This window comes from Natranaerobius trueperi (assembly GCF_002216005.1).
Lineage (GTDB): Bacteria > Bacillota > Natranaerobiia > Natranaerobiales > Natranaerobiaceae > Natranaerobius_A > Natranaerobius_A trueperi.
In genome coordinates, this window is the sequence record NZ_NIQC01000005.1 from 57,672 (window position 1) to 111,348 (window position 53,677).

Below are 53,677 nucleotides of genomic sequence, written 5' to 3' on the forward strand. Positions count from 1 at the left end.
GCTCCTTTTTTTATAAATCTTACAGCAGCTCCGGGCATCAAATAAGCACATGAACCCATCATAATAGGGAAAGCAACCACCGGATTCATACCTAGTGAGTAAACTAAAGCCATACAAGGTGCATACAAACCAATTCCTAAAGTCATTAATGCACCTAAAATGAAGTTAACTACCACAGCTACTATAAGCCTCCAACCACGTAAACCAATTGCATCTCCACCAACAGGCATTAATTCAACTTGACCTAAAAATACAAAAAGGGCTGTTACTAACAATGCTATTCCCATACCTAATTGTACCTTTTTCTCTGGCAACCCAGACACTATACCCGCTCCAATAACAGCACCAAATAAAGCTGCACCTATCATCAATACTAGTGTAAGTGGATCTACTTCGACTCTATCAATGAAAATAAAGAACATAAGGATTACAGTAGTTGTAAAACCAACATTAAGAGTTCCTGGGATTTTTTTGTCTCTTACTAGTTTAGCTCCCTTAAACCATGCTGTAGTAGGGGCAAAACAACCTATTCCGAGCGTATCAAAGAAATTAGTTACAAATCCTACGACACTTAAATGGGCAAAGTTATCAAAGCTTGGTTTTTGATCTTTAATTGCTTTAATCCAGTGTACTAAAAACCAAATTGCCATTACACTTAAAACACCTAACAGAACAATTTGCATAATAGCTCACAACTCCTTTTGATAGGTTACTATATTTCGAACCCATAAGCTAGTGGATCTTCTTTTTGAATAACAAACTTTTGTAGACCAGTTATAAAAGCATTACCAGTAACTTTAGGAATAACTGCATTGTAATCTCCTACTGTTACTCCTTTAATTAATTCACCTATAAAACGAGTTCCCGTAATACTTTCACTGACATATTTTTTACCTATATCTAATTGCCCTTTTCCAAATAGACTAGCCATTTTTGCCGAAAGTCCCGTTCCACAAGGAGACCTATCAATCTGTCCTTGACCAAAAACAACAACATTCTTAACATCTGCATCTGTATTAGGTTTCTTATCATATATTTCCACCAAGTCAACTGTTTTGATATTCGAAAGTTCAGGATGTTTAATTTCTACTTGCTCATTAACTGCTTTTCTAATTTCTAGTCCTGTTTCAAGAATTTGTAAAGATTGGTCAACATCTATTTCAACCCCTAATTCATTTTTATCAACAAGAGCAAAATAACTGCCACCAAAACTTATATCTAAATTTATAGTCCCAATCCCTTTTACATCCACACTAACATTTTCCTTATATAGAAATGATGGCACGTTTTCAATTGTTACTTCACCCACATAACCATTTTCTACTTTAACAAAGGCATTAATAAGCCCAGCAGGAGATTCTAAAGTAACTTTTGTATACGGCTCTGTAACAGGAACCATTCCCGTTTCAACTATCACTTTACTAGCCCCTATTGAACCGTGGCCACACATGTTTAAATATCCTCCACCATCCATAAATATAATTCCAATATCTGCCTTACTATTTGTAGGCTCTAATAATATAGAGCCAAACATATCTCGGTGTCCTCTTGGTTCATACATTAAAGCTGTCCGTATATTATCATAATTTTTCTCTAAATAATCTCTTTTTTCCACCATTGAGTTTCCTTTAATAGAAGGTAGACCACCAGTAACAACCCTAGTTGGTTCTCCCATAGTATGAGAATCCACTGCTGTTATCATTTGATCAAATTTCATCTACATCCTCCTTTTATTAGGTACCTTTCAGACTAACTGAAAGGTACCCATATATTTATACATCAGCTTTGTATTCATAAGGTAATTGTACTATCTGACTTGGTGTATCTAGCTCTTTCAAGTTTTTAAGTGCATCAAGTAAAATATTACGTTGCATTTCTTTGTCATTAGGTGCACCAGCGTTCGCCCCCATTGGAACCGCTGGAGCTACCGCTCTTGGGGTACCTTGTTGTCTAGCAACAGGAGGTAAAGCTGCTATAAGTATTGTAGGAATCTCAACTTCTTCAATTGCTCTCTGCACAATCACGGCAGAGCGGTGACATGTACCTCATCCAGCAGTAAGTACAGCAATATCTGCTCCATCATCTTTTAGTGTTTGAGCAATTTCTGGACCAGTATATTCCTTAAACTTAGTCTGGTCACCTCCACCACCCATAAAACCAATATGGTGTTTTGAAAGTCCTCCAAGAGTACCTTCATCAACAAGCTCATTAACTCGTTCTATTGGAAACATACAGTTAATATCTTTATTTACATCGGCTTGATCATATCCACCATGAGTAACCATTAAATCATCAGGACTACTTTTTGAAGAGATTTTCCTAAATGTTGAATCACCAGCTAGATTGAATCTATCTTGAGTTTTTTCATGTACCCCCGCAGCAGTTACTAATGCTATTTTTGCGTCATTTAGATCAAAATCTACTTCAGTCCAGATAGGAGACGGCATTAAGGGAACATATATTTCAGACTTTAATCCCTTGTAAGTCGTTAGGCTCATATCTCTTTTCCTCCTTTTACAATGATTGGTGAAATTTTAAGCTCCACCATATCACCTATTTGTATACTTTTATCGGATACAAGTAGTCTGATAGGAACATAAATTCTTCCCATCCTACCATCTAATTCAACTTCACATGAACCAGAATCTACTTTCGTGACTGTTCCTTTAAAATAATATAATCCGTAGTTATCAAGTATCACAATCACTTCCTAGTCTCGAACAATTTCTTGATTACTATCTATAATCTCTTGACTCCATGATTTACTTGGCTTTTCAATCTCTTCACCAGCTATCTTGTTTTTAAGCATAGCTATAGCTCTTTTAGCATCTTCTTTAATTACACAATTTTCTTGTAAGATTTCTGTCTCAACTCCATCCTTTGATTTATTTAAGTCAACCATAGCATCCATATATTTGTTACCCACGATTAAAGCCCCTTGTTCAGCTGCAAATGTCATACCTACAACCGATGTTTTGGTTTTACCAACCTCTTCTATATGGCTTGCAAAGTCTATATGATTATTTCCAAACCCTTCTGTGATAACTATTGCTCCATCTAGATCTAATGACTCTGCTAGTCTTCCGAGTCGTTTAGATACATAAAACTTTTGATCATTTTCTTGTGGTGACCCTATAAAACATACACCACATAGATCTAATTCCGACTCTTTAGCTAACAGGTCTACTAAAGGTTCATTGAAATAATGTAAAGTGGTTTCTTTTGAAGCAGGTCCTATACAAGTCATAGCTCTAATGGCTCCATCTCTTACTTCATTTGGGGTTATAAGAGTAGGAATATTACCAAGGTCTACATTATTGAATCCTCCAATAACACCACACGGTTCTTTAGGTAGAATAAGATTATCGTGCATTGCTCCCTGTCCCATGATCTCTTTTACTAAAAGAATCTTCGGTCTACCTTTTCTGCGAGTATCTTTATAAATTGTTTTAGTATTGGCTTTAGATTCTTCTAATTTTTTAAGTTCTTCTCTAATGCTTTGAATTATTACATCACAAGCATCATGAGCCGCAAAAGGTCCAGGTCGCTCCATAGAGCTTCCGTCTTTAATGGTTACATCTACTTTAATTATGTAATCATCTTTATTTGGCGCACCAGGCCTATCAAACTTTACATTTTTTTCTAATGTGCCTTCTGAACTACCAAATTCGCCAATTTGACTACCATTTTTCTCGGTTCCAGTCAAGATAACCGACACACCGTCTAAATGATAAGTTATTCCTTCACCTAAGTCTCCTTCTTTTTTAGTAGCTACAGGTAGCACATCCATAATAGTGTTAACCTCAACATCAAAGTTACCTGGTTCTATAATATCTAACTCTACATCAACTACTAAATCATTTTTCTTGATAGCTTTATCTTTCAAACCTTTTTCTAATAAAAGTTTATCATTTTCGATTTTTGTTTCATCTGATAAGTTAACCTTATTAATTTTAAAACTTTTAATAGCTAATTCTCTTTTAATTTCTTCTTCTGTTTTTTTATCAGTTGATTCATCTTTACTAATTATTTCATTTGTCTCATTTTGTATGTTTTTATCTGTAGTAACAGTAGGTGCACTTTTACCACATGAAATTGGAATTTGTAGGTCTATCCCTTTACCTTCGTCAATCTTTATTTTCACAATTCCATCATTCGCACCTTGTGAGTGTTTAACTGTGTTTGTTTCGGGAATTTTTTCCTGTGTGTCTTCTTTACTTTCTTTTTTACTGACCACATCTACATCTACCATTTCTGAATTAAGTGGAGTTAGTGCATCTGCCGAAACCTTTAACTCATTATCTAATACATCTCCTATAGTTAAAACATCATCTCCTAATTCTAATAGCCCAGAGTCTTCTAAGTCACCAAAAATATTCGGATCTTCTAGATCCTCAGGAGCAATTTTCTTACCTTCTTCTGTTTTACAGCAAACAACCGCTGGTTCATCTTTTAACTGTTCAGCTTGTTCTCTAGAAATTGCCATATTGAACCCCCCATTTACGTTATTCTTTTAATTTTCTAACAAGTCTGTCACCCATAGTTCTATTTACATGATCAGTTGAGTGAAAAACACCTAATTTCAGTTTAGGTGCAACACCCATAACTGTATTTGTACAATCTGCACAAGTACCTGTTATTACTGCATCTGCTTTATTCTTCTTTAGATTTAGTATTTTTTCAGCCTGCCCTGGGCATTCACCTGGATTAGTACACTTTAAATTGCCATTTTTCATCTCAACCGCCTGTTTACACTTTTCAGTACCAACAACTTCTGCACCCATTTTTTCGGCTAACTCAGTTAGTCTCTCTCCTTGGCCTCCACAGCCACATTCTAAAAGACCAACTTTCATTTTTTCTCTATTTGGAAGGGGTAATGTAACTATTACACCTCCTGTTGTTTTATTCACTGGAGTTTCTAAAGTGACATTTTGACCAGTAAAAGGACCACCCATTATTATTTCACCAACAGAATTCGAAAGACCACCACTTTCCTCGATTAACTCTTCTATTGTAGTTCCTAATGGTACATCGAACAAAGGTTTTTGAGTACGTCCTTCACCAATTCTTCCTACTAAAGTTATATCTTTCGCAACTACTGGAGTTCTATCAACTATTGCTCTCTTAACATTTAAAAGTGTTTCGATATTAAGAACTACAGTATTTGCCTCTAAAGGTAACTCATCTGGTTCTAATAATTTACCTAACACTTCTCTTATGATCGCTCGTTCTTCCCCCATGGGGTATATGTCTTTAACTGTTTTTACTTCAATCTTTTCTTCATCTTTTAATTTATTAGTTAATACATCAACAACTTTTTTTTCCTTTTCTTTCACAACTATATAAGCTTTATTTGCATTAACTAATGACATAGCTGTTTTAATCCCGGTAATAATATCTTCTGGGTTTTTCTTCATTCTTTCTTTGTTATGAAGTAGATATGGTTCACATTCCACTCCGTTTGCAATCACAATACCTTCCCCACCTAAATCTAAGTCAAGCTTTTTGTATGTCGGAAAACCAGCTCCCCCAGAACCTACCACTCCTGCAGCTTTTATCAACGAAAGAGAGTCATCCTCGTCAAGCTTTAATATGTCTTTTTCACTTTCTGGAGACATTTCTTGTATCGGTAAGCCATCTTTATCTAATGGTTTTATAAATATAGCTTCATTTGTAACATCTTTAACTTTTCCTTCTATTGATGAATGGTAGATTGACCCTAAAGCATCTTCTTCGCTCTTTGCTATTACCTGCCCTGTTTCTACCGTTTCTCCAATTTCAACTAAAGGTTCTGCAGGTTCTCCTATGTGATTCATTAAGGTTATTTTTTTCAATAATTCACCCCCTTGTTTTTAATTATAGTTTGATAGTATTTAAAGATCTTTATACTTTTGGTAATAAGTTTCAAAATAAGGGTAATTAAGGTTTTTGATGTATCAAAAGTATAATTCTGTTTAACTCTTTGATAATAAAAAATAGTTTATATTTGATTAGTAAAATAGCATCATCCTAGTTTATTTATGTGTTATTTCATTTTTTATATACAAAAAAAAGACTCAAAGAGTCTTCTCAAGTTCTTGTTATTTATCCCATAATAACTATCGGTTCAAGTTATATGTAGATCTCATTTAACATCAGTTCTTTAAAGTATTATTTGTTTCAAAACAAAAAAGCCCTTTAAAGGGCTTTAAAAATTTAAACTTAAATCTAAACTTGTAGCTGAATGTGTGATACTTCCGATCGAAATAAAATCTACACCAGTAGAAGCTACATCTATAATATTATCTTTTGTTATATTACCCGATGCCTCTAGTAGAACTTTATTTGAAAGAAGTCTCACACATTTTGTAAGGTCTTCTATTGTCATATTATCTAATAAAATAATATCTGCACCATTTTGATAAGCTTCTTTTGCTTCTTGTAAGTTAGTAGTTTCTACAGAAACCTTAACCATTGGACCAACATTTGTTTTGACTCTTTTCAAGGCTTCAGTTATAGAGCCTGCTACTTTCTTATGATTATCTTTTATAATTACAGCATCGTTAAGGCCCATCCTATGGTTAAGTCCTCCACCCATTCTAACTGCATACTTTTCAAGAGGTCGTATACCTGGTGTAGTCTTTCTAGTATCTAAAATATCACAAGAGTAATTAGAAATTAGTTCAACAAGTTCGTTTGTTTTAGTAGCTATTCCTGAAAGACGTTGATAAAAATTAAGAGCTAAACGTTCTCCCATTAAAATTTGTGCAAGTGGCCCCGAAATTTCCATTACAGGCTCTCCATAAGCTACGTTTTGTCCATCTTTTATTAATTCTTTACACTCAATTTCACAAGAAATATTTTTAAAGACCCGCTCCACTACAAAACTACCAGCTAAAACTCCTGATTCTTTAGTAATCATTATTGCTTTCCCAAAAATATCTTGGGAACCTAGTATTGAACTAGTAGTTAAGTCTAAACCACTCCCTAGGTCTTCATTTAAAGCATTTTTAATTATCTGATCTAGCCAGTCTTTGTAAATCATTGTCATGATATAGCCATCCTTTCTTGTGGTTATAGGTTTGTCTATATAAATATTTTTTCCTTTTATTAGGATAATCTTTTCTTCGATGCACTCCCCGAGTTTCTTTTCTATTTAAGGAAAATTTAGTAATCACTTTAGCTAAAGTGATTATTTTAGTTAATGGTGATAACTCTTTTAGATAATCAGACTGAAAAGTTAACTTTGTTTCAATTTCATTTATAGCCCTATTACCTTGTTTAAGTTTTTCTTCATCTCGTATAACCCCAACAAAATCCCACATTATTTTCTGAATTTCATTTATGTCATTACAACTGTCTAATCTTAACTCGTTAATATTAACTTTCGAGTATATATTACTGTATTTATCCCACATATAAGATCGAACATTAGTTTTTATTTTTTTAAAATAATTTGTCTTATTTATTCTCACAGCTGTCTTTCCTGTAACTAACCCCAAACAAGCACCTTCTAAAAGCGAATTGCTAGCTAACCTATTAGCACCATGAAATCCACTAGCTGAGACTTCACCTACAGCTAACAGACCATGTATATTAGTAACACCTTCTTTATTAATCGATACACCACCAATACTGTAGTGAGCAGAAGGTGTAATTGGAATTTTATCTGTAGCCAAATCCAGATTATATTTTTCTAACATTTCAGTAATCCCAGGAAACCTATCTTTTACAAACCCTGAACTCATATGACTTGCATCTAAATAGACTCGTCTACCAAGTTTAATATTTTTATATATAGTTGCTGCTACTATATCACGAGGTGCTAATTCTTTCATCGGATGTACATGTTCCATTATTCTATTATTATATTGATCTTTTAATAATCCACCTTCACCCCGTACAGCTTCTGATATTAAATAACATTTATTATCAGATTTAAAAGCTGTTGGGTGAAATTGAATAAATTCTAGGTCTGAAACTTGAACACCTGAAAGTATAGCTTCACCAATCGGAACTCCTAATGCTTGTTCATTATTAGAGCTATTTTCAAAAAGAGCACTATATCCCCCAGTAGCAAGAATAGTTACTTCTGAAAAAAATATATGAATCAAACCATTATCATCTATAGTTAATGCACCAACACATATATTTGATTTAATTAAAAGCTTTAGTAACGAATGTGAATAAAAAGTGGTGAGATTATCTGTTTCATTAATCTTATTTTGAATACTTTTTGATATAAACTTACCTGTTCTATCGCCACCACACTTTAAAATACGTCTTTTTGAATGAGCCCCTTCACGTCCTAATTGATATTCATTATTTTTTGAATCAAAACTTACCCCTAATTCTTGTAATGAAGTGATAGTTTCTGGTGCCTTTTCAGTTATACTTTTAACTATATCGATATCAGATAATCCACTTGAAGCATTTAGTGTATCTTGTTGATGTAAAGAAGGGCTATCAAAACTTGTTACTGCTGCAGCGATTCCTCCCTGAGCTAAATAAGTATTGCTCCCAGTAATATCCTGTTTTGTAACAAGCGCAGTTTCTATCTTTTTAGAAGCCTCACTTGCTGCACACATCCCTGCTATCCCTGACCCTAGAACTAACACAGGAAAATGACGAATAATAGGCTTCAAGGTACTAATTCCTCCTTTTATTTCAGTTATTAAGCATTTTCTCTAAAGTTTGATAAGCTTTAGATCTTGTCTTTTCTGGTACGTTTACTTCAGGTGATAAGTTTTTAAGAGATGATAACAGCCCTTGCAATGTGATTTTTTTCATATTCGAACAAAAGAAACTAGGGCTCAATAGATAAAACTCCTTACCTGGATTTTCTCGCCTTAATCTGTGTAATAACCCCTCTTCTGTTCCGATAATTACTTTAGAATAGTCTGTTTCTTTTGCAAACTTAACCATACCCCCAGTTCCCATAATGTAATCAGCTTTATCTTTCACTTCTTTTGGACATTCAGGATGGACTATTATTGGTGTATTTGGATGAAATTCTCTAGTTTTATTAACCTCTTCTATAGTTACCCGTGAATGTGAAATACAGTATCCATTCCAAGGAATTATGTCTTTATCGGTGAATTGTGAGACATAGTTCGCTAAGTTTTGATCTGGTAAAAATATAACTTCATCTGTATCTAATGAATTTACCACTTCAACAGCATTTGAAGAAGTACAACATATATCACTTTCTGCTTTTACATCTGCACTAGTATTTACATATGCTACAACTTTTGCATTTGGATATCTCTCTTTCATCTTCCTTACTTGATCTGGAGTTGCCATATCTGCTAACGGACAACCAGCTCTCTCATCAGGTAAAATCACTTTTTTCTGTGGAGAAAGTATTTTAGCACTTTCAGCCATAAAATGTACTCCACAAAATACAACTACTGAGTTATAAACTTCTGTGGCAATTTTACTTAATTCAAATGAATCTCCTACAAAATCAGATATCTCTTGTATCTGTGGTATTTGATAGTTATGAGCTAATATTGTGGCATCTTTCTTCTCTTTTAATTTAATTATTTCTTTTTGCGTATTGGTAAAGTTATTCACCTTAAATCTCTCCCTTCGTGTGTTGTCATGTGTCTTTACACATAAAAGTAAAAAAACCTAGTCTTTAACTAAAAAGTTTTTATTTTTTAAAGCTTGTTTGATTTCTATTGCTACACTTTCATTCGGTGTTTCTATTTTGTGTATATGAACACCATCTGTTAAAGTAGCTAATGGACTTGCATTAAAATTTTCTAATTTATCAATGAAATTTTGAACATCTCTTCTAGATCGTATCATCAGATGCCCTGTAATCTCTCCATAAATTGGATGTTCAACAACAACCTCTAAAACGTTACCACCTAAATCTACAATTGTTTCTAATTCTTCTTTAATATCTTTTCTATCATGCTTACTTGCAACTGTTAAAATATATCCATTTTGATTTTTTGATTTATTAATATAGCCTTGTGGTGTAGCTATAATATCATGACCTTGTGCACGTAAAAGAGCAATATCTTGTACTATTACTTGTCTACTTACATCAAATTTTTTTCCTAAAGAAGTACCTGTAACAGGATTTTCAGATGATAACTTCTCTAAAATTTGTTTTCGTCTTGTCTCAGCTTTCATATTTTACCTCCACTCTACTTTTCTTTACACCTGTCTTTACACCTAAAAGTAAATTATCAGAATTTAACTATCCTGTCAACTAGGTTTAACTTATTATTTCCTTTGCACTTTTTATACTTTGTAATAATATTGACGCTGGAATTTTAGATGAAGATGATGTAATTGTAGGTCGTTTCTAATAATTGTAAATAGAAAAACGCCTGATCCCACTTAAGGGCAGGCGTTTTTTCTATTTAAGGCTTAATTGGCATTTTGATATAAAGCCCATTATCAGAAGAGTGATTGTTATATTTGCAATCAGTACAGCTATAACATAGACAACAGCTATTGAAGGAACTACTAGAAAAACAAAACCTACTAATGAAGCTATTTTAACTCCTAAGAAGTAATACCACTTCTGTTGTGCTTCTTCACTTATTTCATATTGTTCTTTACTATCCCCTACTTCTTTAATTCCCATAAAGATATGGTAAACAACAAATAAACTTAATATTATAGCTAGTAGTTCTATTAGATTAAATTGTACATTCAATCCACCACCATGATTCTGTGGTTCATAAATTGTAAAAAGAGATACAAAGATCATAGGTAAGTTAAAGTTTTTTGCTTTATCCCAGTACTTACTATGTGAAGCTAGTGATGATAGAGCTACTGCAAATAAGATATATCCTATAATGTCAGGTAGTAATGTAACTCCATTAATCCGAAAATCTAATGAAACAAATAAAAAGCCCCAATATAAATTTGTAAAAGCCTTATCAAACAATAAATTACCCCTCCCCCACATTTGTTCCATTAACTTAAGACGTATACTTAATTAAAGTTTTGTTAACTTTCATCTTTTGATATAAAAAAACCATACGAAATAATTGCTGCTAAAAGAGCACCAGCTCCTAGTAATTCAATAGATTCTTCAAATAAATTATCCATCAATAAAAAGCCTACTCTTTCCCCTGAAGTAAAATTACCAGGTATATCTATATCAGAAATGTTTTTTGCCATAACGCCATCTGCTATTAGATTATTAATACGTTCTCCTACAACTATATACCATTGTCCTATATTTCTTGTAGCAGAAGCCACAGAAGCAACACTATAGCTACAAAAACCTATAATCAAGTATGAACGTGCCTGTTTATAATGCCAAGCATGTTTATAGAAATAATAAAAGGAAGCTAGCATAATAGCACCTAATATAGCATAGAAAATAAGTTCTATTACAGTTCTATCTGTAAGAAAATTATCTATACCTAAGAATTGAAGAGTAGTAGGGATATAAGTTGTTAAAGTGTGACGGATATTTCCAGAGTCTTCTAGTAACATTACTGTTAACCCTATTAAGAATAATAATGTAAATCTTTTTGAAAAGTTTTTTTGTCCTTCAATTCGTCCATTTAAATAAGCAGAGTAGCCTATAGAGGATGCTAATAAAACCCATTGAAAAATTTCAGTAGGACCAGCCTCTTTAAATATATGTGCAAAAAATAAAGGTTCAGTAGCCTCACTTGACCGTACAGAAGTAACTTCATAAAATCTTCTCGCTAGGTTTTGAAGTCCAAATATATTCTGCACATCTATTAAATAAGTTAATAAAAAAGTAATGATTAAATATCCTAAAACAAAAAAGAATATGTATCCTGGTGCTTTTTTAAGATATTTTGACACTTTGTCCTCTCCTTTCAAAAACTTGTATTTTTCATTATTCTAACACTCCTATATTAAAGGGACAAGCAACACGAAAAGTAGTTAATGTGACACTATCCAAAAAGTTGAAAATTAGTCTACTTGCTGTATATTGATACGTAAAATTTAACAAAATAAGACTGATTAATATAAATAAGAAGGTGATTTATATTAAAAAAATTAATGACAGGGTACTTGCAGGAATTATTGCAGGTTTGGGTGCGAATATATTAAAAAATGCTATTGAACAGTTTGCATTTAAAAGTAGATATAGTAAAAATACAGGAATAATGAAAGCTGTTGGTTTTTTTATGCCCAAGCGTAAAATTAAAACTCAATTAGGTAAACTAAATGGTTTTTTAGCAGATAATGCTGTAGCAGCTTTTCTAGGTGTATGCACTAGTTATTTATTTACTTTTACTGGAAAAGATTATTCTTTAGTAAAAGGAATAGCTATGGGAGATTTGACTTGGTCCTTTGCTTATGGTGTACTCGCTAGGTTAGGAGCGAGTTCTATAAAAGAACAAGACCCGAAAACTTCATTTACTTTAATGATATCTCATGCTGCTTTTGGATTAACATCAGCTATTCTTTTAACAAAGTTAGTAAATCCAAATCTTTATAAACCTCATTTTAAGTCATTAGGTTCACCTAAAAGATCTGATTCTAACTAAAAAAGCCCACGCTGTGAGCTTTAGTTAATTATTCCCTGGATTGTCTGGTAGTCCTTTCCCAGGTGCTTGCTCAGATGGATTATTGTTTTTTTCCCGATTTTTCTGTCCTGGAGGTGTATCTGGTTTATCTGGTGAGTTAGGTAGATCATCATGACCTTTATTATAATTTTTATCACTAGGTGGTCCGGGAACTTCTCTACCTTTATCCTCCCCTTGGTTTCCTGGTGGATGATCATCTTTTCTAGGATGCTCATCATGTTGTGGATGCTCATCAAAACCTGGAGTAGACGAAGGTGGTCCTTTTATTTTTTCAGAGTCATCAAATATTTTATCTAAAGTAACTTCTGAATCGTCTAATTTTTGTAACCATCCTTTTCCCTTTGTTTTTTCAAAATCTTTTATAGAACCGGTCTCTTCAGATACTTTCTTTTTTAAAAGGTGCTCATTAAGGGATTTTTGTTTTTCTTTTGCATGTGACCTTTCCTCTAGTGTAGCAGTTTGAATTCCTACTCTTCCTGGTATATTTTCATCTTTTATAGCTTTTGTTATTTCATCACGCATATCTTTATAATTTTTTGTAACACTCTCTTCTTGGGTATTAACTACTGTTACAAAAATTGCATTTTCATTTTCTAAAGTTATATAACCAGCTTCTCTTGATAACATTAGTAAGGACTGTAGTGAGTGTTGTAATTTTTTCCCTTCTAATTCCATGTTTTCATCTAATCTTTTTGCTTCATCGTTTAAAGGTGTTACTTCTAGCACTTCTTTATTCTCATCTAAGGCGAATTCAAAACTCGGGTTAATATCAATACTTACATATGCTACTGGTTGTTCACCTGTAAAAATAGTTGTATAAATACCTCCTAATAAGACAAATAAAAACATTGCAGCTGCAACTGTACGATAGCTAAAGATACGTCCATTTTGACTATTATCTATCCATATTTCCTTACCAGGTGAAGGTTCTTTTGTTATTGGAATTTTTAAAAACTGTCGATCTTCTGTTGCAACTCTCATATATTTTCCTTCAACCTTAAGTACAACTACTTTTGTTTTACTCACTATCTTCATCCCCTTTCGGAGAGTTAATATCACTTTTGATTATTGGTAAAGAAAACAAGGATTTAAGATAAACAAATCTATTATCTGAGATAATTAATGTAACAGCTAATATGTACTTCCTACCACGTTTCAGTGTTTTCTTACTGACTCCTGTTCTTAACACTAATTCTATCAAAGGAAGCCGTTTCTTTCTTTTTACATAATCTAAAAATTTATTATCTGTTGCAATAATTTTAGCTACTTCAACTAATGTGTCACGAGTTTTCTGATGTTTTGGGCATTCTTTTTCTAATTTATCAAAAGAAAGGTAATAATTGTTAAGTAATTCTTCAAATTGTTTCATTCTTGTGCAGTCTTTTATTCTTATATTCACAATAAGCAGCTTTTATTTCAACTTGTTCTGTTTCATCATCATTTGAACCTTCTGATGGAAGATGATGACGAGATTCTTTACGAAAAAAATCTATCAGCCGACTTTTTATCAACATTCGAGAATAGTTTTTAAATTTCTTTTCTGAAGTTAAATCATAGTGATTTATAGCCTCATTGAAGGCAAGTAAAGCAATACTTAACTCATCATCATTTTCCCATTCAAAGTTTTCGATTACAACTATAAGAAGCAACTTCTAGTATAAAATTTATAAATGTATCAGCTCTTCAACTGTAGTTTCGTCACCATTTTGTGCAGCTTCTATTAATGCAAGTTCTCTTTTTTTCATCACATCACACCCTTAAATATCATTACGTAAAGTTATACTGTTTTTGGGTACTCTTTTAGATAAAATACGGAACAAATTTCGACATCTTTTTATTATAGAAAATTTTTAAGAATGGTACAATAAAAAAAGTCACCGTATTATACGGCGACTAGAATTTACATTCTTGGTCTTTTAGTTACTGTATATAATGCTTTAGCTAAATATCCTATTAAAAACCCACCAATTAAACAGAGCAGAAGTAACAAAATTAAAGGTGCACTAACCTGCCAAAAAAGGATTTCTAATTCGACTGTATGAGTATTTTGAAATAGTAAAATCAAAGACAACATTATTAAGACAATGATAGCAATCGCTTTAGGTTTCAATCTCATCCTCCCCCATTTCTAATTAGTTTCAAACTCTTTTTGAATAATCGAGTTATCTATTTGTGGGATTTCAAATTCTTTACCATAATCTTTTAATTAATTTAATAATCAGAATTTAAATTAAACTCCATTTCTAAGTTATTATCATCAGTACTATGATTAGATAATACAAAACTATAATTAGTATCGATATCCATTTTTTCTATTTTAAAGTTTTCTTGATTTAAATATATGTTCTTATCCATAGAAATGTCTATAGAGTTTTTCATCTTTTTAAGTAACTCCTAATATTCACTCTGTAATTTTTCTTGTTCATCTAATTGAAAGTTTTCAATTATAAATTCTTCTAGATATTCTGTCATTATTTTTTTAAAAGTTTTCTCGTCTATATTATAATTAATTACTAAAAAATCGTTCTTCTTTCGTAAGGAATAAGATTTTGCTTATCATTAGCTAATTCTAAAAATAGAGCTAGTTCTATATTATGAAAGTATTGAAAATTTTTATCCATACACACCCATTAAAGTCATTAATGTGCCAATCATCATTATACTCTTGATAAACTGTATCTTCCTTTAAAAGCATCCGTCCTCTAAAATCAAAGTTTGTTGATTTTTTGTTACCCACAGTTGTGTTTAATGATAAGGGTGGGTTGATATCTTGACTAAAATAAATAGTCATCGGATCATACTTAATAAACGCATCAATATCAAAAGAATTAGACGTGGCTTCATTTTCTTGATTATATTCACAATTAGAAGATGTAAACGTCAAAGTTGTTTTCCCATCACCAACCAATATTAGAAAATGAACTTGAAGAGTTAGGAACTATATTGGAACAAAAAAATGGTAACGAAATATGGGAGATTAGTTATAAATGGTCAGAGGTAATTGGTTATTATTTTATTGTTGAGGGGGTTACTCTCTCTGACCATGCTTGCGAGAAGTTATCTAAAATCAACTTTTTCGTTAGAGAAAATGGTGTTAATTTGAAAGAGTTTATGCGGATACTTGGATAATATGAAGGTTAGAGAGGTGATATATGAATATGAATTACAAGGAGATTTTGTTAGCCAGCACATTAGCTATGATAACAGCTCTTTTTTTATATATTTTAGTAGAGTATTTCGTTCCAATTTCGAGATTTATATATGATTATACTTTAGTGATAGTTTTAGTAACGTGGTTGATAATTGCATCTAGTGTATTTTGGTTGTATAAGAATTTAACTAAAAATGCTGGGTATGATCCTTCGCTTGATGATAGCAAGAAAAATTATATAGTTCATTTAATAGTTGGAAGTACAATTTTTACAATTAGTATTGTTGGATATAAGTTCATGTGGGAATTTATAGAAGCTAATCTTATTTAAGTATAGAAGAGAAGAATACTATATAATAATATTGGAAAAAATAGTGTGTATATATTTTGAGGAGGGTTTTTTTGGGATACCAAGAAACGTATGTAAAAATGAAAAAGAGCGAAGACTTTAATAAGTTATTAAAAGTAATTAAGAAAAACGGTAAGAATTCCTTTAAAACTGCTGAGCCAGTTAGAATTATTACTATAAAAGAAGGTTTTGCAGGAAGACAGTTTATTCAAAGATATGGGGAATTAAGTGAAAAGTATTTTTGTTTTGATAAAGGAGAAAAATTTCTCTATGTAGTAGGGGAACGAGGGTCACAAATTTGCAGTGATAGGTTTTTCGAATATTGCGAAGATGTACCAGAAGATATACTTAAAAATATAGAATTTTATTTTACTGAAAACTTTCCTTCTACAAAGATATTTTATGAAGGATGGGGAGAACATGAAAACTTCACATGGGCAGAAGAAATATAAAATTAGCTTACTAGAAAAGCGTGAGCAAGCCTCATTTCTTTCTAATTAACCTAAAAAAGTATAATACCATTTTCTTTTAAAAATAAAATGTGAGGCCAAATAAGGGGGGCTATTTTGTTTATTAATGAAGAACACAAAGAAAGGTTTTACAAGTATATAGAGAGAGATGGTACTCCAAAAGAGGAATTGGATAGAATGGCTTTGTTCTATATTTTATCAAAACTAGTGAACGAAAAAGGAATAGAATTGTTTTATGATTTTAATTCTAGGTTGATTAATCCAGAATATCTCGAAAAAGTACACCTGTCATCAGGTGAAAAGAGAATGATAAAACTAGCATTTAACCTTTACAATGGATATAAGTCAAAAGATGATTGCCAAACAGTATATGACACTTTTTATAATCTTGATCCGTATAACTTACAAGTAGCTATCAATGGTATTCAAATTCGATTTAGAATGTTAGATGTAAAGGGGGAGTTTCAATGACAAGAAAGAAAAGGCCAGTTGGACAAGGGATTGAAAAACTAAATTGTAAAATCCAATTTAGCAACGGAACAGAAGTGAATATTAAAGGATAGCATTCTCTTGACTGCATTTATATCTTTTACATCTCTTAATGGCTGAACATATTCCATGTTTACATCAACTCCGAAATTACTAATTATAGTTTAATTTTACATTATGTCAGATAAACAGTAAAGAAAAAAACGGAAATATTTTCTCAATTATCAATAAATAGCTTAACAGTGGTTTATAACTTAATCTTTCTAATATGACACAAATACATTGTGTCATATTACTGATATAAATAAAAATGATAATAAACACCCCTTGGGAGTCATAAAGACAACTTCCAAGGGGTTAATGATAAAATATTAGTACTAATGGATTTAAATTAGAAATAATATAGTTAGCAAAAAAATATCTACTAACTCAAATATTATTTAAGCTTAATTTCATTGAACAATAACCATCATTATAAAGGTTGGCACTATAATAGTTACTATGATTTATTTGATGTTTGAGCATGCCTAATTTTATTGTTTTAATAAAATTAGTTTTTTTTCATTCTTAGGCCATTCAATAAACATTTCAATATAGTCTCTTATAAAAGGTTCTTCCAAATGCCTATTGTAAGTATAAGTACCATTTTCATCTAGTACAGTTTCTTTATTTTTTTCTCGACTGGTGGTGCCACTTCCTCTTTGTTCAGTTTCACTTATGGAGTATCTAAAACCTAATTCAGAAACATCTTCCAATTCTTCACCTTTATATTTTAACTCTATAGAGATATATCCGTAAAATTCTTGGTTATCCTTACCGGAGGCATCCTCCCATTTGTAGTCGTAATACTCTAAATCTGCTTCAACTTCCCAGTATTGGCCATCTCCTTGAAAAGTTAATTCATTTAAATCATGTATTTCGTAAAATATTGCATCTCTTAATTTTCTAGTTAATCCTCGGACATCAAATCCTTCAGTTTCATCATGAGACAAGAGAATTAATGCATTGTACGCACTTCCTACTTTTAGTCCTTTTTCAAATAAATGATCAAAATCATCTATTTGATGAGGAAGCACTTTATAAGCCATGGGAAAATATTCTTTACGTTCCGCTGTGGAATCAAAAAGATATACAAATAAATAGTCTTCTTTACCACCTACTTTATATATCTCAGGAGAAATAGGAAGGTCTTCATCAACAGGATCTTCAATTTCATATTTATCTATTTCATCCAGCTTCAATCTTCTATCCTCAATAGCGTTGACAACTTGTTGTTTTGTTAGTTTTTTCTCTCTATCCGGCTCTAGCGAAGACTTATGATCTCCAAGAGAAATTTCTTGAATCTTAGTTCCATTTTCATATAAATGTAATTCCGAATTATAAGCTAACTCTTTCAGTTGATCTAAGTTTTCTTCTTTTAACCATTCTTCTTCAATATAAGGCCCGTAATCATCAGGGTCTTGATGTTCTAGGATTTGACCATCTAATTCCTGGTCAATCGCAATACCAACATTAATTTCCTCTATATCTCCCGGCTCCAGCGATGCAATATCCGGGATAGGGTCTTCAAATTTTTCGCTGAATTTATCTTCTACAAAAATATCCTTTAATTTGGAATTAGGAACTAACTTATAACTTATATACTCATCTGAACTTTCAGCGATTGCTTTATCACTAATATTTTTAATTTTAAAGCTATAGTTTAGGTTTAGCGGGATTATAGAACTCAAAACTTCTCCCTCTTCATTTTTTTCAAATATTCCTAAGTCTTCGTCAGGAAAGATATTCACATTAACTTCTAGTAGTTTAATATTTTCCTCCAGCTCTTGATTAGAGCAACCTGCAGTAATCAATATTAAGATAATTAAGCCAAGTATAAATGTTTTTTTCAATATAATCCCTCCAAAGAGTTGCTTCTATAAAAACTGCCAAATTAATTTATCAGCCCTTATTTAATTTTATTAATATGCCTGATTGTATAGCTAGCTATCTATCTAATCTACAAATTGTATTCCAAGAAGACTTCTCTCGTTCACCTTGATAATATAGATCCGAATCTACACCTGAATAAGTAGATATCGATCCTCCACTAGGAGTCATAGGATTAACTGGATCAACATCACTTAAACTATCCATGGACCAATAATTTGTAGAGTCTCCATAAAACTGTGGAGCAAAAGTTTCTGAACTTACAGTTTCAACAATATCTTCTCCCTCACAATTTTCGCCAACTGCTGATGCATGTAAATAAGCATCTTTTATATCAATGTCATTGTTGTCCCTTTCCCATTTTGCTAATGATTGAGTAATTACATAATAATTATCACCTTCTAGTGCATAAAGTTCAAATTCAACCATTGCATATTGTCTAACATAATACTCCGGCTCAGATATACGGTCAAAGTCCTCATCACTGTCGTCTCCTATATACACACAACCAGAGGTTTGTATAGTAACTGTTTTTTCTTTAGTAAAATCTTTATTATTTTTATTCGGCCTATGCTCTTCTATCCAAATTTTTAGATCAGAACCTTCTACATCATCTACATCGTTACAATTCTTTGCATTTTTAAAATTTGTTTCTTTTAATCTATCAACAAATTTTAAAATTTCTGGATTATTTTCTTTAACTTGCTCATATGCTACTTCATTACCTTTCGGTTGATATCTATTAATAGGTATTTCTTGTATTTTTACTATCTCATCTACAGCTTGAGCTGAAGTAGTCTGGAAACCAAGACTTAAAAATACCAAAGCCATTATACAAGACAATACAATTAATTTTTTCACTTTATTAACCTCCCTCTATAAGTAAAGTTTTCTTTAATAAACTCTTTCATTCTAAAAATCTCGTAGTTAAGCAGAAACTTGAATATATTATAATATCTGTAAGAGATAGAATCCTTTAGCTGATCACAAGCCTAATATTAAATATGGCGGAACTCCACTTATGCTTGATGGTTTTACCTGCCATATCTCGTTGGGTCCCCTATGGCCCTCATAAATTCTTTCGTTCTACCTAACCTGGCTTCTCTGTACTCCTTTTGTGAAGGTTATTTGAAAATCTTGTGTGTCCTAACTACCTTTTATTCCTGTAACAAGTATAACTACATAGACTCTTAAAATACGCTTGTTATTCCTACGTCCTTACTGATAGCGTACAGACACTTCAACATTTAGCAGCTTCAAGCAAAAGCTAAGTGTAGAAGGTTTAAAGAAATTCTACACCAAAACTTGTTAAACTTACATAGTAATATTTACACGTCCTAGATTTTTACGAATTCGCCTTTTCTGCTACTAAACAAAGATTTACTGCTTAGTTTAGACTTTAATAACTTGCATTGTAAGGTGCTCAATTCTAGTTTTATTTTTTTAGTTATTTGAGTTTTGTAAGAACTAAAAATTTATTTGTTTAATTAAAATCATAACGGGTTGGCCAATCTGATCGGACCTCTGTTGGCCCTTCTAATACAGTGCTTTCTACTTGTGCAAACATCGGATGATCCATATAAGCTGGTATATAAGGATCTAAATTTGACAATCCATCTTCTTCATATACAAGAGTAAAATTAGGATCCTCATTTGACCACGCAGGGGTACCAATGTGATTTTCGGCAGTTACTCCAGGTTCTGATCTACTAGTTTCGCAATGAAAACCAGCTACACTTTTTGTAAGTACTGCATCATTAACCGACCAGTTCAAACTATCTCTTTGCCACCAAGTATAAGCTCTTTGTAAAACATAAGCAGGTTCATTGTTGTCGTGTGGTTCCCAATATTCAAAATCCACTCTTAAATGTTGTGATAAAACAACATTGCCACCATCGGTGTAGTAGTTATCACTACCTCCTGTATCCTCTTCTACAAAAGCACAGCCATTACTTTCCAATTCAATGTCACCATCGTCAATACAAACCAAATCATATCCAAACTCTATAACATAATTAGCTTTATGTACTGCATTACCTTTAGTCTCTGTTTGCAATTTAGGTGCTTCTACTTTTTCTTTCCAAACTTGAATGTCATTAACTAATTTATCAGCATCAACATTTCTATTTCGTGCTTTTTCTCTAACCAACTCTCCTATTATTTCATCCTCTAAAGGATCGCTTATTTTTTTTCCTTTTGGTTCCGGAAGTTCTCTAAAATCTAGAACATTTTCCCTAAATTCTTCAGGAGGTCCATGACCCTGTCCCTGTCCTGGAGTGTTTGGAACCTCATTAGCTTCTACCGTCCCAACAAAAGATACCAGGCATAAAACAAAAATGAATAAAGTAGTCTTCTGAAACGTACTCACAATTTTCAGCATTTTAATCCCCCTGTTTAAAAATTTTAAGTTCTGCTAAGTTTTAGATTGAGTTTTACATATTAAATCCCTCCTTAAAAAACTTTATTCTTTTCACCTTACTAACTCTCAATAAGAGAAAATGTTGCAAAATAAATGCAACTTTTTTTAGTTTTTTTTGTTATTAGTATAGAAAACAAAACAAAGGAGGAATAATCTATGTTTAGAAAGGTAGTAGTATTAACAATGGTACTGATGTTAGCAGGTTTTGGGACAGTATTAGCTCAAGGAGATGTTAGTCCGCCGCCGGGGGAAATTGCCAAAGATGGTTACGCTGAGGATGAAGTGGTGGTTGAAAAAGGTAGGATCAGTCCAGACTTAGCCAATTTGTTATATAGATATGTATCTTCAATTGAAGATGTAGGAAATGGAAAAGTTGAAATAGAAGGGACTACACAAACACATTCTTCAGTAGAAAGTTTAACAGTTGAAGTGACATTACAAAGGTGGACTGGAAGTGAATGGACTGATGTTACAAGTGTAAGAACCTCTGATAACAATGAAAGAATAGCAACTACTTCTAAAACAGAAAGTGTGGAACCAGGCTATTATAGAGCAATTGGTACACATAATGCTTTTGACGGTCATTTGAGACAAACAGAAACAACCCAAACCTCTTCAATTATAGTTGAATAAACAAAATAACTAGGAACCTTTTTTGGGTTCCTAGTTTAATGATTCAGCTATTTTAATTAATTCATCCTTTGAAAGTTGTCCATTAATACTATGCTCAATCCCCCTGTTATCAATAAAAGAGATCCCATTATAGTCATTCTTGTTCTGGGCTACTATTCCTTTATTACCATTGATTTCGATGATTTCAATTGACGCTTTGCCAAAACCAGCACTCACATGTGCACCTTCATTGATTTTTTTTTGAGTAAAGAATATTTCACTATTCCCTTTTTTATTAACAAATAACAAAGAAACTTGATAATCCTCTGGAGTTTTGTTAATTATATTCCATTCCTCTAATTCATATCCTTGAGGAAGGTATTCAGGCAGTATAAGTTCTTCTACGTCTAATTCCTCGTCAAATTCATCAGAAAGCCAAGCATATTGCACTTGAGAGTCCTCTTGACTAATTATTTCAAAGAAAGTTGATCTTAAAGCAGTGATTTGGTTATCGAAAAATCCGAATGAATTAATTATTACAAAAAATACTATGATAGACACTAGAGTTTTGCCTACTTTTTTCAACTTTTTCTTACCCCTATGTCTCTCTATATCGGCAAGTAATTTTTCAAAATTATCTTGTTCAGTCATTTAAATCACCTGCCTTAAAGAGCTTATCTCTAATCTTCTTAACAGCTCTTGAATAATTAGACCTAAGGGTAGTCTCTTTTTTTTGGGATTGTTTAGCAATTTCTTTAAATGATTTATTTTCTGATATCCTAAAATATATTATTGATTTATATTTTGGTGTTAACTGCTGTATATGGGAGTTAACTAATCCCATGGTTTCTGATTCTATGGTACGTTTTTCCGGGTTAAAATTGTCGTCGGCTTTATTAAGTTCGTCTGTTTTATCAGATTTATAGAATCTTTTATTATGATTGTAATAATCATAAGCCTCATTTTTAGCTATAACTGTCATATATCTTTTGAGTTCAGTTATATTATCAATCTCATTTAGTTTGTCTGATATCTTAATAAAAGTGTTATGTACTATATCCTCCGAAATTTTCTCGTCTTTGGTTATTTGGTGGACAGTTTTATATAGTATTGGTTTAAAATCTCGATATAGTTCTTTAAGAACAGCTTTTTCTGACGGATATAGTTTACCTACCTTACGTAATAAGCTCATGAAATCCCCCTTGTATTCAATCTGTCGAAAAACCTAATATCTTTTGGCCTTTTGCGGTTACCCAGGAAATTATTTAATCTTTATCTTGAATAAAATCCATGAACATGCTTTGTTCTCTGAAAATAAGCCATTCTTTAGAAACTTGAGTTAAGTTTGTCTGACCTTTGAAAAAGTCCCATTCATCAGTCTGCCAGTTACCTTCCCAGGTGTTTTGTAGCCAGTCTTGAAAGAGTTCATAGCTTTTTGTTAATCTTAAACTATTTTTGTCTATTAAGTACTCTCGAGCTTTATCAGTTATTTCATCTATCGATTTTTGAGTTAATTCATCTTCATTATCAGACATAGTTACATTTATAGTATTATCTTCTGAATTCCAATCTACCTTTGCCTCTTCTTTCTCTAAAGTGTTTCTCAAAGATACATACTCACTCTCAAATTCAGCTTCTAACATATCTTCCATTACACCTGCTTCCACCTTAGTGTTTCCGTTTTTAACATATAAATCAGCAGAGAGTGGCTCATCATTCAATGATAAAGTAATATCTTGAGCTTGTACAATGCCTAAGTTTGAAAATAAAAGTATCCCTAATAAAATAGAACAAATCTGTCTCATAATTCAATCTCCTTAATTTTAGTTATACTAATATATTCTTTTCAAACACTATTTTTCCTGTTAACCAATTAAAAACAAACTTAAAAAAAGACAATTTTTTATTCTACAAACTAACACTTATATTTCTTAAATAAAACTCAAAAGATATTACCACAACAATTTTAAAATTTTGGAGGGATACTAAATGAAAGTTAAAGATGTAATGACTTCTGAAGTATACTCTATAAACAAAGGTGAAGATATTTCTAAAGCTGCTCAAATAATGAGAAATGCATATATTGGAATTCTTCCTGTTGAAGATGGCGAAAAAGTTGTAGGTATGATTACTGACAGGGATATTACTACTAGAAACGTTGCTCAAGGGCATACAGGTGAGATACCTTGTGAAGAGGCAATGACAGCTGAAGTGATTAGCTGTTCACCAGAGACCCCAGTTGAAGAAGCAGTAGACCTAATGAAAAAATTTCAAGTTAGAAGGTTACCAGTAATAGAAAATGGAGATTTAATAGGCATGGTTGCTCTAGGTGACCTAGCAACAGAAGATGCAACTGATGAAGAGGCTGGAAGTGCTCTATCAAATATTTCAACTCCAAGTAAACCTAAAGATATTGAGTAATTTTTAACCCCAAAAGGGGTTTAATTTACGATGCTCCCTTGAGGTGACAAAATAATAAGTCACCAACAGGGAGCATATTTTTTGGTAAATATCTTTTATATATTTAAATGCTATAATAAAATATATAGTATAGAAAACTGAACCTAGATAGGTTTTAGTTGAAAGTTCAAAATAGGGAGTGTCATAAAATGACAGCTTTTACAATAATAATACCAGTTTTTCTTTTCATATTAGGGCTAATTGGTACTTTCTTACCGGTTATGCCTGGTGTATTACTGATATGGATTGGAATGTTTATTTACGGTATTTTAACAGAATTTCAAGAACTGACTGCTACATTTTTTCTTATACAAGGATTAGCTGCATTACTAGTACTTCTAATAGATTATATTGCAAGTGCATGGGGTGTACAAAAATTCGGTGGTTCAAGAATAGCAATGCTTAGTGCCGTAGTTGGACTTTTTATAGGAGTACTATTTTTCAATATTCCTGGATTTATTTTTGGCCCATTTTTAGGTGCTTTGATTGCTGAATTAGTTAGAGGGCTCCCCATTGATAAAGCCATTTTGTCAGGTTTAGGGACATTAATTGGTCTTTTAGGTGGTATATTACTTAAATTAATCATTGAAATAATTATGATTATTTGGTTCTTCATCGCAATTTAGTCATCATTTGTATCTATACCAACCATGTTCATTAAAAATTGAGCATTCGTTGTTGGTGAAAGTCCAGGTCTTAGCTTATAATCAAAAATTATCTCATTGTCACGATAAAATTCTCTAAAATGATAATTCTTAATACCAGCTTGTTCTTTTTCAAGGGCCCCTAATTCTAAATCATGTGTAGATACTAACCCTACTGCACCATCTTGTCTTAGATTATTAATAACAGCTTTTGCACCAATATGTCGATCTTGTGAGTTAGTCCCTTTAAAAATTTCATCTAATAAGAAAAAAACTTGTATATCCTGTTTTGCTTCTTTTACTATGTCTCTAATTCTTAATAATTCAGCATAAAATGAAGATAGATTCTTATCTAAATCATCATTTACTCGCATACAAGTTTGAACTTTCATAATTGAGCAATTTAGATAATCTGCACACACCGCGCTTCCAATATATGCTAATATCAAATTGATCCCAACAGTTCTAAGTAATGTACTTTTACCTGACATATTCGACCCTGTTATTAATAAAATACTTGTTGGTGGCTTAATAATAAGATCATTACAAACTCTATCTTCTGTTAATAAAGGATGCCCGAGGTTTTTTGCTTCTAACACACTTTTTTCATTAGTAAACGAAGGTAAATTCCAATCTGGATTATTAAATGAAAGAACTGAAAGACTCGATAAAGCCTCTACATAACCAATACAATCAAACCAGTTAGGAAGTTTATTACCAGATTCTTTTTTCCAAGATTCTAACGCTATTTTTAAATGATAATCTGCTAAAAATAAAATATTAAATAATAAATACATTTGACTTGTTCGATGAAATATTGCATCAACAATCTTATCTAGTCTATTTAATTGTTCTAAAGCTGTATCTTCTTCTTTTACTAACTTCTCTTGTAATTCTAATAATTGTTCACTTGAAAAATTTGCTGTTTCAATTAATTGCACCATATTTTTATATGCTTTTAAAGTAGGCGCATGATTTTGTGTTAAAGAAAAATCTTCAGTTCGATCCTTGTACCCTATTGCTATTAATAAAATCTGAAGCGATATCCCAATAAATGGATAGTAAAATGGAAGACCACCAAAAAAATATAAGAGTATTACAATAATAGTTATTAAAGGCAAAATTCGTATTAAATAAACTAACCATGGCTTAGTATAAATAGAATTTATTTCTTTTGTAGCCCATTTAAATAGCTCTTTTGAAGGTAAATAATTTCTATTATTTACCAAGCTAACTGTTCCTTCTACTTGTAATTGTTGTCTCCAATCAATTTGACTACTCAGTTCGATAATAGTTTTTTGCCGTTTTTTTATTTCTTCAATATTCTGGCATGGATAAAGTAAAAACTCTTTTAATTTTTGCCTTCCCATGTATGTAGTAGTTGTATTGATCCATTGAAACAATGATGCTTTACCAAATATATCTAAATCTTGTGCAAACATATGATTTTCATCTAATAAATCTTCTCCTGTATCTTTAAAATCTTTCCAATCACCATTAATCCTATCAACTGATTTTTGATTTATTTTGACTAATGAAGATAAATAGTTACATTCTTCTGTGATTTTTTGATGTTTTCTCACTAAGAATAAAAATAATATAAAAAAAGCTGATAGCAAAAATACAGCTGATGAGCCATTTAAATAGATAATTGATAAAGTAAAACTAAAGATACCTAGTAAAGCAGTTAATAATCTAAAGTTTCCAATACGATTTACTAATTGACTTTTCTCTTGTAACTTTTTTTGGTAAGTTTGCTTTCGGTTTTGATATTCTGCGTAAACGTCTCTCATCAAACCTTCCTTTCTTACTGCTATTATATTAAAATTTTAACATAAAAACAAAAAAAATCCGAACAAAATTAGTTCGGATCCTAAAAAGATTAAACTTTAATATCAAAAGATAACCAAAATAAACTAATAGATTCTTGTCTCTACTAGAACTTATCCACCACCAATCGGTGGGAATAGCCCTATTCTATCACCATCTTTTATCGGTTCGTTTAATTCTACCCTAACACCATTTTTAAGGATCAAATGTAGCTTGTCTTTAGGAAGGGAAAGTTCTTCTACAATACCTTCAATTGTGGTTTTTCTTGTTTCATATTTATATACTCCATTCTTTGCTTCAAAAGGTAAAAGATCACGCAAGGTTGCAAAGCATCTAATCTCAACTTTAGCCACTTTCACCACTCTCCTCAGTTATTTATTAGTGGTATTTAAAGGAGATGGGCCGGTTTTAGCCGACCCATTAAAATCAAAATTTATAAGTTTCATCTAGTTTATCATCCTCTAAATCAAAATTTACATTGTGAGGAGGTAATTTTTCTGATTTGAAAAACTTCGGTAACCTATCATGTGCTTTTGTAAATCCAGCTTTTTCATTAAATTCACGCTCTATTTTTAATATTTGTTTGCCTAATTTAGAAACATCGTCTACATTCAATTCAGTACCGTATTGTGCATTAATCATATCTACAATTGATGGTAGCGCATCTTCATTGTCTAACACTGCAAAAGCAACAAATAAGCACAGTCCTGTGGTATCTATAGCAGCTGTAGCGACTTGTAAATCTCTAGATAGATCAACTTGACCTTCTTTTTTTAGTGGGTCTATTTCTCCACCTACTTTAAGAATATTAGCAGTCACAGAATACCCTGCAGTATGATCAGCTCCTTGAGTACTAGTCGCATAAGTAACACCTACACCTTTTACAGCTCTAGGATCATATGCAGGGATACTCTGTCCTTTAACAGTAGGTACACGATCTATTCCAAATACTCTCCCTATATTATCTGCTCCAGAACCAATGATTTGACCTAGTGGAGTACCACTTCTAATTTCTTCATCAAAGATTCTTTTTACTTCTTCTTTATCACCAAATTCCATAAAGTCTGTCTCCATATAAACAGAAAAAGAAACACCTGTTTCTATTGTATCAAGACCAATATCATCACAATAACGATCAAAATATGCTATATAATCTAAGTCGTCAATTTCACACTGAGCCCCAAAAGCCCAGATAGTTTCATATTCTAACCCTGCTGTCAGATATTCTCCATTTTCATCATGATAAACATTTGAACACCCCATAATACAACCGGGATGACAAGCGTGGCTAGGTTTTCCTCCTCTTTCTTTAATAGTTTCAGTCATTGTTTCACCACTTGTCTTATCAGCTGTATCAAATCTTCCAGTACGGAAGTTTTTAGTAGGTAGTCCACCTGCTTCATTTAGTATATTTATTAGTACAGCAGTTCCATAAGTTCTTAAAGCCTCACCAGAAACTGGATGACCAAGGATAATCTTTGAAAATTTACGACTAGCTTCTTTAAAAGCATCTTCATTTTGTAAATTTACTCCAGAAGAACCTTCATCGTTGATTACTATTGCTTTCAGACCTTTAGCTCCCATTACAGCGCCTAATCCACCTCTTCCAAATGCTCTAACAGGTCTATCATCAGTATCTGTTACTGCTATACTAGCTGCTGTCATCTTATATTCACCAGCAGGCCCGATTGAGACAACAGTAACACTATCTCCGTATTTATTTCTTAATTTATCTCCTACGTCGTAATTACCTAACCCTTTTAAACTTTCATCTTTTTCTAGTCTTAATCCATCTTTATCAATTACTAAAACTAAATTATCTATTTCTGAAGAACCTTCAACTATTAAAGCTTTAACTCCCAGTTTAGCCAAATCTTGGGATGCTGTTCCACCAGAATTACTTTCCTTTATCCCCTTAGTTAATGGACTTACACTCCCTACTGAAATTCGTCCTGAACTAGGTGCTCTAGTTCCGGATAACAAACCTGGTGCAAAGACCAGCTTATTTTCATCACTTAATGGATGAATTGTAGGATCGACTTCATCGTATATAACTTGTGATGTTAAAGCACGACCACCTAAAGGTTGATACTTTTCAGGCACTTCTTCTTGGGCTACTTTGTGATTGGACAGATCTACTCTCCAGATCTTCAACTAAATCCCTCCCTTTTGGATTAAGTTCTCTTTTACATTTTATCATGTAATAGTAATTTTGAAAATTCGAAATTATCCTACTTTTTTAAATGTATTAAAAAGCTTCCAAATATATAACATAATAATTACAAAAAGCTGCCTTTTTAGCAGCTTTTCATTCACCAATTATCTTAACTAATACTCTTTTTTTTCTGTTTCCATCAAACTCACCGTAAAAAATTTGTTCCCAAGGACCAAAGTCTAGTTCTCCATTCGTAATTGCAACAACAACTTCCCTTCCCATAACTTGTCTTTTCATATGTGCATCAGCATTATCTTCAAATGTATTGTGGTCATATTGTGAAACAGGTTCATGAGGGGCTAATTCTTCTAACCATTTTTCATAGTCTTTATGTAATCCATATTCATCATCGTTGATAAAAACACTAGCCGTTAAATGCATAGCATTTACCAAACATAACCCTTCTTGTACACCACTTTGTTTTACAACATCTTCTACTTGTCTTGTAATATTAATAAACTCTCTTCTTTTATTAGTATTAAACCAAAGGTGCTTTGTTAGAGATTTCATTGAAAACCCTCCAAATCGCCTATTTTAATACTTTCTTTTTATCCATTGTTAATTCTCTATTATCTACTAACTCTTGATACATGTTATCTGACATCTTTTGTAGTAAGTTTCTTAGTAAAAGTTCATCTTCTATAGATAAATTTTTAGATACCATCTCAGCAGTTTCTTGTAAAATTTCTTTTAAATCTCCTATAATAGACTTTCCTTTATCTGTTACATATAATGTTTTTGCTCTTTTATCTTTATAACTACATTCTTTTTTCACATACCCTTGATCTACAAGTCCTTTTAATCTTTTTGTAATAGTGATCTTATCTAGCATTAGAATACTTCCTAATTCATTTTGATTGACACCTTCGTTATGATAGATCTCAGTTAAAATTTCCACCTGTAACTTATCTATATTAAATTTTTTCACTTTATGATTTATATAATAATTCAAGTATTTATAAAGAACAGATATATATTTACTGAGGGATTCAGACTCTTTTCCCATTTTTTTCACTCCTTTGTTAAATCATTACTTTTTAACTTAATCATATCAAAAAGCTAACAAATAATAAAGAGATTTCATATGAAGTTTTCAGAATTTATAATACTAATTTAATTAAATTAAAAAACTACTAATGAAATGGCTTCTTGTTATATTTATAAGGCTAGAAACTTTTTTTAAAGTTGATAATCTGCTATACTATATAAGTTATCTTAAAGGCAAGTTGTAAATTTTAGGAGGAATTATTTTGGAAACTACAAACATCAAAAACATTGCATTGATTGCTCACGTTGATCATGGAAAAACTACTTTAGTTGATGCACTTCTAAAACAAAGTGGAGTTTTTCATGAAAAAGAAGCTGTCAATGAACGAATTATGGACTCTAATGACTTAGAACGTGAAAGAGGTATAACAATCCTCTCTAAAAATACTTCTATTAACTACAAAGGAACTAAAGTTAATATTGTAGATACACCTGGTCATGCTGACTTTGGTGGAGAAGTTGAAAGAATATTGAATATGGTGGAAGGAGTATTACTTTTAGTTGATGCGGCTGAAGGACCTATGCCACAAACCAAATTTGTATTAGAAAAAGCTCTGTCTCTTGGACTTTCTCCCATTGTTGTAATTAATAAAATTGACAGACCTCAAGGTAGACCACAAGAAGTTTCAGATGAAGTACTTGATCTATTTTTTGACTTAGAGGCAAATGAACAACAATTAGAATTTCCAATTGTTTTTACAAATGCTCTAAAAGGGGCTGCTTATACAAGTCTTCCGATAACTGATGAAAACAGTGATTCCCTAGAACCTTTATTTGAGACTATTTTAAACGAAGTTCCTTCTCCAAACGTTGATCCAAATGGGTCATTTCAAATGCTAGTGTCTAGTACCGATTATGATAATTTTTTAGGTAAATACGCAGTTGGAAAAATAAACCGCGGATCTATCTCTAAAAATGATCAACTTGTAGTTATAGGGGAAGAAACCAGTAAAAAAGTAAGAGCAGGTCAAATATTCACCTATGAAAACTTACAAAAGTCACCTATCGAAACAGCTATAGCAGGAGATATAATTGCTATTTCAGGTATAGAAGAGATAAATATTGGTGAAACTTTAGCAGATCCACAAAACCCAGATAAACTACCTACCCCTCATATAGATGAACCTACTATATCTATGACCTTTGGGGTTAATAAAAGTCCTTTTGCAGGACAAGAAGGAAAGTTTATTACTTCAAGAAAAATTAAAGAACGATTATTTATCGAGCAAAAATCTGATGTTAGTTTAAAGGTACACGAAACTGACAATCCAGAAAACTTTGATGTTTTTGGACGTGGTGAGCTTCATCTGTCAACCATTATTGAAAAAATGCGTAGAGAAGGCTATGAATTACAAGTATCAAAGCCTGAAGTTATCTTTAAGACTATTGATGGTAAAAAAAATGAACCCATTGAATCAGTTGTTATGACTCTACCAGACCAATATTCTGGCTCTATTATCGAAGCATTGAACCTTCGAAAAGGAGAGCTACTAGAGTTTAAAAACCTCTCAAATGATGATGTTAAGCTAAGATTCAATGTACCATCACGAGGGTTGATTGGGTTTAGATCACAATTTCTTACCCTTACAAGAGGTGAAGGTGTACTACATCATAATTTCCTTCGTTATGAACCTTATAAAGGTGATTTTTCAATTCGAAATAATGGTGCATTAGTTGCCTTCAAACCTGGAGAAGCCACATTTTATAGTCTTCATGCCCTAGAAGATCGTGGTGAATTCTTCATTGGACCAGGAACACAGGTTTATGAAGGTATGATTATTGGAAAGAGAAGTCAAGATGGTGATTTAGATGTTAATGTATGTAAAGAAAAACATTTAACTAATGTCCGTGCCGCTGGTTCTGATAATACAGTTAAAATTGCACCTCCTAAACTAATGACTCTAGAAGAATCTTTAGAATTTATAAATGATGATGAATTAGTAGAAGTTACACCCAACAACATTAGATTAAGAAAGAAAACTTTAAATAAACAATTTAGAAAGAAGTAGTAAAAAACTGGCTTCCCATTAGGAGGCCAGTTTTTATATTGAATCTATTAAATAAGGAGCATTCCTGTAATAAATTAAAATGAACAGATAAAAAAGTACCTCCTGCTTTGATCTTCAGAGTAGATATTGCAAAAGAAACTCATGTAGCAAGAACTCCGGATTTTCGAGGTGTAGAGTTTTCAATGCTAGTTACCCTCAAAAATACCAGAAAAGGTTTTAAAAAGTCTTTAAGTTGGTTAGAAATCATTAAAAAGACCCAATAAAACAACCAATACTGTAAGTCGTCACGCATTCTCGTGACTTTAGTCTCCTATTACAAAAGTTCCTTCTCCTAAGAATCAGCATATAAATTCAACACTATTACTTGACAGTTACTACAGAAGATGGTATGATAAATGTGTCGTATGAGGGAAGTGAAGTCCGCATATTATAAAATGCATCGCTTCTTAAGTACGAGGGTGCAGTTTATAATATGCGGACTTTCTCTTTATCGTACGTCAATAAAATATTTTAATTTTTTGGAGGTTTGTTTAAATGAAAACAGGTACAGTTAAGTGGTTTAACTCAGACAAAGGTTATGGATTTATCGAAGTAGAAGGTGAAGATGACGTATTCGTTCACTTCTCAGCTATTCAAGAAGACGGTTTCAAAACTCTTGATGAAGGTCAAAAGGTTGAATTCAATGTTGTTGAAGGTAACCGTGGACCTCAAGCTGCTGAAGTAGTTAAGTTATAAAACATAACTCTGACTTCACAAAACTGTCCCAATTCGGGACAGTTTTTTTATTGTTCAATCAATTAATGTGGTAACAAAAAATAGATGGTACTTTTGTTTTTCCCTACTCAAAGCCTCATTATTTTCTTTCACTTGCTTTTTTTTCATAAAAGCAATTACATACTCTCTAAACTCTTGCATTTCATCAGGAGTCAACTGTACTGTTACTGATGAAATACTACCATTCTCTTCATCATTATACTTTTCTCTATTTCTAATATTTGTTAATAAAATACTTTTTGAATATTCAAAAGTAGAATGAACTGCCTTTTCTACCTGTGTTTGGTATTCATTTTCAGTGGAGTCATTTATATCTTTTCTTTCAATTTTGAACTTTTTAGCTGACGGCTCATAATATGTAGTTGTTGTTCCATTAACTGATTTAGTTTTTATTAATTGAAGTATACCTGAAGACTCTAACTTTTTAATATGATAATGAACTATTTTGGGATCATCTCCTATGTAATCAGCAATTTCCTTTTCAGTTGCCGGCCTTTCAAGCCGGTAAAATTCAGACAATATTTTAATGCGATAGGGATCTGAATAAGCACTGATTTGTTCACTTGTATTCAATACTTTGGTTTCAAGCATCTAATCACCTCACATTATTTATACTCCTATTATAATTATGCAAAACAAAATAAATTAGAAATAAAAGATTCCGAGGATTTTAAAATGTACCCTGTTGAGTAGACACGAAAAAAAGTCTACCTATTAGGGTACTTTTTTGTATAATTAATAAAAAATGAGAGGGAGAATTCGAAATGAGTAAAAAACTATTTTACTGAGAAAGAGATTAAAGTACTCTCTGAAAATCATTATGTTAAATCAGTTAGTTCAAAAGGGATCACCTATACAGAAGAATCTTAAACATATTTTTATTACTGAAAATGAAAAAAGAAAGCTTCCAAGAGAAATATTTGAAGAATGTGGCTTTAATGTAGATATTATAGGGATTAAAAGGATTAAATCTGCAAGTGAAAGATGGCGTGCAGCTTATCGAAAAAGCTGGACTAAGAGATACAAGATTCAGGAAAGCCTCGCGAAAGAGAACTAACGTTAGAGGAGAAAAATGCAAAATTAGAAGCCCAAAAAAACAACTTACTAAAGGCAGAAAATGAACTCCTAAAAAAGATGCGATGGTCAGAAAGGGGGCAAAAGAAGGACCGGTAATCCTATCTCCTGATCAAAAATTTGTACTCATTCGTTCGATTATAGAAAAATATAAACTACAGAACATGCTAAGCTATTTATGTAATTTATCTGGTGTTTCTCGATCTGGTTATTATAATTACTTCTCTGAAAAATCACAACAACGAAAGAGAGAAAAAGAGAAGAAATGCCAAAGTCAAATAGATTATCCTAAAAGCTTTTCATTTTAAACGCCGTAAAAAAGTGCACGTCAAATTAAGATGTCTCGCGGGACAATTTAATGTTGTCTATAATTTAAAACGAATTAGGCGCATTATGAAAAAACACGGTATTACTTGTCCTATTAGTAAAGCAAATCCATATAAACGAATAATGAAAGCTACAAAGGAACATAGAGTGGTACCTAATCTTTTAAAACGTGAATTCAAACAAGGAGTTCCAGGGAAGGTTCTTCTAACGGATATTACTTATTTGTATTACAACAAAGGAAAAAAAGCTTATTTATCAACTATAAAGAATGGTTCTACAGGTGAGGTATTAGCCGATCGGCTAACTATTGATTCAGCCACAGACACCCTTAAAAAACTAAAAAAGAATACTTACTTTAAGAAAGCAGAGGATGCCTTGATTCATTCGGATCAAGGAGTTCATTATACTCATCCAGAGTTTCAAAAAGCGGTAAAGAAACTTAAACTACACCAATCTATGTCTAGGAAAGGAAATTGTTGGGACAATGCTCCGCAAGAATCATTCTTCGGACATCTTAAAGATGAAGCCAGTATTAAGACATGTACAACTTTAAAAGACTTAAAACAAGAAATAAAGCAATATATGAGCTATTACAATAACTATCGATACAATGGAATCTAAAAAAGATGACCCCTGTTCAATACAGAGATCATCTTCTGATATCAGCCTAGGCCTTTTTAAAATTGTCCTTTACAACGGGTACACTTCATTTGTCCTCGGAATCTTTTATTTCTTCTTTCCTCTTCCACCACTTTGTTTAGAATAGTTACCTTTATTAGAAAACTTTTTACCAGGTCTATTATTTTTGTTTGTCTTTTTACGTTTTGGTTTACCTTTAACTACAGGAGCTTCTTCAGTTAATTTCACATCTGTATCTTCTGCTTCTTCAGTAAGTAACCTTAATGCACCTGCAACAAGACTGATTGAGTCATTTTCTGTAAGCAGCTCTTCTGCTAATTTTTGATGTTGTAGTGTTTCTTTATGGTTAACTGAACTTAAAAGTTTTTGTATTGCTTTTTGTTGTTTCCCTTCTAGAACTTCTCCCATGGTTGGTGTAGGTTTTTTAGGTATTTTTCTTTTAATTACTCTCTCAATTAAATTCAATTGGCCCTGCTCTCTAGGAGTTATCATTGTAACTGCTTCTCCTGATTCACCTGCTCTTCCAGTTCGACCAATTCGGTGTACATAGCTATCTGTATCTTGAGGTATATCAAAATTATAGATATGAGTTACACCAGTAACATCTAAACCTCTAGAAGCTACATCAGTTGCAACTAACATTTCAGTATTTCCTTTACGGAAATTTCTAATAACGCTATCTCGTTTTGCTTGAGACATATCTCCATGAATACCATCAGCTGAGTAACCTCGAGTGTTTAATGCTTTACTTAATTCATCAACTCTTCTTTTGGTTCTACCAAAGACGATTGATTTTTCAGGAGACTGTATATCTACCAAACGACAAAAAACATTGAATTTGTCCCTTTCCTGAACTTCTATATAGCTTTGATCTATACTTGGAACTGTAAGATCCTTTGTTTTTGTTCTAACAACTTCTGGACTTTTCATAAATTTTTCTGCTAATCTCTTAATACGATCTGGCATAGTAGCAGAAAACATTAAAGTTTGTCTAGTTTCTGGAGTAGATGCTAATATAGTTTCGATATCTTCAATAAAACCCATATTTAACATTTCGTCAGCTTCGTCTAATGTTACCATTTCTAGTTCTTCTAATCTAATGGTTTTTCTTCTCATATGATCCATTAGACGCCCTGGAGTCCCCACGATTATTTGGGGTCTTTTTTTAAGGGCCTTAATTTGTCGATCAATACTCTGGCCTCCATATACAGGTAAAGAGCGAATCCCCTTAAATTGTCCTAAATTATTGATTTCCTCGGCGACCTGAATTGCAAGTTCACGAGTAGGTGTTACAACTAACCCTTTAGTTTGTTTACTTTTCTCTTCTGTAATCTTTTCAACAAGCGGTATGCCAAATGCAGCAGTTTTTCCAGTACCAGTTTGTGCTTGACCTATTATATCTTGTCCCTTCATCACAAGAGGTATAGTATGCTCCTGAATCGGTGTTGTTTCTTCAAATCCCATATTTGAAGTTGCCTTAATAACAGATTGACTAAGGCCTAAATCATTAAACTTCGTCATTGCTTTGTTGCCCCTTTCATACATTTCTTTATAATTAGTATACACATAGTATACACAAAAAGGCAGAGTTTTACTTACAAAGCCCACTGTAAGTAAAGCTCTGCATCTCAATAATATTAACACACAATCCAAGATTTCACAAGTTTTTTACAATTGATGACCGTGTCAACCCACTGTAGCTTAAAAGAGAAAACTCAACCCCCCCTCAAATAACCTAATGTTGTTCAAGCCTTTGGTATCCGTTCTAGTCAAGTTGTTCTTTCCGTACATTATCATGATTCAATTCTTTTTTTAACCAGTTAACTTCTTCTGTGGCTTTAATACAACACTATAGTAGCTACATACTAGCTCTGATTTACTAGGAGCAACACGCAATTGTGTTGTTATTACCCTTCTTTCCTGCTAACCAAAAAATCCTACAGTATTTTTACACTAATACAAATGATATACTTTTTTTATTGTTTTATCATCATTAGAAATAATTTGGACTTTATTTTCTTCAGTATCTATCAAACCTATTGTCGGTACTTTATCTTCGGTTTTTGGGATTGAAGGGGATCCTGGGTTTATTAATAATATTCCTTCAACCTCTTTTATCACTGGTATATGTGTATGACCAGTAATAACACATTTTACGTTATAGTCTTTCGCGAGCTGAACTAAGTCGATCTCATTATAATCTTCTCCATGTAATAACAAAATATTAAGATTATCTAAATTAGTATGAAAAAAAGGTGATAAAATTGGTTTATTTAAAACCATTTGATCAACTTTTGAATCACAATTACCCTGAACCATATATATTGGTTGTTCTAAGTTATTAAGTATATGAGACAATTTTTGTGGATCATAACCATCAGGAAGTGGATTTCTCGGACCGTGGTATAAAATATCACCTCCATGCAATATCACATCACAATTTTTAAGTATAGCTTCAGCTTTTTCAAAAGCTATTGAACTACCATGCGTATCACTAATCAATCCTATTTTCATTTTTTTACACCTCCTACTATGATATTCAATATATTTTAATCTTCTATCACCAAAGGGACTTTACCTTCTAAATTTTTGCAGTCTTACGATATTTTATTGTATAATATCATCAGAACTTTTAGAAAACTGCAGTTTGAGTGAAATATATATATATATAAGGAGGGTAAGCTATGAATAAAACTGCACTAGTAACCGATAGTACAGCAGATATTCCAATAGAATTACAAGAAAAGTATAACATCCATATTATTCCTTTATCTGTTATTCATGGAGATGTTGAGTATCAAGAAGGAATAGATATTACTTCTGAGAACTTTTATGATTTACTAAATAGTTCAGATATATTCCCTAAATCTTCGCAGCCTTCACCTAAGGACTTTGATGATTTATATAGTAAGCTTTTAAAAGACCATGATGAAGTTCTTTCTATTCATCTTTCATCTGGCTTAAGTGGCACTATTAATGCTGCTTTTCAATCAAGCAAAAATTTCGAAGACAAGGTGACAGTTTTTGATTCAGAATCTATTAGTTTAGGGATAGGGCTTCAAGTAATTGAAGCGAGTAAAAAGATACAAGAAGGTTGGAACACAAATGAAATAGTAGATTTTTTAAGTAATATCAAAGACAATATTGAATTACTTTTCACCTTAGATACTCTAGAATATTTATATAAAGGTGGTAGAATAAATAAAGTATCAAATTTAATGGGTTCATTATTAGATATCAAACCAATAGTTACAGTAAAAGAAGGAAAGTTCTTTCCTTTTGGAAAAGCGAGAAGACAACAATCAGCTCTTTCAAAAATCGTTACTAGTTTCGAAAATTTTGCTAAAGAAAAGACACCTATTAAACTTGCAGTAGCACACGGAAAGGGTTCTAAAGCTGCTAAACAGTTAAAAGAAATGTTAGAAGAGAGAATAGGAATTAAAGCAGAGATTTATTCCACTATAGGTCCAGTAGTCGGTGTACATACAGGTCCCGGAACCGTGGGAGCTGCAATCTTATATGAAGAATAAATAAAATCCCCATTTGGGGATTTTATTTATATGTTTCAGGTATAGGTTTTCTATTAATTCCTGATTCAACTGCCGCTTTCGCTACTTCTTTTGCTACTTGTTTTGCCACTACTTTGTTAAATGGATCTGGTATAACATAATCTGAATTTAGGTCTTTTTCATTGATAATTTCAGCAATAGCATAAGCAGCTGCTATTTTCATTTTTTCATTAATATCTGTTGCTTGTACATCTAACGCTCCTCTAAAGATACCAGGAAAAGCCAGTACATTATTTATTTGGTTCGGAAAATCACTTCTACCGGTACCGACAACTTTAGCCCCTCCTAGCTTAGCTTCATCTGGATATATTTCAGGAATAGGATTTGCCATAGCAAAAACTATCGGATCTTCGTTCATTAAAGAAACCATCTCTTTATTAATTGTCTCTGGTTTAGAAACCCCTAAAAAAACATCACTTCCTTGAAGGGCATCAGATAAATCACCAGTTATATTTTGTTTATTTGTTATTTCAACCAACTCTTCTTTTACCCAATTCATCCCATCTTGTCTATCTTTATAAATTACTCCTCTAGAATCACATATAATTACATCGTTTACTTGTAAATCTAAGAATAATTTTGCTATTGCTACTCCACTAGCACCTGCGCCATTAACAACTACTTTTATATCTTCTAACTTTTTATTAACAGTCTTTAATGCATTTAAAACACCAGCAGCAGCCACAACTGCAGTTCCATGTTGATCATCATGGAATATAGGTAAATCAGTCTCTTCTTTTAATCGTCTTTCTATTTCAAAACATCGTGGAGCACTAATATCTTCTAAATTAATGCCTCCCCATGTAGGTGCCATTAATTTAACAGTCTTTACAATATCATCTACATCATTTGTTTCTAAACAAATAGGAAATCCATCCACTCCTGCAAATTCTTTAAATAAAACTGCTTTTCCTTCCATTACAGGCATAGATGCTTCAGGACCTATGTCACCTAATCCCAAAACAGCAGACCCATCTGTCACTACAGCTACTAAATTATTTCTTGATGTATACTCCCATGAATTTTCTTTATCTTTATTTATTTCTTTACAGGCTTCTGCAACTCCAGGGGTATACGCAAGTGCAAGGTCTTCATTGTTTTTTACAGAAACTTTACTGTTTACCTCAATCTTACCAGAATTTTCTTTGTGAGCTTTTAGTGCTTGTTCTTTAAAGTTCAATGGTTACACTCCTTCTTAATTTTTTCCATGTACTATAAAGATTAACATTAATCTTGACAATAGACAAATTTTCTTTATTGAAAGTCATGACAATTTTTAGTCTATGAAATAAAACTCAGCAATCGTGAATTTTTCAATACGCTAAAATTCAGGCAGTAATTCGAAGTGTTTGTTGACAAAAATTCGGCTTTAGTTTATTATAAGAATTGTTCAATATGAGTTAGCTTTAATAACCTAACAAGAAATTAATTTTATATAATAACAAAGGAGTGTAAAAAATGAAAAGAGTACCACATGTATATGCTTTACTATTTTTAGTTATTATTTTTGCTGCATTATTAACTTATGTAGTACCTGCCGGAACATATGAGCGTTTTGAAGATGAAGAAACAGGACGTACCTTAGTAGACGCAGATTCTTTTGAATTTGTAGATTCTAATCCCTCCGGGATTATGGATGTATTTGAAGCAGTACAATTAGGCTTGGTTGAATCTGCAGATATTGTTTTCTTTATTTTCGTAGTTGGTGGAGCTTTTGGAATTATTAGAGGAACTGGGGCAATTGATGCTGGATTAGGTCTTGCTGTTAATAAGTTTCAAGGTAGAGAAAAACTTTTGTTCCCAGCATTAATTTTAATTTTCTCTATTGGTGGAGGTACTTTTGGATTAGCAGAAGAAACTATCCCATTTATTCCAATAGCAGTTTTACTATGTAGACAATTAGGTTATGATGCAATGGTTGGATTAGCTATCGTCTCAGTTGGTGCCCGTGTGGGCTTTGCAGCCGGGTTAATGAATCCATTTACTATTGGGGTTGCACAAGGAATTGCAGAACTTCCAATGTTTTCAGGATTGTTATTCAGAATAGTTGTGTACCTATTACTTTTAATAGCATCTATTTGGTATGTTAATAGATATGCTAAAAAGGTTAAAGAAGATCCAACACAAAGTTATGTTCATGATCTTGAACAACAAAGTTTAGAAACTATGGATAGTTCTAATATACCTGATTTTAATAAAACACATGGTGCTGTTCTTATTACTGTTATTATTGGTTTTTCCACGATGATCTTTGGTGTCTTTCAGCATGGATGGTATATTAATGAAATATCTTCAATCTTCTTAGCAACAGGAATAATAGCTGGTTTAGTAGGTTCACTTGGGATGAATGGTGTAGCCAACAAATTCGTAGATGGTGCTCGTGAATTAACTTTAGGAGCTTTAGTTGTTGGTGTAGCAAGAGGAATTTTAGTTGTAATGGAAGATGGCCAAATTATTGACACTATAATTTATTCTGCAGGAGTTACCCTAGAAACAATGCCCCGAGTATTAGCTGCTAATGGTATGTTTGCTTTTCAATGGATTTTGAATATCTTTATTCCTTCAGGAAGTGGCCAAGCAGCAACAACTATGCCTATAATGACACCTATTGCTGATCTAGCGGATGTATCTAGACAAACGGCTGTTTTAGCATACCATTATGGAGACGGATTCACCAATCTCATTACTCCAACTGGTGGAACCTTAATGGCCAGTTTAGCTATGGCTAACATTCCATTCGAACGTTATTTCAAGTGGGTATTACCTTTATTAGGTATTTGGACAGTGATTGGTATATCTGCAGTAACTATAGCTACATTAATTGACTTCGGCCCATTTTAATAGTTCTATATTAACCGACCTTACATTAGGTCGGTTTTTTTATGAATTATCTACTACTACTTCAAAATATTTGTTATGATATAATTAACAAATATTTTGCGGGGGGTGTTTACTTGAATGTAATAACAATAATTTTATCAGCTATACCTATCTTAAACATAATTTTTGTAATCACATTAATTTTTTCAGAAAGACGAAACCCTACTGCTACTTGGGCATGGTTACTTATCTTAATTACTCTTCCTTTTCTTGGCTTTATCTTATATTTATTTTTTGGATTGACACCAAAAAAAAGACGTATCTTTAACAGAAAAACAGCCAAAGATAAAAAACATAAACAAAATATAATTAAAGAAGATCTAAATTGTCAAAGAGAGAAAATTAGCCAAACAGAACAAAAAAATATAATTCAATTAAACTCAAATAATGAACGGATACTCTATTCAAAAAATAATGATATTGAACTTTACCACTGTGGAGAGGAAAAGTTTCGTAACTTATTTAAACAAATTCGTCTTGCTAACCACCATATTCATATATGCTATTACATAATTCGAGATGATAGTTTAGGTAAAGCTTTGGTCAAATCGTTAGCAAAAAAAGCTCGTGAAGGCGTAGAAGTGCGAGTATTATATGATAGTGTTGGATGTAGAAAGCTCCCTGATGATTTCTTTGATGAACTCAAAGTTTCAGGTGGTAAAATTGCAAGATTTTATCCCTCATTTCTAGATATCAACTATAGAAATCACCGAAAGATTGTAGTAATTGACGGTAAGATTGGTTTTGTCGGAGGTGCTAATGTAGGACTAGAATATTTAGGACTTTCTGATAAGTTTGGATTTTGGAGAGACACTCATCTAAAGGTTGTCGGAGAAGCTACTAAATCCTTACAAGAACGATTTCTTTTAGATTGGAACTTTGCTACTAATGAAAATATATTGTATTCTCCGGAATATTATCCAACTATTAAAAAACGTGGTAATACTGGAATGCAAATTGTAACCAGTGGTCCTGACTCTTCATCAGAAGAAATTAAAGCATTTTTTCTTAAAATGATTTATTCAGCAGAAAAATCAATCTATCTACAGAGCCCGTATTTCATACCAGATGAAAGCATTCTAGAAGCTTTACAAATAGCAGCAAGTTCTGGTGTGGATATAAAGATTGTTATACCCGATAAACCTGACCATCCTTTTGTGTTTTGGGCTAATAGATCATATCTTGGATTAATGCTTGAGTATGGCGCAGAGGGTTATGTTTATAAAAAAGGATTTTTGCATAGTAAGCTAATAATTATAGATGGACAAATAGCATCAGTTGGAACTGCAAATATGGATGTTCGAAGTTTTAAACTAAATTTCGAAATTAATTCTTTCTTATATGATAATAAAATAGCTGGTGAGTTACAAAAACAATTTTTAAAAGATCTAGACGACTCATCTATGATTACAGAAGAAGATTATAATAAACGTGGAATTTCAACTAAATTTAAGGAATCTGTCTCAAGATTATTATCACCAATACTTTAAAAAAGTTTCGGGTTAACCATTTATGGCTTACCCGAAACTTTTTATCTTAACAACATCCTTTAGAACCACTACATCCCCCACCACAACAACTTTGAATATCCCCTATATTACCTAATTTAACTGATGTAAAAATTTGTTTAGTCTCACCCTCACAGTTAGGACAAGTTACCTGACCTTTATTTTCATACGAAACTCTTTTAGTAAATGTATTATCACAACTACGACACCTAAAATAATAATTAGGCATATATTCCACCTCCTATGATATCTATATACTAATATCTAATTAAATCTTAACCAGTTTTTAGAATGAAAGCAAGACTATAGTGAAGGACTCTTAATGGTAAGTGAAGAACACAATAAAAAAACTCTTGTGAGGAGGATTTAAATGAATTTTGTATCTAGAAATACTGTATTGTATGAGTTAAGTGGGAAAAACTCGCCTGTTTTAGAAGTAAATCCAAAGGAAGAAGTAGTATTTGAAACGTACGATTGTTTTACAGAACAAATAAAGAAACCAGACGATAAGTTTAGTAATATTGGCTGGGATAGAATAAATCCTGCTACCGGACCTATAGCCATCAAAGATGCTGTTCCTGGAGATGTCCTAAAAGTCAATATAAAAGATATCTCAGTAGCTGATTTTGGTGTTATGATAACTTCTCCTGGTTTTGGCGTACTAGGTGATGAAATCAAAGAGGAAACAAGCAAAATTATTCCTATAAATAATAAAAAGGCAGAGTTTGATAATTTAAAGCTATCAATTAAACCTATGATTGGTGTTATAGGTACGACTCTACCTAATGAAGATATACCTTGTGGAACACCAAAAGGACATGGTGGAAATATGGACTGTAAAGAAATTGTAGCTGGCTCATCGGTTTATTTACCTGTAAATCATAAAGGTGGACTACTCGCACTCGGAGACCTACATGCTTTAATGGCTGATGGTGAGGTGTCTATGACTGGGTTAGAAGTTAGTGGAAAGGTAACTTTAGATATAGAAAAAATTTCTCAGATGTCTTCTAGTTTACCTTTACCGATGATAACTAATAAAGAAAACTTAATAGTTATCCATAGTGAAAAAACACTTGATGAAGCAGTTTTTGTCGGTACTTCTAAGACAGTAGAATTTTTGACTAAGTTTAGTACCCTTTCTAAAGAAGATGCAATAAGTCTTCTAAGTTTAGTGGGTCAGGTTAAAATCTGTCAAGTGGTTGATCCTTTAATGACAATTAGAATAGAGATACCTTTAAATATTCTTAATAGAATTGGTATTTATGAAAATAAATGGACAAACATGTGTTAATTTGATACTGTAGTAAAGCAACTTTTAATTGTTAATTGAGGAGGGTTAAGATGATCTGGAAAGAACGGTACAATGTTAGGATAAAAGAAGAAAACTTAAAACAGTTGATATAGTACCACCACAAATAGTAATCAGTAAAGGTGAGTCATTGTCTCTCGCAACAGATAAAGCTTTAGTTTTACCTATAAACACAAATATTGGCGAGTTTGACATAAAGGTATCAATAAAAGAAAAAGATAAATAATAAAACAAAACGCCGTTTTCACGGCTTTAATGTACTATGGAGGTAGATTTCAATGAGTTCTAAGACATTAGTTGTAGGAGGCGGTCCTGCTGGAATGATAGCAGCCATTAGAGCTGGAAAATCAGGTTCTAATGTAATTCTTTTAGAGAAAAATGATTTCCTAGGGAAAAAATTAATGATCACAGGAAAGGGCAGGTGCAATTTAACCACCACCTTAGACCCGCAAGAAATAGTTGAAAATTTTCCTGGAAATGGCTATTTTTTGTATGGCCCAATTTATAGCTTTTCAAATTACGACTTAATGGACTTTTTTGAGTCTTTAGGTATTAAATTGAAGAGAGAACGCGGTGATAGAGTTTTTCCAGAAAGTGATAAAGCAAAAGAGATACAAAAAGCTTTACTAAAATCTATGGAAAATTTACAAGTAAAAATAAAATCTAATATCAAAGTAACACAAATTTTAACCGAAAAAGACAATAGTGAAACAAGAGTAATAGGTGTTAAAACTAATAAAGGTGCCTTTTATAGTGATAATATAATTCTTGCAACCGGAGGTGCATCTTATCCTGCTACAGGTTCTACTGGGGATGGGTATAAATTAGCATCACAGTTAGGGCATACTATTATTAGTCCAAAACCTTCTCTTGTACCTTTACTTATTAAAGAAAAATACGTTAAAGATCTTCAGGGATTAACATTAAAAAATGTTTCTGCCTCTCTGAAAAATAAGAATGGCAAACTACTTCAAGATGAGTTCGGAGAAATGCTTTTTACACATAACGGTGTATCAGGTCCAATAATTTTATCTATCAGTAGAAGCGCTACTGAATACTTCTCAAAAAATAACGATAACTTATATTTAAGTATAGATTTCAAACCTGCTCTTGATAATGAAAAGCTAGATCAGAGAATCCAAAGAGATTTTGAAAAATTTACTAACAAAGATTTCAAGAATTCTTTAGATGACTTACTACCTAAATCACTTATCCCAGTTGTAATATCTAAAAGCAATATAGATCCTGATAAAAAAGTAAACCAAATCACGCGAAAAGAAAGACAACAATTAATCACAACTTTAAAAAGCTTTGAACTTACAGTAACTGGTACACACTCTTTTGAAGATGCCATTGTAACTGCTGGCGGTGTCTCAACAAAAGAAATTTCACCTCAAACATTAGAATCAAAAATCATCAAAAATCTCTATTTAGCTGGAGAAATTATTGATATTGATGGGTATACCGGAGGGTTTAATCTACAAGCTGCCTTTTCTACCGGTTGGGTAGCTGGTGAAAATGCTGCTTATTAAAAAAACTGCCTTAAATATTGGCAGTTTTTTTAATAGTTCTCAAGCTTCAATTTTTTTGTTTTTCGCTTTATAAGAATATGATAACACAGAATATATAAAAATACTGCTGCTATAAGAGAGTTAACCATTGCACCAACGAAAAATCCAACGGAAAACGTTTCTAATTGAGCTAATAAAAATTGCACTTCTGATTCACCAATACTATTTTCGAAATAAGTTATAATATTACCAAACATTCTATTAAAAAGTTCAGACACTTCAATGTTAGTGCCATTTTCACCGATGATTAATCTACCCATCATAATATTTAATGTGTAAAAAATCGGGATTAGTACACCGGTTCCTAAATTTATAGTAACTGCTGCAACAATACTTCCCCCTAGTACTCTTGCAGCAAAAGCTGAAAGGAACGGTCCCACTCCTAAAGACGGAAGGAAGTTCCAGAATACAGCAATTGCAGCACCTAATGCAATTTTTTTAGGAGTTGATTCTAGTTTAAGTACTTCTTCTATTTTTTTCTTCATATTAATTATTTTATCCTTTACCATACACATCACCAACGGTTATTATCTCATATAAAACTACTAATGTAAATCACACACATTCTAATAATTAACCTGAGTCCTGTAGCGGACTCAGGTTAATTTATTACTATAATACGATTAGTGGATCACCAGCATTTACAGTCCCGCCTTCTGATATCTTAACCTCTTTAACTGTCCCCGATACTTCAGCTTTGATTTCATTTTCCATTTTCATAGCTTCTAATATTACTACGACATCTCCTTGGTTTACTGTATCACCACTATCAACCTGTACTTTTAGTACGTTTCCTGCAATAGGTGCATCGATTGTGTTCCCTTGTGATGTTGTTTCAGGTTCTCCTTTCTTTTCTTTTGTTTGTGATTTTTGTTGTTTTTGAGATTTATTTTGGTTTGGTTTTTGTTTTTTTGGAGTAGTAGAATGTGAAGTAGTTTTTGATTTATCACCAGATAAATCTTCAACGTGAACATCAAAAGTTTCATCATCTACTGTAACTCGCATTTTTCTTGACACATCGCCTGCAGGGCCTGGTGTACTAACTTTATTATTTTTTTTATCAGTTTCTAAAGGATCTTTTAACTTTCCTTCTTTTCTCTTTTTGAAGAAGTCTAAAGCGACATTAGGGAATAGACAATAAGATAATACATCTTCATCTTTTTCAATGTATTCTTTAATATCTTCACGTGCTTTTTCTAACTGTGGGTCTAATAAGTTTGCAGGACGTTCAGTAATTTTTTCTTTATCTTTTAGAATATATTCTTCTAACTCTGAATTCACTTCATGAGGAGGCCTTCCATAATATCCTGCAATATAATTTTTCACTTCTTCAGATATCATTTTATACCTTTCACCCATCAATACATTTAACACAGCCTGACTTCCGACTATTTGACTGGTAGGTGTGACAAGCGGTGGATAACCTAGATCTTCTCTGACTCTTGGTATTTCTTCTAATGCTTCATCATACTTATCTAAAGCGTTAGCTTCAGATAATTGAGAAGTTAGGTTAGAGATCATACCACCTGGAACTTGATAGTTCAATACATTTGTATCTACAGTAAAATTCATTTTAGAGTGCTTTTCAAGATCTTTTCTTACTTTCTTAAAATAATCAGTAGTTTCTTTCAAATTATCTTCGTCTAGTGAAAGTTTATTCTCTGTACCAGCTAGCATAGCCAAAATGGGTTCAATAGGAGGCTGTGAAGTTCCTAAGGCAAAAGGAGATACTGTGGTATCCACAATGTCTATCCCAGCTTCAATTGTTTTTAAATAAGTACTTGTCGCCATACCACTTGTTGAGTGACTGTGTAGTTGAATAGGCACATCAATTTCTTTTTTAAGGTTTTTAACTAACTCATAACCCTTATATGGAGAAAGTAGACCTGCCATGTCTTTTATACAAATTGAATCACAACCTATTTCCACTAAGTTTTTAGCTAGGTCAACAAAAGTTGATACATCATGTACAGGACTTATCGTATAGCTCAAAGCACCTTGAGCATGCCCGCCTTCTTTTTTAGTAAATTCTATTGCTTTTTCCATATTTCTAATGTCATTCAATGCATCAAAAATTCGTATAATATCCATTCCGTTTCCAACTGTCCGTTTAATAAATTCTTCTAGCACATCATCTGGATAATTTTTATAACCCAATATATTTTGGCCTCTTAGTAACATCTGTAACTTTGTATTCTTTATTTTTTTTCGGATTATCCTTAATCTTTCCCATGGATCTTCATCTAAAAATCTCATACAAGAATCGAAAGTAGCTCCTCCCCACATTTCAAGGGAATGGAAACCAACTTGGTCTATTGTTTCTAAGATTGGTTCCATATCTTTTGTTTGCATTCTTGTAGCAAATAATGATTGATGTGCATCTCTTAAAGTAGTATCAGTTATTTTTACAGACATTCACAAACCTCCCCTATATTAAGTTCCTAACCTTATCGATTTTCTAAAGTATACTTTTCAAGTTCTTCTTGAAGCACAAAAGTAGTCTTATAGTCAGAAACTGGGAAAGTGACTTGATCGATTTGTTTTACTGGTAATATTTTTATAGTGGTACTTGAAATAAACACTTCATCACAATTATAAAGCTCTTCTGGAGATAAGAACTTTTCAACAACTTTTATTCCTATTCTATCTGCTAGTTTTAAAATTGTATCACGAGTAATGCCAGGTAGAATTCTTTGTCCAGTAGGGGCTGTATAAACAACTCCATCTTTGACACCAAAGACATTAGTACTAGTCCCCTCAGTTACTCCTAAACGATGCACTTGAATTGCTTCATAGGCTCCTTCTCTATTGGCTTTTTCTTTATAAAAACAATTTGGTAATAGGTTAATACTTTTCACATTACATCTATTCCAGCGTTCATCTGGTACTAATATCGTTTTTATTCCATTGTTTTTAAATTCGGCGTCTGGTCGTGGTGCTTCTTTTGCAAACATAAATAGATTTGGTTTCTGTGGTTCCGGAAAAGAATGTTTTCTAGGTGCTGTTCCTCGAGTAACTTCTAAATAAATAATCCCTTCTTTTATTCCGCTCTTTTCTAATAACTCATGTGAGATCTTTTTAATCTCTTCAGGAGCAGGATAGTTTTCAAATAACATTTCTTCGGCACCATTTTTATAACGCTCTAAGTGTTCATCAATTTGATATAACTTACCTCCATAGATAGCTACAACTTCATACAGACCGTCTCCATAAATAAAGCCACGGTCTAAAGCATCAACTTTCGCGTTCTCTAAGTCTTCAAATTCACCATTCACATAAGCAAGTGGTTTAGGTGACAAACAAAACACCTCCTGAAAGTTTTGAATAATATTTCTAAACAAAAAAGCTTAAGATAAAATCAGCTTATATTACCATGATTAGGTCTATTTTGTTCTTCTTTATTTAACGCAAAAGAAACTGTTTTGGCTGCTAAAATATCAGTTGGGTCTACAAGTATTGCTTTATCAGCTTTTTTGTCTGTAACTAATACAGGTAATTCTGTACAACCTAAGATGATGGCCTCTGCCCCTTCATCTTCTAAATAACCAATAGGTTCATCTAGTAACCTTCTGCTAGAATCACAAATATCACCACTTTTAACAGCATAGATCGCTTCTGTCACTTGATGCTGATAAGATTCTGGTATAATAACTTCTAAGTTATATTCTTGTAATTGTTGTTGATATATTTTTGTTCTAATTGTCCCATTGGTTGCAAGTAAACCTACTTTTCTATTCTGACTCTCAACCACATCATTAATGTATTGTGCAGTACATTGCAACATGTTGACAAATGGAATATTCACCGTTTTCTGTACATCATTATAAAAATAATGTGCAGTATTACAAGGCATAACCAAAAAATCTGCTCCATAATTTTCTAGACCCTTAGCCATATCTTCTAAGTATGATAATGGACTTTGTGAATCGTTTAAAATTGCTTCTGTTCTATCAGGAATCTTAGGATTGTTATCTACTAGCATTCGTACATGATCTTGGTCTTTACTACTAGGGGTTTTATCTATAACCTTGTCCATAAAATCAACCGTTGCTTTAGGTCCTAAACCACCTAACACACCCACTGTTTTAGCATCCATATAGACCCTCCTAAAATACTTCATTTACTAACTATTTTCACCATGAAGTATAAAGTTCCTTCTAATATATGTTATGTTTTGTCTGAATTTTTAGTTTTTATAATTAATAAAAGTCCATCACTAATTTCAATAGTCACTTCATCATCAACAAATTCATTACTTAGTCCTAAAGAGGATCCTATATATAAAGGGTCCCCTTCTAAACTATATTTTACTCCTTTAGTATAAATACCTGTTACTTTTGGTGTTATTGGAAAAAGGGAAATATAATCTCCAATTTTTCCTGTAATCAGAACTTTATCTGAGATTACAGTAATTGTCTGTAGCTCATCAACTAAAAAAATAGATACTCCTTTATTCAAAGGTTCTAACATCACCATAATATTAGCATAAAAATGATCAGCTCTTTTACCTAATGCTCCATAAACTAATATCTCTTGAACATTACGTTTCATCGCATATATAATAGCTAACTCTAAATCAGACTTATCTTTTTCACTCGGGAATTTTACGAAAGGAGTGTTGGAATATTTATAATTTTCATAAACTTCTTTTTTGATTGAGTCTAAATCACCTACTATCACATGAGGCACAATCCCCATACTATATGTATAATTAGAGCCACCATCTACGGCAATTATGTAATCATTCTCATTAATATTATTTCGATAAAATTCAAAGTTATTATACTCTCCATTAGCGAAAATAACCACTCGATTATATTTGCTCACATTGTTCACCTACTTTCAAATATTTCTAATTAAAATTATAACACTTAACCCTAAATTTCTAAAATTTTAATATATATGGTCTCTTAGTAAACACTAATATTAAACATCTTTTTAAGGAGGTGTCAGATGAGTAAAAAAAATCAATTAGATAAACTACCACTTGCTGAATTAGAATCTACTGACCTAAACAGGTTAAAAAAATTAGAACATGAAATGAACAATAAGTACAATACAGATATTTATCTTATGGCACTTTCGGATGAAGATAAAAGGGACTAATAAAGAGCCGTCTCATTATTCCATAACTAAACCATTACAGTCAGAATAAAGGTTGTCAGAAGTTTAGTATCCGTTAACCTAAAGTACTAGCTACAGCTGCTGCTATCCAAAGCCAGTTAATGGCGTGGAAAAACTAAAACTACCAAACTATAAAAAAAGGAAATGTCTAATAAAAGTAGACATTTCCTTTTTCAATTGATTTTATTCTTGCTAAAGATTCAACTCTGTATCCCTCATGATTCAACTTTTCTCTTCCAGATTGAAATGTTTTCTCTATCACAATACCAAAACCTATTAAATTCGCACCGGCTTGTTCTATTATATTAGCTAAACTTTTTGCAGCTTCACCATTAGCTAGAAAATCATCTATAACTAATACATTGTCATCAGAGTTTATTAGATTTTTACTCACAATTAGATTATTAGTTTCTTTTTTAGTATATGAAAAAACTTCTGTTTGGTATACATCATCACTCATTGTGAGAGACTTCTTCTTTCTTGCAAAAACCATATCTACATCTAGATCATAAGCTGTAAATAAAGCAGGGCTTATCCCTGAGCTTTCAATTGTAAGTATTTTAGTAATATAACTATCCTTAAATCTATTTATAAATTCTTGTCCTATCTTTTTCATTAGTTTAGGATCTACCTTATGATTTAAAAAAGTATCAACCTTTAAAATATTATCATCTATTATTATCCCATCTTTTTTCATACGATCTAATAATTGCTGCATCTAGATACCTCCTTAGTATTATTTATTATACTTTAGCACTTTTTCAATACAAGAAGCAAATAATTTCATATAGATTACAATAAGACTTTCATGTAAAATATTCCATGTAAAATATTCAATGTATAATAGCTACTCTTAAAAGGCGTAAAATGACTGATGAATCAATTGTTAAGTTAACAGATCTTAAAGTTAATTATAATAAACAAAAAATCCAAACAGAAGTACTAGATATACCTGAATTTAAATTAACTAGACATTCTGAAGCAGTATTATTAGCCCAAAGTGGTTCTGGAAAAACCACTTTATTAAATGTAATTTCCGGCCTTTTTGCTCCTCAAAATGGACAAGTTAGTATAAATAAAACTAATATATAAAAAATGAAAGAATCTAAAAAAGATGAGTTTAGACGTGATAATATCGGTTATATTTTCCAAGACTTCAATCTAGTTCCTTCTATTAATGTCTTGAAAATGTATTATTACCTTTAACTTTTTCTAGTTCATTAAACATTACAGATAGAAAAAATAAAGCAAACAAGTTACTAGATCAAATAAAACTCTTCCATAGGTTATACCATAAACCAAAAGAACTATCAAAAGGTAAACAACAAAGAGTAGCAGTAGCACGAGCTTTAACTATTTTATCAATTTTTGCTGTAGCAATAGGAACAAGTTTAGTTGTATCTATATTATTTCTTTTCAATAGTTTCGATGATAGTATACAAAAAGAGAGTGAAAGGACTACAATGGTCGTTAGTCCAGAAGGAAGTCCTTCTCAACTGTTATTAAGTACTATTTTTAACTATGAAAACCCTATTGGTAATATCTCTTATGACATTTATGAAGATCTAAAACAAGATGATCGGATTAATAATGTAGTACCGTTAGCTTTGGGAGATAGTTATAATGGTTTTCGAAAGTAACAGTAGTATTATTACAAGAATTAGATCCGGTTGAAATATCTCAAATACAACAAGAGTTCGATTCACAATCTGATGTACAGGCACTCCATATACCACAAGTGTTACGACAGTTTGTATCTATCATGGGTGATGGTACTATATTACTACAGATAATGGCTTATATTACTTTAATTCTATCAGGGTTATCAATTTTAGTTGCCCTCTCTTCATCCATTTTAGATAGGAAAAAAGAAAGTGCTTTATTAAGGGTTATTGGTGCTAAAAGAAGGACGGTCTTTTTAAGTGTAATTTAGACACTCTAACAATAACTTTTCTAGGTATTATTCTAGGTTCTATACTAGGCCATTTAGGTATATTTGCAATTTCAGATATTATTACCGAAAAAACAGGTGTATTAATACAACCATTTACATTAGTCCCCGGGCAATTAACAGTTTTATCTACTATCTTACTCGGTGGTCTAGGATTAGGAGGAATATTCGGTATGATAATATATCGTAGTGAACCAACTAAATTTCTCTAGTAAGGGGGGAGTTCATGTTAAAAACAAAAAAACTAGTTACTGTGATATGTCTATTTTTGATTTTCATAGTTGGATGTAAAGAGTCCACATCATATGACAAATATATTGTAGATGATCTAACTAAAACTGATAGTAATACAAAAGTGATTAGTGTTATAAGGCCTTTGACATTGACGAAAAAACTATTACATTAGAAGGTTTCATGTCACCTATCTCCCCATATAGAGAAGATCATTTTTATTTAATAAATAAACCTAGTGAGAGTTGTCCTTTTTGTGACGATGACAATATTGATCATATGGATGTTGTAGTTGTTTGGCTTCCTTCTAACGAAAGTAAGCGATTTACCTTTGAACCTCTACAAGTAACTGGAAAGTTGTATGTAAGTGAAGAATTAGAAGATATAGATGGCCATGCAAAAAGCCATTTCACATTATTAGTAAATGATATGAGTGATATTAAAAAGAAATCGAGTAGGAGGTAGATAATTAATTTATCTACCGACCTCTCACACCACCAAGCATACCGTCCGGTACTTGGCGGTTCAATGGTTTGAGTGCAATGCCTCGTATCTTTTGGATATGTCATCATATC

62 protein-coding genes and 2 pseudogenes (1 of these 64 running past the window's edge) are annotated in these 53,677 nt (G+C 32.2%); 23 read left to right on the plus strand and 41 right to left on the minus strand.

The annotated features are described in order from the left end of the window. The 12 genes and pseudogenes from CDO51_RS03625 to CDO51_RS03680 form a co-directional block, all read right to left on the minus strand. Window positions 1-683, minus strand: partial view of a sulfite exporter TauE/SafE family protein gene (locus tag CDO51_RS03625; RefSeq protein WP_089022938.1) — the 5' portion only. It extends 214 nt beyond the left edge of the window; only the first 683 of its 897 coding nucleotides appear in the window; its start codon is at window positions 681-683; its stop codon lies beyond the left edge, outside the window. Between the two features lie 29 nt (window positions 684-712). Then, window positions 713-1,717: a proline racemase family protein gene (locus CDO51_RS03630; protein ID WP_089022939.1), complete on the minus strand. Its 1,005-nt coding sequence runs from the start codon at window positions 1,715-1,717 to the stop codon at window positions 713-715. 55 nt (window positions 1,718-1,772) lie between these two features. Continuing rightward, on the minus strand, window positions 1,773-2,498 hold the full coding sequence (gene prdB / locus CDO51_RS14910) for a D-proline reductase (dithiol) protein PrdB (protein ID WP_089022940.1): 726 nt from the start codon (window positions 2,496-2,498) through the stop codon (window positions 1,773-1,775). Continuing rightward, entirely contained in the window at window positions 2,495-2,707 is a 213-nt protein-coding gene (locus CDO51_RS03640) for a CBO2463/CBO2479 domain-containing protein (protein WP_089022941.1), read from the minus strand. The genes prdB and CDO51_RS03640 overlap by 4 nt, the downstream gene beginning before the upstream one ends. 3 nt (window positions 2,708-2,710) lie before the next feature. Continuing rightward, the gene (gene prdA / locus CDO51_RS03645; RefSeq protein WP_089022942.1) at window positions 2,711-4,486 is read right to left on the minus strand and encodes a D-proline reductase (dithiol) proprotein PrdA; all 1,776 of its coding nucleotides are present in this window, start codon (window positions 4,484-4,486) and stop codon (window positions 2,711-2,713) included. A gap of 19 nt (window positions 4,487-4,505) precedes the next feature. Continuing rightward, window positions 4,506-5,834 carry a proline reductase-associated electron transfer protein PrdC gene (prdC, locus tag CDO51_RS03650; protein ID WP_205842097.1) on the minus strand — a complete coding sequence of 443 codons (1,329 nt, stop codon included), beginning with the start codon at window positions 5,832-5,834 and terminating at the stop codon, window positions 4,506-4,508. Between the two features lie 353 nt (window positions 5,835-6,187). Then, entirely contained in the window at window positions 6,188-7,030 is an 843-nt protein-coding gene (gene nadC / locus CDO51_RS03655; protein ID WP_089022943.1) for a carboxylating nicotinate-nucleotide diphosphorylase, read from the minus strand. Further along, entirely contained in the window at window positions 6,990-8,624 is a 1,635-nt protein-coding gene (gene nadB, locus CDO51_RS03660) for an L-aspartate oxidase (RefSeq protein WP_089022944.1), read from the minus strand. The genes nadC and nadB overlap by 41 nt, the downstream gene beginning before the upstream one ends. Before the next feature lie 22 nt (window positions 8,625-8,646). Then, window positions 8,647-9,558, minus strand: a pseudogene (gene nadA, locus CDO51_RS03665) (quinolinate synthase NadA); the annotation flags it as partial. Between the two features lie 54 nt (window positions 9,559-9,612). Next, window positions 9,613-10,125, minus strand: a complete 513-nt coding sequence (locus tag CDO51_RS03670) for a transcription repressor NadR (protein WP_089022946.1) — start codon at window positions 10,123-10,125, stop codon at window positions 9,613-9,615. Window positions 10,126-10,354: 229 nt separating this feature from the next. Beyond that, window positions 10,355-10,891: a hypothetical protein gene (locus tag CDO51_RS03675; RefSeq protein WP_089022947.1), complete on the minus strand. Its 537-nt coding sequence runs from the start codon at window positions 10,889-10,891 to the stop codon at window positions 10,355-10,357. Between the two features lie 62 nt (window positions 10,892-10,953). Continuing rightward, window positions 10,954-11,790 carry a hypothetical protein gene (locus CDO51_RS03680; RefSeq protein WP_089022948.1) on the minus strand — a complete coding sequence of 279 codons (837 nt, stop codon included), beginning with the start codon at window positions 11,788-11,790 and terminating at the stop codon, window positions 10,954-10,956. A 179-nt stretch (window positions 11,791-11,969) separates the two neighbouring features. On the opposite strand from CDO51_RS03680, the gene CDO51_RS03685 reads away from it, so the two are divergent. Beyond that, window positions 11,970-12,482 carry a hypothetical protein gene (locus CDO51_RS03685; RefSeq protein ID WP_089022949.1) on the plus strand — a complete coding sequence of 171 codons (513 nt, stop codon included), beginning with the start codon at window positions 11,970-11,972 and terminating at the stop codon, window positions 12,480-12,482. Between the two features lie 24 nt (window positions 12,483-12,506). On the opposite strand, the gene CDO51_RS03690 is transcribed toward CDO51_RS03685, so the two are convergent. From CDO51_RS03690 to CDO51_RS03710, 6 genes are all read right to left on the minus strand, one after another. Continuing rightward, complete coding sequence (locus CDO51_RS03690; RefSeq protein ID WP_089022950.1) at window positions 12,507-13,547, minus strand: anti-sigma factor domain-containing protein; 1,041 nt, start codon at window positions 13,545-13,547, stop codon at window positions 12,507-12,509. After that, window positions 13,540-13,890, minus strand: coding sequence for a hypothetical protein (locus tag CDO51_RS03695; RefSeq protein WP_089022951.1), 351 nt, complete (start codon window positions 13,888-13,890; stop codon window positions 13,540-13,542). Before CDO51_RS03695 ends, CDO51_RS03690 begins: the two co-directional genes overlap by 8 nt. After that, window positions 13,877-14,170, minus strand: a complete 294-nt coding sequence (locus CDO51_RS03700) for a sigma factor (RefSeq protein WP_089022952.1) — start codon at window positions 14,168-14,170, stop codon at window positions 13,877-13,879. Before CDO51_RS03700 ends, CDO51_RS03695 begins: the two co-directional genes overlap by 14 nt. A gap of 251 nt (window positions 14,171-14,421) precedes the next feature. Further along, a complete protein-coding gene (locus CDO51_RS03705; protein ID WP_158212296.1) occupies window positions 14,422-14,631 on the minus strand; it encodes a lipopolysaccharide assembly protein LapA domain-containing protein in 210 nt (69 codons plus the stop codon). Window positions 14,632-14,732: 101 nt separating this feature from the next. After that, entirely contained in the window at window positions 14,733-14,900 is a 168-nt protein-coding gene (locus tag CDO51_RS13715; protein WP_158212297.1) for a hypothetical protein, read from the minus strand. Between the two features lie 208 nt (window positions 14,901-15,108). Then, entirely contained in the window at window positions 15,109-15,405 is a 297-nt protein-coding gene (locus tag CDO51_RS03710; RefSeq protein WP_089022954.1) for a hypothetical protein, read from the minus strand. 2 nt (window positions 15,406-15,407) lie between these two features. Between CDO51_RS03710 and CDO51_RS03715 the strand changes: the two genes are divergently transcribed. The 4 genes from CDO51_RS03715 (at window position 15,408) to CDO51_RS03730 (ending at window position 16,962) form a co-directional block, all read left to right on the plus strand. Continuing rightward, complete coding sequence (locus tag CDO51_RS03715) at window positions 15,408-15,650, plus strand: hypothetical protein (RefSeq protein ID WP_089022955.1); 243 nt, start codon at window positions 15,408-15,410, stop codon at window positions 15,648-15,650. Between the two features lie 23 nt (window positions 15,651-15,673). Beyond that, complete coding sequence (locus CDO51_RS03720; protein ID WP_089022956.1) at window positions 15,674-16,003, plus strand: hypothetical protein; 330 nt, start codon at window positions 15,674-15,676, stop codon at window positions 16,001-16,003. Window positions 16,004-16,074: 71 nt separating this feature from the next. Next, a complete protein-coding gene (locus tag CDO51_RS03725; RefSeq protein WP_089022957.1) occupies window positions 16,075-16,473 on the plus strand; it encodes a hypothetical protein in 399 nt (132 codons plus the stop codon). Between the two features lie 114 nt (window positions 16,474-16,587). After that, a complete protein-coding gene (locus tag CDO51_RS03730) occupies window positions 16,588-16,962 on the plus strand; it encodes a DUF6075 family protein (RefSeq protein ID WP_089022958.1) in 375 nt (124 codons plus the stop codon). A 551-nt stretch (window positions 16,963-17,513) separates the two neighbouring features. On the opposite strand, the gene CDO51_RS03735 is transcribed toward CDO51_RS03730, so the two are convergent. The 3 genes from CDO51_RS03735 to CDO51_RS03745 form a co-directional block, all read right to left on the minus strand. Then, entirely contained in the window at window positions 17,514-18,872 is a 1,359-nt protein-coding gene (locus CDO51_RS03735; protein ID WP_089022959.1) for a hypothetical protein, read from the minus strand. 94 nt (window positions 18,873-18,966) lie between these two features. Continuing rightward, window positions 18,967-19,770 carry a hypothetical protein gene (locus CDO51_RS03740; protein WP_089022960.1) on the minus strand — a complete coding sequence of 268 codons (804 nt, stop codon included), beginning with the start codon at window positions 19,768-19,770 and terminating at the stop codon, window positions 18,967-18,969. Between the two features lie 622 nt (window positions 19,771-20,392). Continuing rightward, entirely contained in the window at window positions 20,393-21,289 is an 897-nt protein-coding gene (locus CDO51_RS03745) for a hypothetical protein (protein ID WP_089022961.1), read from the minus strand. Window positions 21,290-21,484: 195 nt separating this feature from the next. Here CDO51_RS03745 and CDO51_RS03750 point away from each other — a divergent pair, with 195 nt between their 5' ends. Continuing rightward, window positions 21,485-21,961: a hypothetical protein gene (locus tag CDO51_RS03750; protein WP_089022962.1), complete on the plus strand. Its 477-nt coding sequence runs from the start codon at window positions 21,485-21,487 to the stop codon at window positions 21,959-21,961. 30 nt (window positions 21,962-21,991) lie between these two features. Here the strand turns inward: CDO51_RS03750 and CDO51_RS03755 are convergent, their stop codons facing one another. The 3 genes from CDO51_RS03755 to CDO51_RS03765 all read right to left on the minus strand — a co-directional run bounded on the left by CDO51_RS03755 (window position 21,992) and on the right by CDO51_RS03765 (window position 23,745). After that, complete coding sequence (locus CDO51_RS03755) at window positions 21,992-22,591, minus strand: DUF4367 domain-containing protein (RefSeq protein ID WP_089022963.1); 600 nt, start codon at window positions 22,589-22,591, stop codon at window positions 21,992-21,994. After that, the gene (locus tag CDO51_RS03760; RefSeq protein WP_089022964.1) at window positions 22,584-23,132 is read right to left on the minus strand and encodes an RNA polymerase sigma factor; all 549 of its coding nucleotides are present in this window, start codon (window positions 23,130-23,132) and stop codon (window positions 22,584-22,586) included. The genes CDO51_RS03755 and CDO51_RS03760 overlap by 8 nt, the downstream gene beginning before the upstream one ends. A 73-nt stretch (window positions 23,133-23,205) precedes the next feature. Further along, window positions 23,206-23,745, minus strand: a complete 540-nt coding sequence (locus CDO51_RS03765) for a hypothetical protein (RefSeq protein ID WP_089022965.1) — start codon at window positions 23,743-23,745, stop codon at window positions 23,206-23,208. A gap of 184 nt (window positions 23,746-23,929) precedes the next feature. Between CDO51_RS03765 and CDO51_RS03770 the strand changes: the two genes are divergently transcribed. Together CDO51_RS03770 and CDO51_RS03775 are read left to right on the plus strand one after the other, a co-directional pair. Next, complete coding sequence (locus CDO51_RS03770) at window positions 23,930-24,361, plus strand: CBS domain-containing protein (RefSeq protein ID WP_089022966.1); 432 nt, start codon at window positions 23,930-23,932, stop codon at window positions 24,359-24,361. Between the two features lie 188 nt (window positions 24,362-24,549). Then, entirely contained in the window at window positions 24,550-25,026 is a 477-nt protein-coding gene (locus CDO51_RS03775) for a DUF456 domain-containing protein (protein WP_089022967.1), read from the plus strand. On the opposite strand, the gene CDO51_RS03780 is transcribed toward CDO51_RS03775, so the two are convergent. The 5 genes from CDO51_RS03780 to CDO51_RS03800 form a co-directional block, all read right to left on the minus strand. Further along, on the minus strand, window positions 25,023-26,837 hold the full coding sequence (locus tag CDO51_RS03780; RefSeq protein WP_089022968.1) for a MutS family DNA mismatch repair protein: 1,815 nt from the start codon (window positions 26,835-26,837) through the stop codon (window positions 25,023-25,025). The two genes, CDO51_RS03775 and CDO51_RS03780, sit on opposite strands and share 4 nt — an antisense overlap. A 150-nt stretch (window positions 26,838-26,987) precedes the next feature. After that, window positions 26,988-27,227 carry a MoaD/ThiS family protein gene (locus CDO51_RS03785; RefSeq protein ID WP_158212298.1) on the minus strand — a complete coding sequence of 80 codons (240 nt, stop codon included), beginning with the start codon at window positions 27,225-27,227 and terminating at the stop codon, window positions 26,988-26,990. Window positions 27,228-27,300: 73 nt separating this feature from the next. Beyond that, window positions 27,301-29,028, minus strand: coding sequence for an aldehyde ferredoxin oxidoreductase family protein (locus CDO51_RS03790; protein WP_089022970.1), 1,728 nt, complete (start codon window positions 29,026-29,028; stop codon window positions 27,301-27,303). A 154-nt stretch (window positions 29,029-29,182) separates the two neighbouring features. Further along, window positions 29,183-29,599, minus strand: a complete 417-nt coding sequence (locus tag CDO51_RS03795) for a secondary thiamine-phosphate synthase enzyme YjbQ (RefSeq protein ID WP_089022971.1) — start codon at window positions 29,597-29,599, stop codon at window positions 29,183-29,185. A 19-nt stretch (window positions 29,600-29,618) separates the two neighbouring features. Beyond that, on the minus strand, window positions 29,619-30,095 hold the full coding sequence (locus tag CDO51_RS03800) for a MarR family winged helix-turn-helix transcriptional regulator (RefSeq protein ID WP_089022972.1): 477 nt from the start codon (window positions 30,093-30,095) through the stop codon (window positions 29,619-29,621). A 244-nt stretch (window positions 30,096-30,339) separates the two neighbouring features. Here CDO51_RS03800 and typA point away from each other — a divergent pair, with 244 nt between their 5' ends. From typA to CDO51_RS03810, 3 genes are all read left to right on the plus strand, one after another. Further along, window positions 30,340-32,145 carry a translational GTPase TypA gene (gene typA / locus CDO51_RS03805; protein ID WP_089022973.1) on the plus strand — a complete coding sequence of 602 codons (1,806 nt, stop codon included), beginning with the start codon at window positions 30,340-30,342 and terminating at the stop codon, window positions 32,143-32,145. A 107-nt stretch (window positions 32,146-32,252) separates the two neighbouring features. After that, window positions 32,253-32,408: a hypothetical protein gene (locus tag CDO51_RS13720; protein ID WP_158212299.1), complete on the plus strand. Its 156-nt coding sequence runs from the start codon at window positions 32,253-32,255 to the stop codon at window positions 32,406-32,408. A gap of 271 nt (window positions 32,409-32,679) precedes the next feature. Then, window positions 32,680-32,880, plus strand: coding sequence for a cold-shock protein (locus CDO51_RS03810; RefSeq protein WP_089022974.1), 201 nt, complete (start codon window positions 32,680-32,682; stop codon window positions 32,878-32,880). Window positions 32,881-32,934: 54 nt separating this feature from the next. Here CDO51_RS03810 and CDO51_RS03815 read toward each other — a convergent pair whose 3' ends face one another. Further along, complete coding sequence (locus CDO51_RS03815) at window positions 32,935-33,510, minus strand: winged helix-turn-helix domain-containing protein (RefSeq protein WP_089022975.1); 576 nt, start codon at window positions 33,508-33,510, stop codon at window positions 32,935-32,937. 204 nt (window positions 33,511-33,714) lie between these two features. Between CDO51_RS03815 and CDO51_RS03820 the strand changes: the two are divergent. Continuing rightward, window positions 33,715-34,991, plus strand: a pseudogene (locus CDO51_RS03820) (IS3 family transposase). Between the two features lie 55 nt (window positions 34,992-35,046). On the opposite strand, the gene cshA reads toward CDO51_RS03820, so the two are convergent. Together cshA and yfcE are read right to left on the minus strand one after the other, a co-directional pair. After that, window positions 35,047-36,480, minus strand: coding sequence for a degradosome RNA helicase CshA (gene cshA / locus CDO51_RS03825; RefSeq protein ID WP_089022976.1), 1,434 nt, complete (start codon window positions 36,478-36,480; stop codon window positions 35,047-35,049). Window positions 36,481-36,912: 432 nt separating this feature from the next. Next, a complete protein-coding gene (yfcE, locus tag CDO51_RS03830; RefSeq protein WP_089022977.1) occupies window positions 36,913-37,473 on the minus strand; it encodes a phosphodiesterase in 561 nt (186 codons plus the stop codon). Between the two features lie 170 nt (window positions 37,474-37,643). Here yfcE and CDO51_RS03835 point away from each other — a divergent pair, with 170 nt between their 5' ends. Beyond that, window positions 37,644-38,489, plus strand: coding sequence for a DegV family protein (locus tag CDO51_RS03835; protein WP_089022978.1), 846 nt, complete (start codon window positions 37,644-37,646; stop codon window positions 38,487-38,489). 22 nt (window positions 38,490-38,511) lie between these two features. Here CDO51_RS03835 and CDO51_RS03840 read toward each other — a convergent pair whose 3' ends face one another. Further along, window positions 38,512-39,708, minus strand: coding sequence for an NAD(P)-dependent malic enzyme (locus CDO51_RS03840; RefSeq protein ID WP_089022979.1), 1,197 nt, complete (start codon window positions 39,706-39,708; stop codon window positions 38,512-38,514). 278 nt (window positions 39,709-39,986) lie between these two features. Between CDO51_RS03840 and CDO51_RS03845 the strand changes: the two genes are divergently transcribed. Both CDO51_RS03845 and cls read left to right on the plus strand, forming a co-directional pair. Further along, window positions 39,987-41,369: a YfcC family protein gene (locus CDO51_RS03845; protein WP_089022980.1), complete on the plus strand. Its 1,383-nt coding sequence runs from the start codon at window positions 39,987-39,989 to the stop codon at window positions 41,367-41,369. 113 nt (window positions 41,370-41,482) lie between these two features. After that, window positions 41,483-42,898, plus strand: coding sequence for a cardiolipin synthase (gene cls / locus CDO51_RS03850; RefSeq protein ID WP_205842098.1), 1,416 nt, complete (start codon window positions 41,483-41,485; stop codon window positions 42,896-42,898). Window positions 42,899-42,944: 46 nt separating this feature from the next. Here the strand turns inward: cls and CDO51_RS03855 are convergent, their stop codons facing one another. Beyond that, the gene (locus CDO51_RS03855; RefSeq protein ID WP_089022982.1) at window positions 42,945-43,145 is read right to left on the minus strand and encodes an FmdB family zinc ribbon protein; all 201 of its coding nucleotides are present in this window, start codon (window positions 43,143-43,145) and stop codon (window positions 42,945-42,947) included. Window positions 43,146-43,286: 141 nt separating this feature from the next. Between CDO51_RS03855 and CDO51_RS03860 the strand changes: the two genes are divergently transcribed. Then, the gene (locus CDO51_RS03860; RefSeq protein WP_089022983.1) at window positions 43,287-44,207 is read left to right on the plus strand and encodes an acetamidase/formamidase family protein; all 921 of its coding nucleotides are present in this window, start codon (window positions 43,287-43,289) and stop codon (window positions 44,205-44,207) included. A gap of 296 nt (window positions 44,208-44,503) precedes the next feature. Beyond that, window positions 44,504-45,757: a BaiN/RdsA family NAD(P)/FAD-dependent oxidoreductase gene (locus CDO51_RS03865; RefSeq protein ID WP_089022984.1), complete on the plus strand. Its 1,254-nt coding sequence runs from the start codon at window positions 44,504-44,506 to the stop codon at window positions 45,755-45,757. A 29-nt stretch (window positions 45,758-45,786) separates the two neighbouring features. On the opposite strand, the gene CDO51_RS03870 is transcribed toward CDO51_RS03865, so the two are convergent. The 5 genes from CDO51_RS03870 to CDO51_RS03890 form a co-directional block, all read right to left on the minus strand. After that, entirely contained in the window at window positions 45,787-46,281 is a 495-nt protein-coding gene (locus tag CDO51_RS03870; protein ID WP_158212300.1) for a DUF2062 domain-containing protein, read from the minus strand. A gap of 127 nt (window positions 46,282-46,408) precedes the next feature. Continuing rightward, window positions 46,409-48,211 (minus strand): sodium-extruding oxaloacetate decarboxylase subunit alpha, encoded by a 1,803-nt coding sequence (gene oadA / locus CDO51_RS03875; protein WP_089022986.1) that lies wholly within the window; start codon window positions 48,209-48,211, stop codon window positions 46,409-46,411. A gap of 32 nt (window positions 48,212-48,243) precedes the next feature. Continuing rightward, a complete protein-coding gene (locus CDO51_RS03880) occupies window positions 48,244-49,095 on the minus strand; it encodes an aminotransferase class IV (RefSeq protein WP_158212301.1) in 852 nt (283 codons plus the stop codon). Window positions 49,096-49,154: 59 nt separating this feature from the next. After that, window positions 49,155-49,892, minus strand: a complete 738-nt coding sequence (gene cuyB, locus CDO51_RS03885) for a cysteate racemase (RefSeq protein WP_158212302.1) — start codon at window positions 49,890-49,892, stop codon at window positions 49,155-49,157. A 71-nt stretch (window positions 49,893-49,963) separates the two neighbouring features. Beyond that, complete coding sequence (locus CDO51_RS03890; protein WP_158212303.1) at window positions 49,964-50,623, minus strand: thiamine diphosphokinase; 660 nt, start codon at window positions 50,621-50,623, stop codon at window positions 49,964-49,966. Window positions 50,624-50,749: 126 nt separating this feature from the next. On the opposite strand from CDO51_RS03890, the gene CDO51_RS13725 reads away from it, so the two are divergent. Then, complete coding sequence (locus tag CDO51_RS13725; RefSeq protein WP_158212304.1) at window positions 50,750-50,902, plus strand: hypothetical protein; 153 nt, start codon at window positions 50,750-50,752, stop codon at window positions 50,900-50,902. Window positions 50,903-51,068: 166 nt separating this feature from the next. Here CDO51_RS13725 and CDO51_RS03895 read toward each other — a convergent pair whose 3' ends face one another. Beyond that, window positions 51,069-51,638 carry a xanthine phosphoribosyltransferase gene (locus tag CDO51_RS03895; protein ID WP_089022990.1) on the minus strand — a complete coding sequence of 190 codons (570 nt, stop codon included), beginning with the start codon at window positions 51,636-51,638 and terminating at the stop codon, window positions 51,069-51,071. Window positions 51,639-51,787: 149 nt separating this feature from the next. Between CDO51_RS03895 and CDO51_RS03900 the strand changes: the two genes are divergently transcribed. Then, window positions 51,788-52,012 (plus strand): ATP-binding cassette domain-containing protein, encoded by a 225-nt coding sequence (locus CDO51_RS03900; protein ID WP_089022991.1) that lies wholly within the window; start codon window positions 51,788-51,790, stop codon window positions 52,010-52,012. 172 nt (window positions 52,013-52,184) lie between these two features. Here CDO51_RS03900 and CDO51_RS13730 read toward each other — a convergent pair whose 3' ends face one another. Next, window positions 52,185-52,340 carry a hypothetical protein gene (locus tag CDO51_RS13730; RefSeq protein ID WP_158212305.1) on the minus strand — a complete coding sequence of 52 codons (156 nt, stop codon included), beginning with the start codon at window positions 52,338-52,340 and terminating at the stop codon, window positions 52,185-52,187. A gap of 43 nt (window positions 52,341-52,383) precedes the next feature. On the opposite strand from CDO51_RS13730, the gene CDO51_RS13735 reads away from it, so the two are divergent. The 4 genes from CDO51_RS13735 to CDO51_RS03915 all read left to right on the plus strand — a co-directional run bounded on the left by CDO51_RS13735 (window position 52,384) and on the right by CDO51_RS03915 (window position 53,567). Further along, window positions 52,384-52,560, plus strand: coding sequence for a hypothetical protein (locus CDO51_RS13735; RefSeq protein ID WP_158212306.1), 177 nt, complete (start codon window positions 52,384-52,386; stop codon window positions 52,558-52,560). Window positions 52,561-52,658: 98 nt separating this feature from the next. Beyond that, window positions 52,659-52,853, plus strand: a complete 195-nt coding sequence (locus tag CDO51_RS03905) for an FtsX-like permease family protein (protein WP_158212307.1) — start codon at window positions 52,659-52,661, stop codon at window positions 52,851-52,853. Window positions 52,854-53,097: 244 nt separating this feature from the next. Beyond that, complete coding sequence (locus CDO51_RS03910) at window positions 53,098-53,277, plus strand: hypothetical protein (protein WP_089022993.1); 180 nt, start codon at window positions 53,098-53,100, stop codon at window positions 53,275-53,277. Between the two features lie 8 nt (window positions 53,278-53,285). After that, the gene (locus tag CDO51_RS03915; RefSeq protein ID WP_089022994.1) at window positions 53,286-53,567 is read left to right on the plus strand and encodes a hypothetical protein; all 282 of its coding nucleotides are present in this window, start codon (window positions 53,286-53,288) and stop codon (window positions 53,565-53,567) included. The last annotated feature ends 110 nt before the right edge of the window (window positions 53,568-53,677 follow it).

What these genes read in the sequence shown, in the direction of transcription:
- CDO51_RS03915 (WP_089022994.1), top strand. Translation starts at nt 53,286, where the DNA reads ATGTCACCTATCTCCCCATATAGAGAAGATCATTTTTATTTAATAAAT.
- CDO51_RS03755 (WP_089022963.1), bottom strand. Translation starts at nt 22,591, where the DNA reads ATGACTGAACAAGATAATTTTGAAAAATTACTTGCCGATATAGAGAGA.
- CDO51_RS03630 (WP_089022939.1), bottom strand. Translation starts at nt 1,717, where the DNA reads ATGAAATTTGATCAAATGATAACAGCAGTGGATTCTCATACTATGGGA.
- CDO51_RS03780 (WP_089022968.1), bottom strand. Translation starts at nt 26,837, where the DNA reads ATGAGAGACGTTTACGCAGAATATCAAAACCGAAAGCAAACTTACCAA.
- oadA (WP_089022986.1), bottom strand. Translation starts at nt 48,211, where the DNA reads ATGTCTGTAAAAATAACTGATACTACTTTAAGAGATGCACATCAATCA.
- CDO51_RS03835 (WP_089022978.1), top strand. Translation starts at nt 37,644, where the DNA reads ATGAATAAAACTGCACTAGTAACCGATAGTACAGCAGATATTCCAATA.
- CDO51_RS03910 (WP_089022993.1), top strand. Translation starts at nt 53,098, where the DNA reads ATGTTAAAAACAAAAAAACTAGTTACTGTGATATGTCTATTTTTGATT.
- CDO51_RS03800 (WP_089022972.1), bottom strand. Translation starts at nt 30,095, where the DNA reads ATGGGAAAAGAGTCTGAATCCCTCAGTAAATATATATCTGTTCTTTAT.
- CDO51_RS03670 (WP_089022946.1), bottom strand. Translation starts at nt 10,125, where the DNA reads ATGAAAGCTGAGACAAGACGAAAACAAATTTTAGAGAAGTTATCATCT.
- CDO51_RS03760 (WP_089022964.1), bottom strand. Translation starts at nt 23,132, where the DNA reads ATGAGCTTATTACGTAAGGTAGGTAAACTATATCCGTCAGAAAAAGCT.
- CDO51_RS03775 (WP_089022967.1), top strand. Translation starts at nt 24,550, where the DNA reads ATGACAGCTTTTACAATAATAATACCAGTTTTTCTTTTCATATTAGGG.
- CDO51_RS03815 (WP_089022975.1), bottom strand. Translation starts at nt 33,510, where the DNA reads ATGCTTGAAACCAAAGTATTGAATACAAGTGAACAAATCAGTGCTTAT.
- cuyB (WP_158212302.1), bottom strand. Translation starts at nt 49,892, where the DNA reads ATGGATGCTAAAACAGTGGGTGTGTTAGGTGGTTTAGGACCTAAAGCA.
- CDO51_RS03865 (WP_089022984.1), top strand. Translation starts at nt 44,504, where the DNA reads ATGAGTTCTAAGACATTAGTTGTAGGAGGCGGTCCTGCTGGAATGATA.
- CDO51_RS13715 (WP_158212297.1), bottom strand. Translation starts at nt 14,900, where the DNA reads ATGAAAAACTCTATAGACATTTCTATGGATAAGAACATATATTTAAAT.
- CDO51_RS03695 (WP_089022951.1), bottom strand. Translation starts at nt 13,890, where the DNA reads ATGAAACAATTTGAAGAATTACTTAACAATTATTACCTTTCTTTTGAT.
- CDO51_RS03860 (WP_089022983.1), top strand. Translation starts at nt 43,287, where the DNA reads ATGAATTTTGTATCTAGAAATACTGTATTGTATGAGTTAAGTGGGAAA.
- CDO51_RS13725 (WP_158212304.1), top strand. Translation starts at nt 50,750, where the DNA reads ATGAGTAAAAAAAATCAATTAGATAAACTACCACTTGCTGAATTAGAA.
- cshA (WP_089022976.1), bottom strand. Translation starts at nt 36,480, where the DNA reads ATGACGAAGTTTAATGATTTAGGCCTTAGTCAATCTGTTATTAAGGCA.
- nadC (WP_089022943.1), bottom strand. Translation starts at nt 7,030, where the DNA reads ATGACAATGATTTACAAAGACTGGCTAGATCAGATAATTAAAAATGCT.
- yfcE (WP_089022977.1), bottom strand. Translation starts at nt 37,473, where the DNA reads ATGAAAATAGGATTGATTAGTGATACGCATGGTAGTTCAATAGCTTTT.
- CDO51_RS03855 (WP_089022982.1), bottom strand. Translation starts at nt 43,145, where the DNA reads ATGCCTAATTATTATTTTAGGTGTCGTAGTTGTGATAATACATTTACT.
- CDO51_RS03750 (WP_089022962.1), top strand. Translation starts at nt 21,485, where the DNA reads ATGTTTAGAAAGGTAGTAGTATTAACAATGGTACTGATGTTAGCAGGT.
- prdA (WP_089022942.1), bottom strand. Translation starts at nt 4,486, where the DNA reads ATGGCAATTTCTAGAGAACAAGCTGAACAGTTAAAAGATGAACCAGCG.
- CDO51_RS03745 (WP_089022961.1), bottom strand. Translation starts at nt 21,289, where the DNA reads ATGCTGAAAATTGTGAGTACGTTTCAGAAGACTACTTTATTCATTTTT.
- CDO51_RS03795 (WP_089022971.1), bottom strand. Translation starts at nt 29,599, where the DNA reads ATGAAATCTCTAACAAAGCACCTTTGGTTTAATACTAATAAAAGAAGA.
- CDO51_RS03870 (WP_158212300.1), bottom strand. Translation starts at nt 46,281, where the DNA reads ATGAAGAAAAAAATAGAAGAAGTACTTAAACTAGAATCAACTCCTAAA.
- CDO51_RS03770 (WP_089022966.1), top strand. Translation starts at nt 23,930, where the DNA reads ATGAAAGTTAAAGATGTAATGACTTCTGAAGTATACTCTATAAACAAA.
- CDO51_RS03810 (WP_089022974.1), top strand. Translation starts at nt 32,680, where the DNA reads ATGAAAACAGGTACAGTTAAGTGGTTTAACTCAGACAAAGGTTATGGA.
- CDO51_RS03895 (WP_089022990.1), bottom strand. Translation starts at nt 51,638, where the DNA reads ATGCAGCAATTATTAGATCGTATGAAAAAAGATGGGATAATAATAGAT.
- CDO51_RS13735 (WP_158212306.1), top strand. Translation starts at nt 52,384, where the DNA reads ATGGTCGTTAGTCCAGAAGGAAGTCCTTCTCAACTGTTATTAAGTACT.
- CDO51_RS03900 (WP_089022991.1), top strand. Translation starts at nt 51,788, where the DNA reads ATGACTGATGAATCAATTGTTAAGTTAACAGATCTTAAAGTTAATTAT.
- CDO51_RS03845 (WP_089022980.1), top strand. Translation starts at nt 39,987, where the DNA reads ATGAAAAGAGTACCACATGTATATGCTTTACTATTTTTAGTTATTATT.
- CDO51_RS03765 (WP_089022965.1), bottom strand. Translation starts at nt 23,745, where the DNA reads ATGAGACAGATTTGTTCTATTTTATTAGGGATACTTTTATTTTCAAAC.
- CDO51_RS03720 (WP_089022956.1), top strand. Translation starts at nt 15,674, where the DNA reads ATGAATATGAATTACAAGGAGATTTTGTTAGCCAGCACATTAGCTATG.